At 40.1% G+C, this 56,060-nt stretch carries 60 protein-coding genes and 2 pseudogenes; 51 read left to right on the plus strand and 11 right to left on the minus strand.

The window, feature by feature from the left end:
- The 10 genes and pseudogenes from CVS91_RS10530 to CVS91_RS10235 all read left to right on the plus strand — a co-directional run.
- A pseudogene (locus tag CVS91_RS10530) lies at nucleotides 1-98 on the plus strand (single-stranded DNA-binding protein); the annotation flags it as partial.
- A gap of 83 nt (nucleotides 99-181) precedes the next feature.
- Entirely contained in the window at nucleotides 182-1,180 is a 999-nt protein-coding gene (locus CVS91_RS09350) for an adenine-specific methyltransferase EcoRI family protein (RefSeq protein WP_107831746.1), read from the plus strand.
- Nucleotides 1,181-1,201: 21 nt separating this feature from the next.
- Entirely contained in the window at nucleotides 1,202-1,456 is a 255-nt protein-coding gene (locus tag CVS91_RS09355) for a hypothetical protein (RefSeq protein WP_234409690.1), read from the plus strand.
- 161 nt (nucleotides 1,457-1,617) lie between these two features.
- Nucleotides 1,618-2,262 carry an AAA family ATPase gene (locus tag CVS91_RS09360; protein ID WP_021092016.1) on the plus strand — a complete coding sequence of 215 codons (645 nt, stop codon included), beginning with the start codon at nucleotides 1,618-1,620 and terminating at the stop codon, nucleotides 2,260-2,262.
- A 232-nt stretch (nucleotides 2,263-2,494) separates the two neighbouring features.
- Nucleotides 2,495-2,716 (plus strand): hypothetical protein, encoded by a 222-nt coding sequence (locus tag CVS91_RS09365; protein WP_107831748.1) that lies wholly within the window; start codon nucleotides 2,495-2,497, stop codon nucleotides 2,714-2,716.
- A gap of 40 nt (nucleotides 2,717-2,756) precedes the next feature.
- Entirely contained in the window at nucleotides 2,757-3,086 is a 330-nt protein-coding gene (locus CVS91_RS09370; protein ID WP_107831750.1) for a hypothetical protein, read from the plus strand.
- A 20-nt stretch (nucleotides 3,087-3,106) separates the two neighbouring features.
- Nucleotides 3,107-3,343: a hypothetical protein gene (locus tag CVS91_RS09375; protein ID WP_107831752.1), complete on the plus strand. Its 237-nt coding sequence runs from the start codon at nucleotides 3,107-3,109 to the stop codon at nucleotides 3,341-3,343.
- The gene (locus CVS91_RS09380) at nucleotides 3,306-3,509 is read left to right on the plus strand and encodes a hypothetical protein (RefSeq protein ID WP_103594667.1); all 204 of its coding nucleotides are present in this window, start codon (nucleotides 3,306-3,308) and stop codon (nucleotides 3,507-3,509) included. The genes CVS91_RS09375 and CVS91_RS09380 overlap by 38 nt, the downstream gene beginning before the upstream one ends.
- Before the next feature lie 87 nt (nucleotides 3,510-3,596).
- Nucleotides 3,597-4,163 (plus strand): hypothetical protein, encoded by a 567-nt coding sequence (locus CVS91_RS09385; protein WP_107831754.1) that lies wholly within the window; start codon nucleotides 3,597-3,599, stop codon nucleotides 4,161-4,163.
- Between the two features lie 17 nt (nucleotides 4,164-4,180).
- Entirely contained in the window at nucleotides 4,181-4,342 is a 162-nt protein-coding gene (locus tag CVS91_RS10235; protein WP_159071415.1) for a hypothetical protein, read from the plus strand.
- 13 nt (nucleotides 4,343-4,355) lie between these two features.
- On the opposite strand, the gene CVS91_RS09390 is transcribed toward CVS91_RS10235, so the two are convergent.
- Nucleotides 4,356-5,120, minus strand: a complete 765-nt coding sequence (locus tag CVS91_RS09390; protein ID WP_234402919.1) for a replication initiation protein — start codon at nucleotides 5,118-5,120, stop codon at nucleotides 4,356-4,358.
- A gap of 123 nt (nucleotides 5,121-5,243) precedes the next feature.
- Between CVS91_RS09390 and CVS91_RS09395 the strand changes: the two genes are divergently transcribed.
- The 18 genes from CVS91_RS09395 (at nucleotide 5,244) to CVS91_RS09480 (ending at nucleotide 24,940) form a co-directional block, all read left to right on the plus strand.
- Nucleotides 5,244-6,236 (plus strand): transaldolase, encoded by a 993-nt coding sequence (locus CVS91_RS09395; RefSeq protein WP_107831756.1) that lies wholly within the window; start codon nucleotides 5,244-5,246, stop codon nucleotides 6,234-6,236.
- Nucleotides 6,236-7,396 carry a type IV pilus twitching motility protein PilT gene (locus CVS91_RS09400; RefSeq protein WP_107831758.1) on the plus strand — a complete coding sequence of 387 codons (1,161 nt, stop codon included), beginning with the start codon at nucleotides 6,236-6,238 and terminating at the stop codon, nucleotides 7,394-7,396. The genes CVS91_RS09395 and CVS91_RS09400 overlap by 1 nt, the downstream gene beginning before the upstream one ends.
- Nucleotides 7,397-7,463: 67 nt before the next feature.
- Nucleotides 7,464-8,000 (plus strand): 50S ribosomal protein L25/general stress protein Ctc, encoded by a 537-nt coding sequence (locus CVS91_RS09405; protein WP_002939542.1) that lies wholly within the window; start codon nucleotides 7,464-7,466, stop codon nucleotides 7,998-8,000.
- An 11-nt stretch (nucleotides 8,001-8,011) separates the two neighbouring features.
- Nucleotides 8,012-8,560 carry an aminoacyl-tRNA hydrolase gene (gene pth, locus CVS91_RS09410; protein ID WP_107831760.1) on the plus strand — a complete coding sequence of 183 codons (549 nt, stop codon included), beginning with the start codon at nucleotides 8,012-8,014 and terminating at the stop codon, nucleotides 8,558-8,560.
- Entirely contained in the window at nucleotides 8,557-9,621 is a 1,065-nt protein-coding gene (locus CVS91_RS09415; protein ID WP_107831762.1) for an LptF/LptG family permease, read from the plus strand. Before pth ends, CVS91_RS09415 begins: the two co-directional genes overlap by 4 nt.
- 55 nt (nucleotides 9,622-9,676) lie before the next feature.
- Entirely contained in the window at nucleotides 9,677-10,900 is a 1,224-nt protein-coding gene (lysA, locus tag CVS91_RS09420) for a diaminopimelate decarboxylase (RefSeq protein WP_107831764.1), read from the plus strand.
- A complete protein-coding gene (gene pheA / locus CVS91_RS09425) occupies nucleotides 10,884-11,963 on the plus strand; it encodes a prephenate dehydratase (protein WP_009294657.1) in 1,080 nt (359 codons plus the stop codon). Before lysA ends, pheA begins: the two co-directional genes overlap by 17 nt.
- Complete coding sequence (gene hisC / locus CVS91_RS09430) at nucleotides 11,963-13,060, plus strand: histidinol-phosphate transaminase (RefSeq protein WP_107831766.1); 1,098 nt, start codon at nucleotides 11,963-11,965, stop codon at nucleotides 13,058-13,060. Before pheA ends, hisC begins: the two co-directional genes overlap by 1 nt.
- Nucleotides 13,061-13,064: 4 nt before the next feature.
- The gene (gene fliF / locus CVS91_RS09435) at nucleotides 13,065-14,762 is read left to right on the plus strand and encodes a flagellar basal-body MS-ring/collar protein FliF (RefSeq protein ID WP_107831768.1); all 1,698 of its coding nucleotides are present in this window, start codon (nucleotides 13,065-13,067) and stop codon (nucleotides 14,760-14,762) included.
- A complete protein-coding gene (gene fliG, locus CVS91_RS09440) occupies nucleotides 14,762-15,793 on the plus strand; it encodes a flagellar motor switch protein FliG (RefSeq protein WP_021087878.1) in 1,032 nt (343 codons plus the stop codon). Before fliF ends, fliG begins: the two co-directional genes overlap by 1 nt.
- Nucleotides 15,790-16,656: a flagellar assembly protein FliH gene (gene fliH / locus CVS91_RS09445; RefSeq protein ID WP_103558755.1), complete on the plus strand. Its 867-nt coding sequence runs from the start codon at nucleotides 15,790-15,792 to the stop codon at nucleotides 16,654-16,656. The genes fliG and fliH overlap by 4 nt, the downstream gene beginning before the upstream one ends.
- On the plus strand, nucleotides 16,649-18,475 hold the full coding sequence (gene dxs / locus CVS91_RS09450; protein WP_107831770.1) for a 1-deoxy-D-xylulose-5-phosphate synthase: 1,827 nt from the start codon (nucleotides 16,649-16,651) through the stop codon (nucleotides 18,473-18,475). Before fliH ends, dxs begins: the two co-directional genes overlap by 8 nt.
- A gap of 71 nt (nucleotides 18,476-18,546) precedes the next feature.
- Nucleotides 18,547-18,957, plus strand: a complete 411-nt coding sequence (locus CVS91_RS09455; protein ID WP_009294652.1) for a Fur family transcriptional regulator — start codon at nucleotides 18,547-18,549, stop codon at nucleotides 18,955-18,957.
- Between the two features lie 139 nt (nucleotides 18,958-19,096).
- Nucleotides 19,097-20,503 (plus strand): CHAD domain-containing protein, encoded by a 1,407-nt coding sequence (locus tag CVS91_RS09460; protein WP_234409691.1) that lies wholly within the window; start codon nucleotides 19,097-19,099, stop codon nucleotides 20,501-20,503.
- A gap of 13 nt (nucleotides 20,504-20,516) precedes the next feature.
- Complete coding sequence (gene ubiE, locus CVS91_RS09465; protein WP_107831772.1) at nucleotides 20,517-21,239, plus strand: bifunctional demethylmenaquinone methyltransferase/2-methoxy-6-polyprenyl-1,4-benzoquinol methylase UbiE; 723 nt, start codon at nucleotides 20,517-20,519, stop codon at nucleotides 21,237-21,239.
- The gene (gene xseA, locus CVS91_RS09470) at nucleotides 21,232-22,398 is read left to right on the plus strand and encodes an exodeoxyribonuclease VII large subunit (RefSeq protein ID WP_107831774.1); all 1,167 of its coding nucleotides are present in this window, start codon (nucleotides 21,232-21,234) and stop codon (nucleotides 22,396-22,398) included. Before ubiE ends, xseA begins: the two co-directional genes overlap by 8 nt.
- Before the next feature lie 2 nt (nucleotides 22,399-22,400).
- Entirely contained in the window at nucleotides 22,401-23,480 is a 1,080-nt protein-coding gene (serC, locus tag CVS91_RS09475) for a phosphoserine transaminase (RefSeq protein WP_107831775.1), read from the plus strand.
- Nucleotides 23,480-24,940: a class I SAM-dependent methyltransferase gene (locus CVS91_RS09480; protein ID WP_107831778.1), complete on the plus strand. Its 1,461-nt coding sequence runs from the start codon at nucleotides 23,480-23,482 to the stop codon at nucleotides 24,938-24,940. The genes serC and CVS91_RS09480 overlap by 1 nt, the downstream gene beginning before the upstream one ends.
- A gap of 30 nt (nucleotides 24,941-24,970) precedes the next feature.
- On the opposite strand, the gene CVS91_RS09485 is transcribed toward CVS91_RS09480, so the two are convergent.
- Nucleotides 24,971-25,711, minus strand: coding sequence for a sulfite exporter TauE/SafE family protein (locus CVS91_RS09485; RefSeq protein WP_107831779.1), 741 nt, complete (start codon nucleotides 25,709-25,711; stop codon nucleotides 24,971-24,973).
- Nucleotides 25,712-25,855: 144 nt separating this feature from the next.
- Between CVS91_RS09485 and CVS91_RS09490 the strand changes: the two genes are divergently transcribed.
- Both CVS91_RS09490 and CVS91_RS09495 read left to right on the plus strand, forming a co-directional pair.
- Entirely contained in the window at nucleotides 25,856-27,127 is a 1,272-nt protein-coding gene (locus tag CVS91_RS09490) for an anthranilate synthase component I family protein (protein WP_107831782.1), read from the plus strand.
- 254 nt (nucleotides 27,128-27,381) lie between these two features.
- Entirely contained in the window at nucleotides 27,382-27,585 is a 204-nt protein-coding gene (locus CVS91_RS09495) for a hypothetical protein (protein WP_413784159.1), read from the plus strand.
- A 337-nt stretch (nucleotides 27,586-27,922) separates the two neighbouring features.
- Here CVS91_RS09495 and ychF read toward each other — a convergent pair whose 3' ends face one another.
- The 6 genes from ychF to rpiB are packed head-to-tail and all read right to left on the minus strand — an operon-like array spanning nucleotide 27,923 to nucleotide 32,406.
- On the minus strand, nucleotides 27,923-29,026 hold the full coding sequence (gene ychF, locus CVS91_RS09500; protein WP_012001444.1) for a redox-regulated ATPase YchF: 1,104 nt from the start codon (nucleotides 29,024-29,026) through the stop codon (nucleotides 27,923-27,925).
- Nucleotides 29,026-30,477, minus strand: coding sequence for a leucyl aminopeptidase (locus CVS91_RS09505; protein ID WP_107831784.1), 1,452 nt, complete (start codon nucleotides 30,475-30,477; stop codon nucleotides 29,026-29,028). Before CVS91_RS09505 ends, ychF begins: the two co-directional genes overlap by 1 nt.
- Entirely contained in the window at nucleotides 30,458-31,063 is a 606-nt protein-coding gene (locus CVS91_RS09510; protein ID WP_021083652.1) for a DedA family protein, read from the minus strand. The genes CVS91_RS09505 and CVS91_RS09510 overlap by 20 nt, the downstream gene beginning before the upstream one ends.
- Before the next feature lies 1 nt (nucleotide 31,064).
- On the minus strand, nucleotides 31,065-31,613 hold the full coding sequence (gene apt / locus CVS91_RS09515; protein ID WP_107831786.1) for an adenine phosphoribosyltransferase: 549 nt from the start codon (nucleotides 31,611-31,613) through the stop codon (nucleotides 31,065-31,067).
- A 20-nt stretch (nucleotides 31,614-31,633) separates the two neighbouring features.
- Nucleotides 31,634-31,966, minus strand: a complete 333-nt coding sequence (locus tag CVS91_RS09520) for a hypothetical protein (RefSeq protein ID WP_002939538.1) — start codon at nucleotides 31,964-31,966, stop codon at nucleotides 31,634-31,636.
- Nucleotides 31,963-32,406, minus strand: a complete 444-nt coding sequence (gene rpiB, locus CVS91_RS09525; protein ID WP_021086444.1) for a ribose 5-phosphate isomerase B — start codon at nucleotides 32,404-32,406, stop codon at nucleotides 31,963-31,965. The genes CVS91_RS09520 and rpiB overlap by 4 nt, the downstream gene beginning before the upstream one ends.
- A gap of 109 nt (nucleotides 32,407-32,515) precedes the next feature.
- Between rpiB and CVS91_RS09530 the strand changes: the two genes are divergently transcribed.
- Nucleotides 32,516-33,901, plus strand: coding sequence for a DUF4139 domain-containing protein (locus CVS91_RS09530; RefSeq protein ID WP_107831788.1), 1,386 nt, complete (start codon nucleotides 32,516-32,518; stop codon nucleotides 33,899-33,901).
- A gap of 18 nt (nucleotides 33,902-33,919) precedes the next feature.
- On the opposite strand, the gene CVS91_RS09535 is transcribed toward CVS91_RS09530, so the two are convergent.
- From CVS91_RS09535 to folD, 3 genes are read right to left on the minus strand one after another with little or no spacing between them, the layout of a single operon-like run.
- On the minus strand, nucleotides 33,920-34,576 hold the full coding sequence (locus CVS91_RS09535) for a site-2 protease family protein (RefSeq protein ID WP_107831790.1): 657 nt from the start codon (nucleotides 34,574-34,576) through the stop codon (nucleotides 33,920-33,922).
- Nucleotides 34,563-35,468 (minus strand): signal peptidase I, encoded by a 906-nt coding sequence (gene lepB, locus CVS91_RS09540; RefSeq protein ID WP_002939748.1) that lies wholly within the window; start codon nucleotides 35,466-35,468, stop codon nucleotides 34,563-34,565. Before lepB ends, CVS91_RS09535 begins: the two co-directional genes overlap by 14 nt.
- A gap of 11 nt (nucleotides 35,469-35,479) precedes the next feature.
- Complete coding sequence (gene folD / locus CVS91_RS09545; protein ID WP_107831792.1) at nucleotides 35,480-36,331, minus strand: bifunctional methylenetetrahydrofolate dehydrogenase/methenyltetrahydrofolate cyclohydrolase FolD; 852 nt, start codon at nucleotides 36,329-36,331, stop codon at nucleotides 35,480-35,482.
- 83 nt (nucleotides 36,332-36,414) lie between these two features.
- Between folD and CVS91_RS10355 the strand changes: the two are divergent.
- From CVS91_RS10355 to CVS91_RS09645, 20 genes and pseudogenes are all read left to right on the plus strand, one after another.
- Nucleotides 36,415-36,750, plus strand: a pseudogene (locus CVS91_RS10355) (c-type cytochrome); the annotation flags it as partial.
- Between the two features lie 263 nt (nucleotides 36,751-37,013).
- Nucleotides 37,014-38,297, plus strand: coding sequence for a glutamate-1-semialdehyde 2,1-aminomutase (gene hemL / locus CVS91_RS09555; protein ID WP_107831794.1), 1,284 nt, complete (start codon nucleotides 37,014-37,016; stop codon nucleotides 38,295-38,297).
- Nucleotides 38,297-38,578, plus strand: coding sequence for an AtpZ/AtpI family protein (locus CVS91_RS09560; protein WP_012001455.1), 282 nt, complete (start codon nucleotides 38,297-38,299; stop codon nucleotides 38,576-38,578). Before hemL ends, CVS91_RS09560 begins: the two co-directional genes overlap by 1 nt.
- Complete coding sequence (locus CVS91_RS09565) at nucleotides 38,562-39,080, plus strand: hypothetical protein (protein ID WP_234409692.1); 519 nt, start codon at nucleotides 38,562-38,564, stop codon at nucleotides 39,078-39,080. Before CVS91_RS09560 ends, CVS91_RS09565 begins: the two co-directional genes overlap by 17 nt.
- Nucleotides 39,070-40,314 (plus strand): MFS transporter, encoded by a 1,245-nt coding sequence (locus tag CVS91_RS09570; protein ID WP_107831796.1) that lies wholly within the window; start codon nucleotides 39,070-39,072, stop codon nucleotides 40,312-40,314. Before CVS91_RS09565 ends, CVS91_RS09570 begins: the two co-directional genes overlap by 11 nt.
- Before the next feature lie 3 nt (nucleotides 40,315-40,317).
- Complete coding sequence (locus tag CVS91_RS09575; protein ID WP_107831797.1) at nucleotides 40,318-41,964, plus strand: flagellar hook-length control protein FliK; 1,647 nt, start codon at nucleotides 40,318-40,320, stop codon at nucleotides 41,962-41,964.
- Nucleotides 41,961-42,227, plus strand: coding sequence for a FlhB-like flagellar biosynthesis protein (locus CVS91_RS09580; RefSeq protein WP_223227339.1), 267 nt, complete (start codon nucleotides 41,961-41,963; stop codon nucleotides 42,225-42,227). The genes CVS91_RS09575 and CVS91_RS09580 overlap by 4 nt, the downstream gene beginning before the upstream one ends.
- A gap of 66 nt (nucleotides 42,228-42,293) precedes the next feature.
- The gene (locus CVS91_RS09585; RefSeq protein WP_107831798.1) at nucleotides 42,294-43,994 is read left to right on the plus strand and encodes a methyl-accepting chemotaxis protein; all 1,701 of its coding nucleotides are present in this window, start codon (nucleotides 42,294-42,296) and stop codon (nucleotides 43,992-43,994) included.
- 34 nt (nucleotides 43,995-44,028) lie between these two features.
- Nucleotides 44,029-44,595, plus strand: a complete 567-nt coding sequence (locus tag CVS91_RS09590; protein ID WP_021087663.1) for a CheB methylesterase domain-containing protein — start codon at nucleotides 44,029-44,031, stop codon at nucleotides 44,593-44,595.
- Complete coding sequence (locus tag CVS91_RS09595) at nucleotides 44,585-45,409, plus strand: CheR family methyltransferase (RefSeq protein ID WP_107831799.1); 825 nt, start codon at nucleotides 44,585-44,587, stop codon at nucleotides 45,407-45,409. The genes CVS91_RS09590 and CVS91_RS09595 overlap by 11 nt, the downstream gene beginning before the upstream one ends.
- A gap of 88 nt (nucleotides 45,410-45,497) precedes the next feature.
- Nucleotides 45,498-48,119: a DNA gyrase subunit A gene (gene gyrA, locus CVS91_RS09600; RefSeq protein WP_107831800.1), complete on the plus strand. Its 2,622-nt coding sequence runs from the start codon at nucleotides 45,498-45,500 to the stop codon at nucleotides 48,117-48,119.
- Between the two features lie 44 nt (nucleotides 48,120-48,163).
- A complete protein-coding gene (locus CVS91_RS09605) occupies nucleotides 48,164-48,664 on the plus strand; it encodes an LPP20 family lipoprotein (RefSeq protein ID WP_021087651.1) in 501 nt (166 codons plus the stop codon).
- Nucleotides 48,640-49,032 carry a hypothetical protein gene (locus CVS91_RS09610; RefSeq protein WP_107831801.1) on the plus strand — a complete coding sequence of 131 codons (393 nt, stop codon included), beginning with the start codon at nucleotides 48,640-48,642 and terminating at the stop codon, nucleotides 49,030-49,032. The genes CVS91_RS09605 and CVS91_RS09610 overlap by 25 nt, the downstream gene beginning before the upstream one ends.
- 12 nt (nucleotides 49,033-49,044) lie before the next feature.
- A complete protein-coding gene (locus CVS91_RS09615) occupies nucleotides 49,045-50,199 on the plus strand; it encodes a sigma-54-dependent transcriptional regulator (RefSeq protein ID WP_107831802.1) in 1,155 nt (384 codons plus the stop codon).
- A 70-nt stretch (nucleotides 50,200-50,269) separates the two neighbouring features.
- Entirely contained in the window at nucleotides 50,270-51,295 is a 1,026-nt protein-coding gene (locus CVS91_RS09620) for an aspartate-semialdehyde dehydrogenase (protein WP_107831803.1), read from the plus strand.
- Nucleotides 51,296-51,387: 92 nt separating this feature from the next.
- Nucleotides 51,388-51,894 (plus strand): YqhA family protein, encoded by a 507-nt coding sequence (locus tag CVS91_RS09625; RefSeq protein WP_103596252.1) that lies wholly within the window; start codon nucleotides 51,388-51,390, stop codon nucleotides 51,892-51,894.
- A 92-nt stretch (nucleotides 51,895-51,986) separates the two neighbouring features.
- On the plus strand, nucleotides 51,987-53,009 hold the full coding sequence (gene hemE / locus CVS91_RS09630) for a uroporphyrinogen decarboxylase (RefSeq protein ID WP_107831804.1): 1,023 nt from the start codon (nucleotides 51,987-51,989) through the stop codon (nucleotides 53,007-53,009).
- Entirely contained in the window at nucleotides 52,999-53,913 is a 915-nt protein-coding gene (locus CVS91_RS09635) for a radical SAM protein (RefSeq protein WP_107831805.1), read from the plus strand. The genes hemE and CVS91_RS09635 overlap by 11 nt, the downstream gene beginning before the upstream one ends.
- Nucleotides 53,914-53,916: 3 nt before the next feature.
- Nucleotides 53,917-54,735, plus strand: coding sequence for a pyridoxamine kinase (locus CVS91_RS09640; protein ID WP_107831806.1), 819 nt, complete (start codon nucleotides 53,917-53,919; stop codon nucleotides 54,733-54,735).
- Nucleotides 54,736-54,883: 148 nt separating this feature from the next.
- Nucleotides 54,884-56,060: cache domain-containing protein (locus CVS91_RS09645; RefSeq protein WP_159071416.1), on the plus strand; the 1,177-nt coding region annotated here is incomplete at its 3' end.

A 56,060-nucleotide genomic window follows, 5' to 3' on the forward strand; every position in this document is an offset into this window, starting at 1 on the left:
GATTGAAATTCGACCAATGGACAGACAATAATGGACAAAATAGGAGCAAACATAGCATTGTCGTTGATAAAATGGTAATGCTTGATGGCAAAAAGCAGGAAATTAACGAAAAGGAAACGCCAAACGAACGAGAAGAACAAACTGAAAAAACCGAGTATGTGCAAGGGGAATAAGCAGTAAAATGCAAAATTTAACCCAAAGCGAAAGAGCTCAAAGCTGGTTATCGGACAAAGATAAAAGAGCCAATATCTACTTCATGAGTGCAAAATATGACGTAGATGATGAGTTTTATACGAGTTTCGATGAGATAAGAGCCGAAATACAAGATTATAGAACACATTTTAAAGGCAAAGTAGTAGTATGCCCTTGCAACGACGGCAAGAAAAGCAACTTTTATAGATACTTTGCCTTAAATTTTAAATCCCTAGAGCTAAAAAAGCTAATTACAACGACGTACAATATTAAAGAGCCAAAATCAAAGGGGATGAAAATAGAGATCAGCGAGAGCGGAATAAATGAGACGATGTTGCAAGGGAACGGTGATTTTAGAAGCAAAGAAGTAAGACATATTATAGCAAGTGGCGATATAATAGTCACAAATCCACCTTTCTCCCTTTTTCGCGACTTAATAGAAATTGTAGAAAAACAAAACAAGAAATTTTTAATAGTTGGCGGAACCTACTCAATTACGTATAAAAAAATATTTGAGCTATACAAAAATGGTAAAATTTGGCTAGGCAATCATCAAGTAAATATTTTCACACGACCAGACGGCAGTAAGAAGCGTTTTAGCAACATATCATGGTTCACAAATTTAAAAAGCATAAAACACCAAAATGGTATAAGATTAACCCAAAAGTATAAGGGCAATGAAAATAAATACCCAGAGTACGATAATTACAAGATCATAGAAGTCAAAAATTGCAAGGACATACCAATTGACTATGACGGAGTAATTGGTATACCGCTAACATTTTTTTTAAGGCACAACCCAGCACAATTTAAAATTTTAGGCTGTGACTTTGAAATTAAAGACAAATACCCTGAGCTAGTTAAGCATACCTACAAAGAAAACAACACAAAATCAGCGGTTCTAAAAGGGCAAGAGCTTTTTACAAGGATCATTATACAAAGAAAAGGCGGATTAAAGCCTAGAGCAAGAATATTAAATCAATTTTAGGTAGCAAAAGGACAAAAGTGCATGAAGAAGAAAAACAAGCTAGAGCTTTTCAATACCCCAGCAAAGCGGTTTATGTGGGTTTTTGCATTTATAAATTTATTTGGGATCGGCATAAATACTATTTTATATCTTTTAAAAAAACCAAATAAAATAGAGACCCTACTCAATGCAGATGCCTTTTTTATAGCTCTCGCTATTATGTGCTATATAATTTTTAACGTAATGCTATATTTTATTATCAAGATAAATTTTATTATTTCAGAAAGAAAAGAATAATTTTTATAAAATACTATTGTTTTATTTATAAAAAAATATTCAATATATAATTTTTATTCTTTAGATATTTATTTAAAATACTATTTAATAATTTAATATTTTATTATTTATTAAGTTTAAAAGTATATAATCATTTAAAAATCTAAGACAAAGGAATAAAAATGATTGTTTCTATATGTAATGAAAAAGGCGGAAGCGGTAAAAGCACCCTAGCTACTAATATAGCGATAAACCAAGGTATTGTAAAAGGCGAACCACTATTATTGGTCGATACAGACCCACAGAAGTCAATAGCCACATTTTTAAATATACGAAACGAAGAAAACCACCCAAAAGCATTTGACTTTGCTTATAAATATGGCGAAGAACTAAAAGTATTCCTGCAGGACAACAAAACAAAAAGGGATATAGTGATCGATACAGGTGGGCGAGATAGTCGAGAAATGAGAATAGCAATAGCACTAAGCGATATTGTTATAATTCCGACAATTCCAAGCCAGTTTGACGTAAGCGTCCTTGATAAAATGGTAAACATAATCAAGATGGCAAAGGAGCAAAACACTAATCTGCAAACATATATTGTGATCAATAGAGCGTCCACAAATCCATTTTTAGCCAAAAAAGTAGAAAGTCTCAAGAATTTTATAAAAGAAATTCAAGAAGACTATATAAAACTAGCAGAAACAATTATATTTGAAAGAGAGCGATATAAAATTGCGACCCAACTGGGACTAAGTGTAGTTGAAATGAACGACGGCAACAAAACTGAGCAAGAAATCAAAAATTTATGCAGTGAGATATTTTAAAAAATGAAGATAATAGTAGCATCGACAAAAGCGATGTGTAAATTTAAAAAGGGGAAAGAAGAAAAGCATTTTTTTATATTTTACTTATAATTTTCACTGAAAAAAATATTTTTTATATTATTTAAATTTTATATATTTTTTAATCATTTATTAGTTTATTTTTGCTTATTTTATTATTTTTTAAGCAAATTTTCACTATAATAAACTAAATTCAATAAGGAAAGGATACAAAATGGAAAAAACAAGAGATGAGCTAATCAAGGTTGGAGCTTACATAGAATCTAAAAATGGTATAGAGTTCTATGTTAAAATCACTAAGATAGAAGGCTCAAATGTAACCGTTAGTTGGAGAAATGATTACGACGAAGAAAACTCTCAGGTAATTCCTAAGTCTATCATTAAAGTAGATGGCGATGGCGAATTAAGTGTTCCAAATTGGACAATAAGAAGGTAGTCAGCGGATTGTTAAAATATAGTAAGAAGCAGATATAAAAATGAGACCAACTAATTTCAAACAAGAGACAATGGAACTCATAGGAGATCACAAAGTAGATGAGTATATGCTTAAATTCTCAAGAGATTGGTGTTGCTCTACTATTACCAGCTACAAGGGTAAAGGAGAAATCCCTTGGAATGAGATACAAGCAAGTATGCTTAACTATGACAAAGGATATGGCTCACAATACTGGAAGGGTTGGATAACCTTTAAGGACATCCCTGATTGGCTAGAACGTGAAGAATATGATGGTGCTGAGTGGTGGGCTTGGAGAAGTAAGCCTAGTTTAGAAAAAGAGGAGAGAAAGACTAATGAGCGGGATATATAATTGATTTTAAAGGACACAAAGTGAGTATTATATATGTCTGTGATAGCTGTGGCGCACAAAGCGATGATGACGTTAAGGTGTATGAATTTAGCGAAGAAGCTAAAAATTACACTGGAATTAACGAATACGAGCATTTATGCGCGGAGTGCCTAAAAGATATAAACGAAGATAAAAATTTGTGCGTAGTAAAGGGCATTATAAAAGTCAAGGATAAGAAATATGATAAAAGAACAAAAGCTACAAAACCTAGTGAATAATGCTAAATATATATTTTCGTTAATTGCGCAAAGAGATAGGCTAAATTCTAATATAGCCAACTTAAAAGCGGATGTTGAAAAGGCTGGATATGAGATAGGTGAAGATGAAAACGGCAAATTTTTAGCACGTAAGCTAAAAAGAAAAGTTGATAAAATTTATCTGTAAAAAGGAGCAAAAGATGAGTAGAGAAGCTATAGGGTAGTAATAAATTTTATAAAATGTTACAATCAAATTAAAAAAAGGGAAAAAGAGATGGATTTTAAAAGAATAAGCAATTCTACTGACAAATTAGATGAATTTATAGCTGGAGCAGATAGTCAAAAGGAGCAATCTACAAAAAAAGGCAAGGTATCGGTTGGAACTAAATTTTCTAAAGAACTAGGCATAAAAATACGCAAGAAATATCCAACATATACGCTAGCAAAATTTATAGAATTAGCATTAACAACGCCTATACCATATATAAAAGATGAAGTGCTTGTAACGATCTATGACCAAGCAAAATGGCATAATACGAGCATGAGCGAATTTGTAAGATTTAAAATGGGATTGATAGAAGCCCCACAGCCAAATGACGCAAAAGAGAAAGAGCATCAACAAAACTATATAGTATTTGTAAGTGAAGCAAAGAAAGAAAAGATAAGACAAATCGCAGAAAGCCTAGAAATAAGTATTTTAACCTATTCAGACATTAAAATTCTAGCAACATACGAGCTAAAAGATATTTTCACATTTGATGAACTAATGCAATTTAAGGCGGAAGCGAACAACTTTGACCTAGATCTGGAAGAATATATAGCCATGAGAATAAAAGGTTGATAAGCCAAGAAGCAAAAATGACGAAAAAAATTAAAAATAATCTTATAAAAATCCATAAAATTTTAGTAAGAATGTTTAAAAATAAAAATAACGATGAGCATAGTAAAAGGCAAAATTTACCTACCCCAAAAGCTGAGCAAATAAATTTTGATGTTCAAAAGCTAGAGCTAGATTATTAGGATAAAAGCAAAATCAAGCATCCTCATTTAACATAAACCTAAAAGAGTAACCGATAATATTTTTCTTAGAGCCATCGGCTAATTTTTTTTCAAAAGTAAGCTTTTTAAAGTAATTTTTATCAAGCTCTTTGATTGATGGCTTAATTACGAAGCGATCTAAATCTGACGCATTATAAGTTGCAGGAGTGCTCATAAAATTTTCAAAATCAGTCCTGTTTAAATTAACACACTTACAACCATCTTTATCGGATCTTATGTTTTCATATTGAAGCAGGAGTCGGTAAAGGGTCTTGGCAAATTTACTTCGGATTGAAATAAAATCGTGTAAATTTATCCTCATAAATTTTAAAGTACCAAATAGAATATCAAGAGCTCTACTATTTAATCTAAACCTTAGCATTTGCTTATTTCTGTATGTATCAATATCAATAAAAAAAACCCCAACAGACGTGATCTCGTCGTCCCCAGTAGTCTCGACACTCCTATATATCGCCGCACCATTTTGCCCTAAAACTTTTAGTCTAAAATTTTGCATTTCTTCATTAAATCTAGTTTTATTTAAACCACTTGGGAAGAAATCGTAAAAGGCAGAATAGGGCATTTCTATAAAACCCTTATTCTCAGAATAGCCCAATTGCTTTGCATACCAGCAAATAGTAAAAAAGATATCATAATCCCTAGATGTAAAATTTACTGGAAATAATATCGAATTCATTTTGTTGCGAAAAACGAGCGTTCCATTGCTTTCTATACGAGCTACTCTAGTAGTTTTTAGCACGAAATTACCTTTCTCAAAATAGAAAGACATTTCACACATTTTTTTACCTCAAAGTTCAATTTTAGAATTTCGATAGTAAAATACGTTCAATTTATTACAGCTTAAATTTTATAAGGTGAAAAAATGTATGACAATGAAGCTAAATTTTCTCTTTGGTGTGACTTTATAGAGAGAGACTTTTTACAAAACGAATTCAACTCTTTGCTAGAAAAAGGCGTTATAAACGGAGCTACAAGCAACCCAGCTATCTTTAAAACAGCTTTTGCATCACCTGCTTACAAACAGATCATACAAAACAGCAACAAGCGTCATCCAAAAGACCTCTATGAAATTTTAGCGACCCAAGATATCAAGATCGCCGCATGTAAAATGCTAAAAAACTACGCAAATGGCGACGATGGCTTTGTTAGCATCGAGGTTGATCCAAATTTAAGTGGCGAAACAGCTGCGACGATAGAAGAGGGCATCAGGCTTCACAACCTTATCTCAATGCCAAATGTCATGATAAAAATTCCAGCTACAAAAGAGGGTTATGAAGCGATGAGCGCACTCATGGCAAGAGGCATCAGCGTAAATGCGACGCTCATTTTCTCGCCAGATCAGGCCAAAAACTGCCTAGAGGCCTTTAAAGAGGGTAGCAAAGCTTATGCAAGCCGCTTTGTGGATACGACGATGCCAAAGGGTGTGATCAGCGTTTTTGTTAGTAGATTTGACAGAAAGCTTGATGAGACAATGGCCGCAAAGAGCCTACCAACAGGGCAGATCGGTATAATGAACGCTGCAAATATCTATCATATCATTGAGGATTTTGGTTTAGAAAACGTAAGGACACTTTTTGCAAGCACTGGCGTAAAAGGTGGTGGCTTAAGAGAGGATTATTACGTTAGGGAGCTAATGTATAAAAACTCTATAAACACAGCTCCGATAGATACGATAAAAGAATTTATAAAGGAAAAAGCTGAGGCAAAAAATGCCCCTAGCAAAGAGAATATCGCAAGCTTTTTTCACATCATAAAAAATAATGAGATCGATATAAATGCTACTTATAAAGAGCTTTTAAATGATGGCTTAAAGCAGTTTGTTGCAGCATTTGACGACATTATGAAATCACTTTAATGACCAAACAAGACCTAGACTCATATCTGTGTTCTTTAGTAGATAAAGGCGGCAGCGACCTTCATCTAAAGTCTGCAAGCCTTGTTTATGGTAGATTTAATGGTGAGATCATGCCACTTAGCGAAGAAAATTTGGGCCCTAGTGACGCAGTGGCTATCGCAAAAGAGCTTTTGGGGGCTAAATTTGATGAGTTTATGGAGAAAAAAGACATAGATTTTTCTTATAAACTAAATGATGAGTACTGCTTTCGTGTAAATATGTTTTTGCAGATAAATGGAATTTCTGCTGTCTTTCGTGTCACTCCAACAAAAATCCCAACCATAAAAGATCTAAATTTACCAAGCGTGATAGAAAAAATTTGCACAGAGACCACTCGTGGCATCATCCTAGTGACTGGCCCAACTGGAAGCGGCAAGACGACAACGCTTGCAAGCATGATAAATTTCATAAACCAAACAAAAAGATCGCACATCGTGACTATCGAAGATCCGATTGAGTATGTATTTAACGACGATAAAAGTATAATCAATCAGCGCTCTATCGGGGCAGATGCGCTAAATTTCTCAGATGCACTAAGGGCTTCACTTAGAGAAGATCCTGACATCATCTTGGTGGGTGAGATGAGAGATCTTGAGACGATTGAGACTGCCATTAGAGCTGCTGAGACTGGCCACTTGGTGCTTTCGACACTCCACACGCTTGATGCAAAAGAGAGCGTAAATAGAATAGTAAATAGCTTCCCGCAAGGCGAGCGAGATAAGGTCAGCCTTATGTTTTCTTCGGTGCTTGCTTGCGTCATCTCACAAAGGCTAGTTAAGACGCTTTTTGGCACAAGACGCCCAGCAGTCGAGATCATGAGAAAAAATACCCGCATAAAAGAGCTCATATCTGAAGAGAAATTTGACGAGATCGATCTTGCCATAGCTGAGTCAAAAAATACTTATGGCATGCAAACTTTTGATCAGCACCTGCTTGAGCTTTATGAAAATAAGATAATTAGTGCCGAAGTAGCACTTGATAATGCTAGCAATAGGGGCGACTTGCAGCTTAAGATAAAAAGCTCAAATGTAGCAGGTTTTAGCTTTGAAAATGGTGTAAATTTTGGCAAACCTCAAAGCAAACAAGATCAACCTGAAGTGATCGCACTTAAAGAAATTTAGTAAGCTTTATGTGAAATTTATAAAGCATTAGATAAAATCAGCACCTATTTTTTATGAAAGGAAAACGATGTTAGAAGGTATCGTTAGAGAGAGTATCGGTAAGAAGTCTGCGAAGGCTTTGAGAAGAGATGGTTATCTAATCGCCAACATTTATGGCAAGGGATTAGAGAATGTTGCAGCTGCTTTTAAAGTAAATGACTTTATCAAAGAAGCACGCAAAAAAGAGAGCCTTGCTTTTGATGTAAAAGTAGGCGGAAAAGTTTATAATGTCGTTATTGTTGATTACCAAAGAGATGTTGTTACAAGCGATCTTAAACACGTAGATCTAAAAGTAGCGCTCCCTGGCGTTTTATCAAAATATATGATCCCAGTTAAGCCAGTTGGAACACCTATTGGTCTTAAAAATAAGGGCGTTTTGATACAGTCAAAAAGACGTCTTTGCGTAAAATGCACGGCTGAAAATTTACCAAATTCATTTGACGTTGATGTAAGCAAACTTGACATTGATGATACGATTTTGGTTCGTGATATCACAGCTCCTAAAGGCGTTACTATCATTGACGCTGACCGTGTTGCGGTACTTGGAGTTATTAAAGCTAAATAAAAAGGGCTTTTGTGACACTAATAGCGGGGCTGGGAAATCCTGGTCCCAAATACGAAAACACTAGACACAACATGGGCTTTATGCTTATAGACCTCCTAAAAGACTCAAATTTCAAAGATGTTAGCTCAGCTAAATTTCAAGGCGAAGTTTTTAAATTTAACGACATTATCTTGCTAAAACCAACGACCTTTATGAACCTTTCAGGTCAAAGCGTAAAGGCAGTAAAAGACTTTTATAAGCCAGATAGGATCATCGTCATCCACGACGATCTTGACCTTAGTTTTGGCGCGGTTAAATTTAAAAAAGGCGGCAGTAGCGGCGGACACAACGGCATAAAATCAATCGACGGACTAATAGGCAACGACTACGAAAGAGTGCGCGTAGGTATCGGACATGAGGGCGATGCTAAAAATTTTGTCCTTGGCGAGTTTAGTGGCGAGGAGAAAAAGGCTTTAGATGAAATTTTAGCCTATACAAAAAATGCAGTTTGCGAGCTACTAAAGAGCGATATCAATGAAATTTCACAAAAATTTACGGTAAAAAAAGGTCTTATCAAATGAAACTATACGCCAGATACGTTGGCTGGGTCTATATAAAATCTTTTCTTATCGTATTTTTAGCGCTTGAGCTATTTTATGTTGGCATTGACCTGCTTACAAATTTAAAAGATCTGCCGCCATCTGCGAACCTTCAGCTACTCTACGTTGGCCTTACTGCACTAAGTGCCATTAGCTACGTTTTGCCACTTTCACTCATTTTTGCGCTAATAATTTTACATGTAAATATGGTCAGATCAAACGAGCTAATCAGCTTTTATGCCCTTGGCATCAGCAAAAACAAGCTCATTTTACCGCCATTTCTTATCGCATTTTTTGTGACGATTTTTTATGTTGGGCTAAATTTTACGCCATTTGCTTATGCACATGACTATCAAAAAAGTATCGCTAAAAACACCGCTTTTTCAAAAAGTACAAACGACTCATTTTTGAAATTTGAAGGCAAATTTATCTATATAAAAGAGCTAAACTCAGCCAAGCAAAGAGCAAATGATGTGAGAATTTTTGACATTAATGGCACCGACTTGCTCTCAACAACTTTTGCCGACCACGCTAAATTTAAAGACAATGAGTGGGTTTTAGAAGATGTAAATCAGACCTTTTTGCCTCAAAATTTAGAGCTTGGCGAAAATGGCTTTAGCAAGGTAAAAAGTGAAAATTTAGATGCGCTAAGAGGCTTTAAGCCAAAGAGCATTGAAAGTGCTGCAAGCGTTGAAAACTCGAAATTTAACATACCTGACGCGATAAATTTTATAAAGACATTTAAAAACGAAGGCATAGGGCTTGATAGCGCGAGGACTGCATTTTATAACCTTGCTATCACGCCATTTTTTGCGCCATTTTTATTGCTTATTTTCTACTATCATTTGCCAGTAACTGGCAGGTTTTTTAACCTCGCACTCTCAACATTTATCTTTGTCGTCATAACACTCGTAGTTTGGGGACTTCTCTTTATCTTAACCAAATTTGCTCAAACCTCTGTCATCTTGCCAGAGATCGGCATGGTTTTCCCTGTTATTTTGCTTTTTGCATACGCCATTTATCTCATAAAATCGCATCGTTAAGCCAAATTTTGGCAACTTTTTTGTAAAATCAAGCCATTTTAAAAAAGGCTATTTTATGGATTTTAAAGAGCTTGCAAGCAAATACAAAACCCCACTTTACGTTTATGATTTTAACTACATTAAAGAGCGCTACGAGGCGCTAAAAAACGCATTTTACGCTAGAAAATCTCTAGTTTGCTACGCTGTAAAAGCAAACTCAAATTTAAGTGTTTTAAAATTTCTGGCTGATCTTGGAGCTGGATTTGACTGCGTGAGCATCGGCGAGGTCAAAAGAGCGCTTTTGGCAGGAGCCAAGAGATATCAGATCATCTTTAGCGGCGTTGGCAAGAGCGATGAAGAGCTAAAAGAGGCTTTAGAAAATGAAATTTTGCTGATAAATGTTGAGAGTTTTGCCGAACTTTTAAGGCTTGAAGAGATAGCAAAAGGGCTAAATTTAAAGGCAAGGATCAGCATCAGGGTAAATCCTAGTGTTGATGCTAAAACGCACCCATATATCTCGACAGGGCTAAATGAAAACAAATTTGGCGTCGATGCGCAGACAGCTAAAAAGATGTATATCCACGCTAAAGCTTCAGAGTTTCTTGAGCCAACTGGCATACACTTCCACATCGGCTCGCAGCTAACTTCACTAAGCCCGATAATAGACGCCGCAAAGATCGTTAGCGAGCTTTTAAGAGAGCTAAGAGCGCTTGAGATCGATATCAAATTCTTTGACGTTGGCGGCGGACTTGGCATCATCTATAACGACGAAAAAGAGATAAATTTATACGACTACGCACAAGGAATTTTAGGCGCACTAAAAGGTCAAGATGTAACCATCGTTTGCGAGCCAGGACGCTTTATCGTGGGCAATGCTGGCTACTTTGTGGCAAGCGTTTTATATGAGAAATTTAATGGCAAAAAGAGATTTGTCATCACTGATGGCGCGATGAATGATCTCATAAGACCAAGCCTTTATGGCGCGCATCATAAAATTTTTGTTGATGGCAAGGATGAAAATTTAGGCACTTGCGACGTTGTCGGTCCAGTTTGCGAAAGCGGCGACTTTTTAGCAAAAGATATCAATCTGCCAGAGTGTGAAAGTGGCGACATCATCGTGGTTAAAGGGGCTGGAGCTTATGGATTTAGCATGAGCTCAAACTACAACACAAGAAACAGAGCCGCTGAAGTTTGCGTGCTTGATGGCAAAGATAGGCTGATAAGAAGACGTGAGTGCTTTGAGGATGTCGTGGCACCTGAGATAGAATTTTTGGAGAGCGCTGATGCAAGAGCTAAATGAGCTTAGAAAAGAGATCGATAGTATCGATGATCTCATCTTAAATAAACTAAATGAGAGGATGAAGCTTGTTGAGCAGATCGGCAAGCTAAAGCAAACGACTGGGACGCCTATATATCGCCCTGAACGCGAGCGAGCCATCATAAATCGCTTAACTAGCCTTAGCAAAGATAAAGCTTTAAATAAGGCTGCGATCGAGGCTATTTATCTTGAAATTTTTGCTGTTAGTAGAAATTTAGAGATGCCTCAAAAGATCGTCTATCTAGGGCCTGAGGGCACTTATACACATCAAGCGGCGCAAAGTAGATTTGGTGCGATGAGTGCATATCTGCCACTTGCTACGATCGAGGCAGTTTTTACGAAGCTAGCTCAAAAAGAGGCAAAATACGGTGTCGTGCCTATCGAAAACAACACTGAAGGCGCTGTTGGAGCTACGCTTGATTGTTTGAGTAAATTTGATGATATAAAGATAGTGGCAGAGCTCTACGTAGATATCCACCACAGCTTTGTTAGCATAAATGAAAATTTAAAAGAGATAAAGCGAATTTATTCGCATCCGCAAGGCTACAACCAGTGCCGTAAATTTTTAGAAGATCACTTGCTAAATGAGGTCGAATTTGTTCCAGCCAAATCAACCGCAGCAGCTGCTTATATGGCATCTATGGATAGAGAATCAGCCGCCATTTGCTCAAAAATCGCAGCTAAAATTTATAACGTGCCAATCGTCTATGAAACGATCGAAGATAATATGGCAAACAGAACGAGATTTTTGATCCTAAGTGATTTTAAAAATGCCAAGGTTGAAAACTCGAAAACTTCGATCCTAGCAAAGACTGATCACAGCCCAGGACGCCTTGCTGATCTGCTTTCTATCTTTAAAAATGAGAATATCAATATCACGAAACTTGAGTCACGCCCTATCAAACAGCGCGAATTTAAGTCAATTTTTTACCTTGACTTTGAAGGGCATATCGACGATGAGAAGGTGCAAAACGCCTTTGAACTCGCAAAAGAGAGCGGCGCTGAGATAACGTGGCTTGGAAGCTATTTAAACGGAGATGAGTAATGAAATTTAATGACTTTTTAGATGATCTAGTAAATTACGAGGCTGGAAAGCCAATCGAGCTTGTAGTTAGAGAGTTTGGCATCGATGCAAAAGATGTGATAAAGCTAGCGAGCAATGAAAATCCATTTGGCACGAGCAAACGCGTAGAAGAGGCGCTAAAAGAGGTCGCTAAAAACGCACATCTCTATCCAGATGATAGCTACTTTGAGCTAAAAGAGGGGCTTGCTAAGAAATTTGGCGTAACTAGCAAAAATTTAATCATCGGCTCTGGAAGCGACCAGATCATAGAGTTTGCACTGCACGCAAAGGCGAACAAGCAAAGTGGTGTTTTGATGGCTGGCGTGACATTTGCGATGTATGAAATTTATGCAAAACAAACTGGGGCTAAAATTTACCGCACAAAGAGCGTGGAGCATAATTTGAGTGAGTTTTTAGAAATTTATAATGCGCACAAAGATGAAATTTCTGTCATCTTTCTTTGCCTACCAAACAACCCTTTGGGTGAGTGTATCGATGCCGATGAAGTCTATAAATTTATAAAAAACATTGATGAAAATACGCTTGTGGTGCTTGATTGTGCTTACAACGAATTTGCTAAATTTAAAGATAGCAAAAAAGAGATAAAGCCAAGCGAGGTGGTGAATTTTAAAAACGTAATTTATCTTGGCACTTTCTCAAAGGCATACGCACTTGGCGGCATGCGCGTTGGATACGGCGTGGCAAATGAAGAGATCATAGGCGCTCTTTCAAAGCTAAGAGCTCCTTTTAATATCACAACACCGAGCTTAAGAGCGGCGATCGTAGCACTTGGTGATGATGAATTTGTGCAAAAAACTATGCAAAACAACTTCGAGCAGATGAAGAGGTATGAGGAATTTGCAAGGCAAAATGGCATTGAGTTTATCCCAAGCTATACAAATTTCATCACATTTAAATTTAACGAGCCAAAATCGAGCCAGATATGCGAAAAGATGCTAAAAAAAGGTATAATTTTACGAGATTTAAAAAGCTATGCCTTAAATGCGGTGAGAATCACCATCGGTCAGGCATGGCAAAACGATAGAGTTTTTGAAGAGTTAGAGCAAATTTTAAAGTAGGGATATGGATTTTAAGGCATTACTTCATCAAATAAGTCAAATTTATCAAAAGCTTTCACTAAAACAAAAGATCGTCGCAGGCAGCTCGATCGTCTTAGTTGTGGCTTTTTTGGTATTTTTAACGCTTTACAAAAGTAAAAGTGATAGCTTTGCAGGATATAGCGTCCTTTTTGAAAACATCAGCCCAAGCGACTCAGCCTTAATAGTCGATCAGCTAAATAAAGATGGTATAAAGTATAAACTAGCAAATGAAGGCACTATCCTTGTGCCAACAAGCGATGTCTATAAAGAGCGTATCGCGGTTGCAACGCTTGGCATACCAAAAGAGAGTAAGATCGGCTTTGAAATTTTCGACAAGCAAGAATTTGGAGCTACTGATGCTGAGCAGAGAGTTAAATTTCAAAGAGCACTTGAGGGTGAGCTAGCTAGAACGATCGAGAGCCTCTCATCTATCCAAAAAGCAACCGTAAGAATAGCCATACCAAAAGAGAGCGTCTTTACTGAAAGACAAGCACTTCCGACCGCTTCTATCGTCGTTGAGCTAAAGCCAGGCGTTAGTCTAAACGCGAAGCAAATTTTTGGCATTAAAAACCTTGTGGCGGCCTCTGTTACAAATTTAAGCACCGAAAATGTAAAGATAGTAAATCAAGATGGCGTTGCACTTGGCGATGAAGATGGTGAATTTGATAGTGATGCCATAGCTCAGCAGATCCGCTATAAGCGCGAGTTTGAAAATAATTACGAGCAAAAGATCGTAAATGTCCTAGCTCCTATCGTAGGCGGGGCAGATAAGGTCGTAGCAAAGGTAAATATCGACTTTGACTTTGACAAAAAAGATACAAAAAGCGAGGTTTATGACCCAAATAACGTCGTAAGAAGCGAGAGCAACATCGAAGAAAAGCGTCAAGGCTCAGCTCCAAATGAAGTGGGTGGCGTCCCAGGTGCGGTTAGTAACATAGGTCCTGTTCAAGGACTAGATGATAGCACTTTAAAAGAGCAGTATAACAAGAGCTCACAGCAGACAAACTACGAAATTTCAAAGAAAGTGACAAATGTCAAAGGGCAGTTTGCGAGCATAAATAGAGTAAGCGCAGCTGTCGTTATAGACGGACTTTATCAGAACAAAAAGGACAAAGATGGCAAGCCAACTGGCGAGCTTGAATTTGCCCCGCTTACCAAAGAGCAAAGAGAATCAATCACAAATTTAATCAAGCAATCAATCGGCTACAATCAAAATAGAGGCGATGAGGTGAGCTTGGATAACTTCGAGTTTAAAACTGGCAAAGATGTCAGCACTGGCGAGAAGATGGATGGCTTTATGAATAACTACGTGATGCCTTTCTTGCCGCTACTAAAATACATCTTTGCAGCACTTCTACTCTACATCTTCTACAAAAAAGTCATAGTGCCATTTATGCAAAAGATGCTTGAAGAGACGAAAGAAGAAGAGGAGCAAGCCCAGGACGATCTTGAAGATATCGAGATGGATGCTGAAGATACGCTTGAGAAATTTAAAGCCGCTCGCAAGAAGGTCGAGGAGCAGCTTGGTCTTAGCGGTGAATTTAACGAAGACGAGCTAAAATACGACGTCCTTCTTGAAAAGATGAAGACGATAGTCACTGAACGAAGCGAGGAAATTTCAAATTTACTCCAAGATATGATTAAAAACGATAGTGACTTTAACATGCGTAAGGAAATTTGATGTCTATAAAACTAACCGATAAGCAAAAGATAATATATGACGATCTTTCGATGCCAGAAAAGATCGCTATTTTACTAATCCAGCTTGGCGAAGAGGCGACAGCTCTTATGTTTTCTCATATGGATGTTGATATCATCACTGAAATTTCGGGCTACATAGCGACTTCAAAAAATATAGACAAGCAAGTAGCAGGCGCTATCTTGGAAGAATTTTACGCTCTCATGCAGTCAAATCAATATATGAGAAGCGGTGGCTTAGAGTATGCAAAAGAAATTTTATACCGCACATTTGGTCCAGAAGCTGCTCAGAAAATTTTAGACAAGCTTGCAAAAAGCATGGAGAACTCAAAGAGCTTTGGCTATCTTGATAAGATAAAGCCACAACAACTCGCAGACTTCATCGTAAAAGAGCACCCTCAAACTATCGCGCTAATCCTAGCCCACATGGACTCAACAAGTGCTGCCGAGACGCTAAGCTTTTTTTCAGATGAGCTAAGAAGCGAGGTGGTGATTAGGATGGCAAACCTTGGCGAGATCAGCCCATCAGTCATCAAGCGTGTCTCAACAGTGCTTGAGGGCAAACTTGAGAGCCTCACATCTTACAAGGTTGAGGTTGGTGGCCCAAGAGCTGTGGCAGAAGTGCTTAACAGACTTGGTCAAAAAGCCAGCAAAAGCACGATTGAGCGCATCGAACAAAGTGATGATAAGCTTGCTACAACGATCAAAGAGCTTATGTTTACCTTTGAAGATATTATCAACCTTAACGCAACTGCGATCAGAGAAATTCTCAAAAATGTGGATAAAAAAGATCTTATGATTGCATTTAAAGGAGCTAGTGATGGCATTAAGGATAAATTTTTATCAAATATGTCTCAGCGTGCAGCCGAAGCCTTCAAAGAGGAGATGCAATATCTTGGCGCTGTGCGTGTAAAAGACGTTGAAGAGGCGCAAAGACGCATCGTTGAGGTCGTTCAAGGTCTAGCTGATCAAGGTGTCTTCCAAGTTGGCGAAGCAGATGAGATGATAGAATGAAAAGTAGCGTAATAACAAGTGAGACCTCACCGGCTCACTTTATAGAAAATTATAGATTTAAGGTGCTTGGAAGTAACGAAAGAGCCCAAGATAGCACACCTGTTTTGATAGAAGAGAACAATCTTAGTGAAGAGCTAAATGAACAAAGCTTAGAGCAAGGTGGTGAAAATTTCGCACCTCAGATGCCGCACCCAGTGCAACCAAACATGCAAAATCACTTTGCACCTCAGTCTCAAAATAGCCAAGCTCACCAGCCTGGATTTGACTCTAGCTTTGTCGAGGAGCTGCTTAAAAAGACAGATGAGCTAAGCAGCAACATCATCAAGCTTCAAATGCAAATAGAAAATCAAGAGAGCGAATTTGCAAAGCGTCTTGAGGCTGAGATCGCCCGTGCAAAAGAGGATGGTAAAAACGAAGGCATCGCTCAAACAAACGCTGCAAATGAGGCAAAGATAAAAGAGCTTGAGGCTAAATTTAGTGCTTCAGCTGCAAAGTTAGATGAGCAGTACGCTAAATTTGATGAGTTTTTGAAAAAGAGCGAAGACGAGCTTGGCCAAACTGCGATAAAGATCGCAAAAGAGGTGATAGAAAAAGAGGTGTCAAGCGCTTCTAGCCAGATCGCTCATCACCTAGCAAATTCGCTTATAAAAGAGCTAAGCGACGTAAAAAATATAGAAATTCGCGTTAATCCTGAAGATAGCGAGTATCTAAAAGAGCAGTTTAGTAAAAACGAACGCGTAAAAGTAAGCGCTGATGATGCCATAAGCAAAGGTGGTGTGGTGATAATAAGCGAGGGCGGAAATATCGATGCGACGATGCAAACAAGGCTTGAAAAGCTAAAAATGCTGGTAAATAATGAATAAAGACGTTAAAAGCCTAAATGTCGATGAGCTAAACGCGCTCTGCCACGACATCAGAGATAAAATTTTAGCTACCGTTAGCAAAAATGGCGGCCATCTTAGCTCAAACATCGGTGCAGTCGAGATCATCGTTGTGATGCATAAAATTTTTGACGTTACAAAAGATCCATTTATCTTTGATGTGAGCCACCAAAGCTACGCGCATAAGCTGCTAACTGGGCGCTGGGAGAGCTTTGATACGCTTAGGAAATTTAACGGTATCAGCGGCTACACAAAGCCAAGCGAGAGTAAATTTGACTACTTTGTGGCAGGCCATAGCTCAACGTCCATTTCACTAGCAGTTGGCGCTGCAAAGGCGATCAAACTAAAAAATGAAGAGCGCTTGCCAGTAGCTGTCATAGGCGACGGCTCGCTAAGTGGCGGCATGGCGTACGAGGCACTAAATGAGCTGGGGGACAGAAAATATCCTTGCGTCATCATCCTAAATGACAACGAAATGAGCATAAGCAAGCCAATAGGCGCGCTTAGCAAGTATCTAAGCCAGATGATGGCAGGGCAGTTTTATCAAAAATTTAAAGGCAGGGTTGAGCGCTTTTTAAGCTATATGCCAGACTCTGCAGCCTACATGGCTAGACGCATGGAGGAGGGCATCAGGCTTATCACTCCTGGCATGTTTTTTGAAGAGCTTGGACTTGAGTACATAGGCCCAGTCGATGGACACGACCTTTCAGCGCTTCTTAGCACATTTGAAACAGCTAAAAATATGAAAAAACCAGTCATTGTGCACGTGCAGACGCTAAAGGGCAAAGGGTATGAATTTGCCGAGGGTTACTATGAAAATTGGCACGGAGTTGGGCCGTTTGATCTAAAAAGTGGCGAATTTATAAAAAGACAGTCAAACAAGTCAGCCACGGCGATCTTTAGCGAGCAGCTTTTAAAGATGGCAAGAGAGCATAGCGACATCGTTGGCGTAACGGCTGCGATGCCAACAGGCACTGGTATGGACGCGCTCATACATGAGTTTCCAGACCGCTTTTGGGATGTGGCGATAGCTGAGCAGCACGCAGTTACATCGATGTCAGCCATGGCAAAAGAGGGCTTTAAGCCATTTGTCGCGATATACTCGACCTTTATGCAAAGAGCCTACGATCAGGTCATTCACGACGCTTCTATATTAAATTTAAACATCACATTTGCGATGGATAGGGCAGGCATCGTGGGTGAGGACGGCGAAACGCATCAGGGTGCTTTTGATATCAGCTTTTTAAACGCTGTGCCAAACATGGTTCTTTTTGCCCCAAGGTGCGAAGAGAGCATGAAAAATGTTATGGAATTTGCCTACTCTTACAAGGGTGTTAGCGCGTTTAGATATCCGCGTGGGGCATTTATCTTAAGAGATGAGTTTAAAGCTAAACCGCTTGAATTTGGCAAGGGTGAAATTTTGGCTGACGCAAAGAGTGAGACCGCATTTTTAGGCTATGGCAATGGCGTTGGCAAGGCAAATTTGGTTAGAAATTTACTAGCTGGCAAGCTTGAGGTGATCTTAGTTGATCTAGTCTTTGTAAAGCCGCTTGATGGCGAGCTTTTATGTGAGCTAGCAAAACGCACTAAAAAGTGGTATATCTTTAGTGATAGCGCTAAAAAAGGCGGTGTTGGCGAGATCGTAAGTGCGTTTTTACAAGAAAATGGCATATCAAATGTAAGCGTTGTTAGCTTTGAATATGATGATAAATTTATCCAGCATGGCTCGACAGCTGAGGTCGAAAAGAGCCTTGGCATAAGCGCTGAGCAAATTACCCAAAAATTACTAGAGAATAATTAATATCATTTAATAAAGAAACGTTTAATATTACTTTTGCTAGCATAAAGCAAAAATTTGTATAGGGGAAAATTATGCAATATGTATCGTTGCTAAAACAGTCTGGGCTTAAAGTAACGCCGCAGCGTCTTAGCGTTTTGAGAATTCTTGATCGTCACACACATCCAACGATCGATGAGCTTTATGATGAAATTTTGAAAGAAAATCCATCAGTTTCGCTCGCAACTGTCTATAAAAACCTAAACACTCTAAAAGACGAGGGGTTAGTGGTTGAAGTAAATATCGTCAATCAAAAGGCGAGATACGACATTTATGAGCATCCGCACATCCACGTGGTTTGCGAAAACTGCGGTAGCGTCGAGGATATGAGCTATGATGACTCAGAGCTTGGCAAATACCAAGAAGCGCTTGAAAAAAAGATCGGTAACATCATCGAGCGCCTAAATATCGTTGCTAGCGTTAAAAGCTGTAAACACTGCCGATAAGGCAAAATTTATGTTGCATTACGCAACATAAATTTTTATTTTTCTTCATAAAACACTTCAAACAAGCCTGAAATTAGCTTTTTTCTCATTATTTTAAGCACTAACTCGCTAAAATAAGCAAAAAATTTCGGAGAAAAATGTGGGTTTGGAGATAGAGCGTAAATTTTTACTCAAAAATTCTCAAATTCTAGATTTTCTAAAAGAGGCTGGGGTAGTTTTTAAGCACCTTGAAATTTCTCAGTTTTACACCAAGATCACGCAAAATGAAGAGATCCGCTTCAGAAGCGAAGAGGGTAAATTTATAAAAACGATCAAGGTCGGCAAAGATCTTATAAGAGAAGAAAACGAGGAATTTTGCGAAAAGGCGGAGTTTAAAAAGGCTCTAAAAAACCGCATCGGGCGCGTAATCACAAAAGATAGATACATTTTTCGGCTAAATAATAACCCCTGCAACATCGATGTTTTTAAAGATAGCTTAAATGGACTTTGTACATTTGAGATCGAATTTTCTGATGAAAATGAGGCTATATATTTTAAACTGCCACCATTTTTGGAGCAGTTTTGTAAGGCCGATGTCACCTGCGATAAAAGATATAAAAACAAATTTCTAGCCATCCACGCAAACGAAAATGAACAAATCGACTACAAAAGAGCCTACAATGTCTTTAAAAACAAAGAAATTTCGCCAAATTTCGCTGCAAATTTAAAAAGCGGCGAGGCTTTAAGGGCTTTGTTTTTAAGCATCTCTAAAGAGATAAAGAGACTAAAGAGCGACTATCTGCAAGATCATGACGAAGAAATTTTGCACAATCTGCGTGTAAATTTAAGAAAAGTTAGGTCGCTACTTAAAATTTTTAACGGCGTTTTTGATGAGAAAGTGACGCTCTTTTTTGGAGAGAATTTTAAAATTTTGGCAAACTCAACCAACAAAAAGCGAGACCTAGACATATTTCTTGGCTTTTTAAGCGAGCAAAAGCATGCAAATGAGCTAATTTACTTTGTGCAAAAGGCTCTAAATTTAGAGTATGAAAACGTTAAAAGCTACCTTAGCGACGAGGAAAACTACGCATTTTTAAAAGAGTGGGAGATATTTTTAAACGAGGGCGAGTTTTATAGATCAAAGCTCTTTGACGTGAGCCTTTCGCGCCTTGGCTCGTTTAAGCTAAGAACGCTTCTAGTTCTAGCACAAAAAAGGCTAAAAGGCCTCAATCAAGACTGCCCAAATGAGAGCTTTCACAAGATCAGGATCGAGCTTAAAAAGGTGAGATATACTTACGAGTTTTTGAGTGAGATTTTTTATTTTGACGGGCTTAAAAAGTATGAAGAGCGGCTAAAAGATATGCAAGAGATCTTTGGTGCGCTTCAAGACTATGATGTCTGGCTGGGCATCTTAGAGCGCTTGCCAGTGGCTGCTGGTAAAGAAAAGCTAGAGAGTAAAATCTACAAACAAATTTACAAAACCAGAGAAGAGATACTAAAAAAACGGCTTAAATTTATAAAAGCAACTCGCAAGATCTCGCGAAATTTAAAAATTTACTACATATAAAGGTCTAAAATTTATGCAAAAACAAGAAAAAATAGTTGATATGTTTAACCAGATCGCTCCGACTTACGACGTCGCAAACAGGGTGCTAAGCCTTGGCGTGGATGTGAGCTGGAGGAAATTTGCCTGCAGATATATGCTAGAAATTTTTAAAAATAAAAGTATAAATATCGTGGATGTGGCATGCGGCACTGGCGATATGATGGGGCTTTGGAGTGAAATTTCAAAAGAATTTGGCGTAGAGGTGAAAAGCCTAACTGGCATCGACCCATCAAGCGGCATGCTAAAAGAGGCGAGAGCGAAATTTCCAAATTTTAAATTTATAGAGGCCTACGCTGATAATACGACGCTTGCAAGCGGTGAGGCTCAAATTTTAAGCATAAGCTACGGCATAAGAAACGTGGTCGAGCGAAAGGCTGCGCTTAGGGAATTTAATAGAGTGCTTGCTCAAGATGGCTACGTCGTCGTGCTCGAATTTACAAAGCGCCAGAAAAAGGGCTTTATAACTGCGCTAAGAGATTTTTACCTAAGTAAAATTTTGCCAAGTATCGGGGGTTTTATCTCAAAAAATAAAGAGGCGTATGAGTATCTGCCAAGCTCGATCGAAAATTTCTTGGACGCAAAGAGCTTTTGCGACGAGCTCATAGAGGCTGGCTTTGAGATAGAGCTTTGCAAGGGTTTTAGCATGGACATTTCAACGTTATTTATCGCTAAAAAGGTAAGAGAGATCAATGCTTAGCGTATCTGAGCTAAACGAAAAAGCAAAGGCACTGCTTGAAGCAACCCTTGACTACGTCGAGGTAAGTGGCGAAATTTCGCGCCTTACTAAGCACGCTTCTGGGCACTGGTACTTCACGCTAAAGGACGAAAAATCAAGCATCTCAGCCGTGATGTACCGCATGAATAACCAAAAGGTGAAATTTCTGCCAAAAGAGGGACTAAAGGTCAAAATTTATGGCAAAGTGACCATCTACTCGCCAAGTGGCTCGTATCAGCTGGTGGCTAGCGCGATGCTACCTGATGGCGAGGGCGAGCTTGAGCTTGCGTTTAGGCAGCTTAAAGAAAAGCTCGAAAACGATGGGCTTTTTGACATCAGCGCAAAAAAAGAGATACCAAATTTACCTAAAAAAATAGCCCTTGTCACAAGCGCCACTTCAGCTGCACTTCAGGATATGCTAAAGGTGGTAAGAAGCCGCTGGAGACTAAGTGAAATTTATATATTTGACGCGCTAACTCAGGGCGAAAGTGCTCCAAGCTCGCTTATAAAAGCCTTGCGCAGGGCTGATAAATACGGCGTCGATGTGATCGTTTTGGCTCGCGGAGGTGGTAGCAAAGAGGATCTTTGGTGCTTTAACGATGAGGGCTTAGCACGTGAAATTTACGCTACAAAAACGCCAGTCATAAGCGCTATCGGACACGAGATCGACTATGTTATAAGTGACTTTGTGGCAGACCGCAGATCGCTTACGCCAAGTGCAGCCATGCTTGATCTTTTGCCTGATGAAGAGGCGTTTTTTCAGTATCTTGACAGGCTCAGCGATGATCTTGATAGCGCATTAAATTTAAAGATCACAAAGAAGCAAAATTTATTAAATTTACTACTTTCTAAATTTTCATCAAACGCCCTAAAAGCTAGGATCGAGCTAAAATTTAGCGAGGTGGCAAACAAGCAAAACGCCCTAACAAACGCCGTGCAAAGAAAGCTCTTGCTTCTTAGCTCAGCTCTTGGCTCGCTAGAGAAGGCTTATGAGATGAGGGAGCTCTTTTTTGAGAGCACAAAGGGGCTTATCGAGGTTAGAAAAGATGGCAAGAGGGCTGATCTTAGGGATTTAAATTTGAATGATGAGATCGAGCTTATCTCGCAAAATACACATAAAAAAGCAATTATCAAGGAGTAAAAATGAGTAGAAAAATCAACTTTAGCGCAGGTCCAAGCGCGATACCGCTAGACGTTTTAGAGCACGCAAAGGCCGAATTTACCGACTACAGAGGCGAGGGCTACTCGATCATGGAGATCAGCCACAGAAGCAAGACCTTTGAGGAGATCCACTTTGGCGCGATGGAGAAGATAAGAAAGCTTTATGGCATCGGTGATGAGTATGAAATTTTATTTTTGCAAGGCGGCGCACACTTGCAATTTAGCATGATACCGATGAATTTATATCAAGGTGGCAGGGCTGAATATGCAAACACCGGCGTTTGGACAAACAAAGCGATCAAAGAGGCAAAAGTGCTTGGCGTAAATGTAGATGTCGTAGCAAGCAGCGAGGATGAAAATTTCTCTTACATCCCTGAGTTTAAATTTAGCGATGACGCCGACTACGCCTACATCTGCTCAAACAACACAATTTACGGCACGCAGTATAAGGCTATGCCAAAGACCAAATCGCCCCTTGTTGTCGATGCTTCGAGTGATTTTTTCGCTAGACCGCTTGATTTTAGCAGTATCGGCTTGCTTTACGGCGGCGCTCAGAAAAATGCAGGCCCAAGCGGCGTGACTATCGTCATTTTAAGAAAAGACCTAGTTGATCGCGTGAGCAGCCAAAATGTGCCTATGTTTTTGCGCTATAAAACGCACGTAGAGGCAAGCTCACTTTACAACACACCGCCAACTTTTGGAATTTATCTTTTAAATTTAACCATGCAGCACCTGCTAGATCTTGGCGGACTTGCTGAGGTTGAGAAGATAAATGCCAAAAAAGCAAGCACGCTTTATAGCATCATAGATAGCTCAAATGGCTTTTACGTGGGTCACGCTAAAAAATCAAGCAGATCAGACATGAACGTGAGCTTTACGATACCAAAAGATCATGCGCTTGAGCCAGTTTTCGTCGAAGAAGCGCTAAAAGAGGGCATGCTAGGGCTAAAGGGCCACAGACATCTTGGCGGCATAAGAGCCTCTATCTACAACGCCGTTAGCCAAAGCGACGTTGATAAACTTGGCGAGTTCATGAGAGAATTTGCCAGAAAGCACGGCTGATGAACAAGGCAAAAAAAGCTTACGACGAAATTCCTTATTTCTCAGCTGCATTTAGCGACTGCTCGCCCGTTAGGATAGAGGCGGTGGCTAAATTTCTGGGCTTAAAGGCGGCAAATTTAAAAGATGCCAGAGTGCTGGAGCTTGGCTCGTCATACGGCGGCAATATCTTGCCATTTGCAGCTTCTCACAAAGAGGCAAAGGTCGTTGGCATCGACATCTCAAGCCACCAAGTAGAAGAGGGCAACAAGATAGCAAAGAAGATGGGTTTAAAAAATTTCACCCTTCTCGAGCGTGACTTTTTGCACATGAATGAGCACGATATCAAGGAGCTTGGCGAGTTTGACTACATCATCGCTCACGGCGTTTATAGCTGGGTGAGCCCAAATGTAAGAGACGCGCTACTTGCAACGATAAAGGCGCTACTTAGCAAAGATGGCATCGCCTACGTCTCTTATAACACCTACCCAGGCTGGAAGAGCCTTGATATCTTAAGGGACTTCATGCTCTTTGCAAGCGCAAACAGGGGCGATAAAGAGTCGCTACCTCACGTCAAAGAGGAGTTAAATTTCTTGCAGGATTATTTGAAATTTAGCCTGCAAAACCAAAGCGATGTCGTCTATAAAGACAGCATGAAGCTACTTTTAACGCAGTTAAATTTCTTGCAGGGCATCATCGCAAAGGGGAGTGATTATTACATTTTGCACGACTTCTTGGAGGCTAGTAACGAGCCAACTTACTTTCATAAATTTGCTAAACACATCGATAAACACGGGCTTTGCTACGTCATAGACGCCTCACTAAATGATATCTTTGCAAGTTCAACTGGGATCTACCGCTTTGACGCGCACATCGAGCAAAGCTACAACACCCGCATCAAGAAAGAGCAGCTAAATGACTTTTTGTTTAATAGATCCTTTAGAAAGAGCCTCATCGCGCACAAAGAAAGGCTTGGTGGCGCTGAGGACTTTGATGCGGTGCTTGGAGAGAGCGAGCTTGATAGGGTTTATTTTGCATATTTTAGTGAGCAGCCAAGGACAAAAGCGCAAGAAATTTTAAGCAAAGCCTATCCGCAAAGTCTAAATTTAAGCGAAGTAAAGGCTGCACTTGGTGAGAGCGAGAGCGAAGCATTTATGGGGCTACTTGAAATTTTAAATGATCAAAACACCAAAATTTCATCATCAAAACTTGCAGCACTTGCTTATGAGCCTAAAAAAACTAGGCTAAAGCCTAGAGCTGCGGCATATCTGGGGTATTTTATGGAGGCTAGCTCGCCAGTCATATCTTTAGCAAATGAGCTAAATGGTAAGCTTAGTTTAAGCGTTGAAGAGATCAAAGCTGCCTTGAAATTTGACGGCAAAGCCAGCCTTAAAGAGATCGCAAAGGGCGTAAATTTAAGCGAAGATGAGCTAAAAGAGCTTGCTTTTAAACTAAGTGAAGCTTACTTTTTTGAAGAAATTTAAAAAAAGAGCGTGGCAAATTTAGCCATGCTCTTACTCAAAAAACATATCTTTTAATATCAAACATATCATCGCTATATAAAAGACCAAAAACCATTTTTTAAGTGTTTTTTTGTCGGTATTTTGCGTCTTTTTGGTGCCAAAGTATGCGCCTATTAGCGAGCCAAGACCCAAAAATGTGCCCTCAGCGTATGAGATGTGACCATTTAGTGAGAGTGAGATGAAGCCGGCAATGGCTGCAAACATAACGAAAAACACGCCCATAGAAACGGCTTTTTTCAGCTCATAACGTAAAAAGCCAACCAAGATAGGAGCGATAAATACGCCTCCACCGATGCCGATGCTAATGGCAAAAACGCCAACAAAAACGCCAACTAAAAATAGCAAAAAGAGCGAATTATTCGCATTTGAGCCATCGCTGTTTGGCGAAAAGTATAGTTTTATAAGTGAAAAGACAAATGTCGCAAGTAGCATAGACTCAAGTAAGAGTGCAGGTGCGTGCGATACGATGATGCCGCTAAAGCTAGCTCCGACCAAGCCTCCAAGCCCCAAAACCACACCACGATTTAGCTTTAAAAGCCCAGCTTTGTAGTTTAGATACGAGCCAAACGTCGCACTAAAGATCATCTGCATGACACTTATGCCAATGGCAGTTTTGACGTCGTATCCAAAGGCGACCATGATAGGAACGACGACCGTGCCGCCACCGATGCCAAAAAACCCGGCGATGTAACCAACGCCGATACCGATTATAAATAGTTCTACAAAAAGCATTTTTTCTCCCTCGACTGGTGCAAATTTTAGCCAAGGGGCTCTTAAAAAAATAGTAAAAAAGGCGTAAATTTAAAAATTTAGCCAAAATTCTAAAAAGTAAAAGCGAAAATTTTTTATAATCAATAAAAATTTAAAAGGAAAAATATGCTCTTAGAACAACCACTCTTTTATTATGAAGCGATCAGAGAGAAATTTAAAAATAGCTACCTTGCTGAAGACAAGACGCAAACGATAATCGGCATCGACTGCGAATATATCGACGAAAAGGATATGGACTTTTACGGACTTAGAAGCTACTTTGATACTAATCGTAACAAATCGCTTGCTCCTTTTGCCGGACTTTTTGGCGTCTTTGCTTATGACGGCGTGAGATACTTTGAGTATATCGGCGAGAAGAAGGCTAAAAAGTATGAATTTCCAAAATTTATCTACGCTGATGCTAAAGCATATCTGCACTTTGATAAGATGAGTAAAATTTACACTTTTTATGGAGATAAAGAGAGATATTATGACTTTTTGCTAAATTTAAAGGCAGAGTATAAGGGTGAAAAAGATTGTGAGTTTAGCATAAAAACTGATCTTAGTAGCGAAAAGAAACACTTTGAGGATATGGTTGAGGTGGCAAAAGAGTACATAAGAAGTGGCGACGTCTTTCAGGTGGTGCTTGGAGAGCTACTTGAAATTTCAACAAATATGAGCAGTTTGGACTTTTACAAAAAGCTAGCTAACGCAAATCCTAGCCCATATATGTTTCATTTTCCTACGCCTTATGGTGATGTGGTCGGCTCGTCGCCTGAGCTTGTTTTTGAGATGAAAAGCGAGCAAATTTTTGTAGCACCGATCGCAGGCACAAGACCAAGAGGCGGCGATGCAAACGCTGATGTGGCGCTTGAAAATGAGCTACTAAGCGACGAAAAGGAGCTAGCTGAACATAAGATGCTAATCGATCTTGCTAGAAATGATATCGGCAGGGTCTCAGAGTCAAAGAGCGTGTCGGTAAAAAATGCGATGCATATCCAGAAATTTGAAAAAGTGATGCACATCGTGAGCGACGTCTATGGCAAGTGCGCTAGGGAGCTTAATCTTTTTGACGTGCTTGCTAGCATCTTTCCAGCTGGCACGCTAAGCGGTGCGCCAAAGATCAGAGCGATGCAGATAATTAATGAGCTTGAAATTTTTGAGCGAAATATATATGGTGGGGGCATTGGATTTTTGCATTTTAATGGCGACGCTCAGGTGGCGATCCTTATCCGCTCAGCTATCTTTGTGCCAGCTAAAAACGGCTTTAGCAACGTCTTTGTCGGAGCTGGAGCTGGCATAGTCTATGACTCAAAAAGCGAGAAAGAGTATGCTGAAATTTGCCACAAACGAGCCAGCGTGGTAAATGTCTTTAAAAACAGCGCAAAAGAGGTTTAGATTTACAAATCAGGAGCTTTTATGTTAGGGCAAAATTTGATCCTAGCCATAACTATCGTCGTTTTTATATTTGCATGCTTTGTGGCATATAAAGATCATAAAAAGAATTTGCAAAATAAAGCGAGATAAAATTTATTAAATTTGCAAGGTGGCAAATCAACCTGCAATGGTAAATTTGCGTTGTTTGGTTTTAAAAAGAATAACTAATGTCAAGATAAGATCCTATTTTTGTAGGCGCACCAAACGCTAGCAAGATGAAATTTAGCTTTGATGAGCGCATCCAGACAAATGTGGTGGCAAATTTCACGCAAATTTATGAGTATGAAAATTTACACATCAAAAAGGGTGAGCGTCTGGGAATTTCGAGCTTGGCTCAACCATCGTCATACTTAGCGAAAAAGATGCGACCAAATTTAAGCTCTTTGAAAACAAAGAACTTAAATTTGCTGAAGCGATAGGACTTATAAAATAAATACGTTAAGCATATGAGTAAATTTTTATACCTTATCTAATCTAATGATCAATTTTTTGTATCCATTATAATATGAATTATAGTCTTCAAAATATTATAGGTATGAAGGCATGTAAAAGATGATGAACGTATTATTTTATCTACTAAAATTTCTTTAGGCTTAGTATTTTTCTTAAGACTTAATTTGCTCATAGGATTATGACTTGATATTTTTTAAAAGAATTTTATTAACTTGCAACAAAGAAGTTTAAATTTGCCTTGCAACTCAAGGCTTAAATATTTTTATAAAAAATTTTAGATATTTAGCCCAAAAAGGGCTAAATTTAGACATTAAACCTAAAGTGCATCACATCGCCATCTTGCACGATGTAGTCTTTGCCCTCAAGCCTCATCTTGCCAGCCTCTTTGGCTCCGTTTTCGCCGCCATGTGCGATGTAGTCATCATAACTTATCACTTCAGCTCTGATAAAGCCCCTCTCAAAGTCGTTGTGGATGACGCTTGCTGCTTTTGGCGCTTTCCAGCCATTTGTGATCGTCCAAGCCCTTACCTCTACGACGCCAGCGGTGAAATAGCTTATTAAATTTAGCTTAGCAAAAGACGTTTTGATGATCTTTTCAAGGCCGCTCTCACTCGTGCCAAGAGACGCCAAAAACTCGTGAGCTTCTTCATCGCTTAGGCCTATTAGCTCCTCTTCGACCTTGGCGCAAAGCTTGATCACCTCGTGGTCTGAGGCTTTAGCGTATTCTTTTAGTGCTTTTACAAATTTATTATCTTCGCTAAGTCCCTCTTCATCGACGTTTGCGCCATAAACTACCTCTTTTGCGCTTAGAAGTCTTAGCTCTTTGTTTAGCGCCAAAAATGCCTCGCTATCTCTTTGCTCAAAGCTGCTTGCACTTTTGCCATCATTTAGGTGAGCAAGAAGCAAATTTGCTATCTCAAGTGCCTCTTTAGCGCCTTTTGCATTTGCTTTTGCCTCTCTTGTGAGCTTTTCTATCTTTTTGTTTAATTGTTCAATGTCAGCTAGTATCAGCTCGGTTTGGATGATCTCGATGTCTCTTACTGGATCAACACTTCCCTCGACGTGGGTGATGTTTTCGTCTTCAAAGCAGCGAACGATGTGCAAAATAAGCTCGGTCTCTCTGATGTTTGATAAAAATTTATTGCCAAGTCCTTCTCCTGAGCTTGCACCCTTCACAAGACCTGCGATATCTACGAATTCGATGGTTGAATATTGAATTTTATTAGGACTTACTATCTTTGCAAGCTCATTTAGGCGCTTATCAGGCACTGGCACGATGGCTTTGTTTGGCTCGATAGTGCAAAACGGATAGTTCGCACTCTCGGCATTTTGCGCCTTTGTAAGTGCGTTAAATGTCGTTGATTTGCCCACATTTGGCAGGCCTACTATTCCAACTGAAAGTCCCATCAATTCTCCTTGCTAAGTGCTTGTAAAAAGTATAAATTCATCCTCACGCCAGCCCCGCTCGCACCTGCTTGGTTGTATCCCCAAGCCTTTTCGCGGTATGCTGGACCTGCGATATCAAGGTGTAGCCACTTATCTTTGTACTCATCTTTGATAAATTTAGCTAAAAACATGCCAGCTGTGATCGCGCCGCCATATCTGCTTGAGGCGCAGTTGCTAACGTCTGCGATCTGGCTTTTTATGAGCTCGCTAAGATAAGGGTTAAAATCAAGCGTAGTCGCTAGCTCGCCGCTATCTTTTATCTTGTTTTTAAACTCGCTTTTTAGGCTCTCGCTGTTGCCCATGATGCCTGTTGTGTATTCACCAAGCCCCACGACGCAAGCGCCAGTTAGGGTTGCCATATCGATTAAGATGTCTGGCTTAAAGTCTTGCGCGTAGCTTAGGCAGTCAGCCAAGACCAAACGTCCCTCTGCGTCGGTGTTTCTTACCTCTATGCTAACGCCGCTTCTTGAGATAAGCACGTCATCAGGCTTATAGGCGTTGCCGCCGATCATATTTTCAGTAGCACCCAAAATGGCGTGAATTTCAAATGGTAAATTTAGCTCCGCAGCACCTTTTATGATGCCAAGAGCTGCTGCTGCACCGCTTTTGTCTGATTTCATAGTAAGCATATAATCAGCCGGTTTTAAGCTAAGGCCGCCGCTATCGTATGTTAGCCCTTTGCCAACAAAGATGATGCGTTTTTTAGACTTTTTAGGCTTATAGGTTAGGTGGATGAGCCTTGGTTTATGCACGCTTGCGCGATTTACCGCCAAAAATGCGTTCATATTCTCTTTTGCTAGAAATTTCTCGTCATAGACCTCGCACTTTATACTTGCATGACTTTTGGCTAAATTTTGCGCATCCTCGGCCATCTTTTGCGGTGTGTAAATTTCTGGGATTTCATTTACGATATCTTTTGCAAAATTTGTAGCCTCAGCGATGATCGCTGCTTCTTTAAATCCCTCATTTGCCGCCTTTAGATCGACCTTTTTGCCAGCAAATTCTTCAGTAGAAAAGATGACCTCTTTTAGGGTGTATTTCTCTTTTTTCTCTTTATATTTGTTAAATTCGTAGCTTCCAAGCAAAAAGCCCTCAGCAAGTGCTTCAAAGCTTAGTTTTTGGCACTGCGCTACGTAAGAAGCTAGCTTTATGCTCTTAATATTTAGTGACTTTAGTGCATTATAAGCTTTAGCGGCTGCAACTCTAAGCTCGTCAAGATCAAGCTTAGAAAGTGGCACGTAAGCCCTCTTTGCCTCACTTAGGATGAGGACGCTATCGCCCTTGTAATTGTTAAATTTAATAGCCTCTTTATCGCCTATAAATTTATGTTTTAACTCCTTATCTACTACAAAAATTAGTTCAATATCAGCTTTTATATCTTTTAATTTTTTATCAACTATTTGAAACTGCATGTCTTCTGTCTCTCCTTTCGTTTAAAATTTTATTTTCGATGCGCTTAAATGTATATATCAAAAGCCCCATAAATATGGCAACCACTGGGATAGCGACATACCAGTGCTCTTTTGCTTTTTGAAGCAGCACTAATATATGCTCGCCAAGTATCCAAGCAGGTATGGTGGTGATCGCCGCCCAGCACCAAGCGCTGATCAAATTTATAAAGGCGTATTTTTTGGCATCATAGCCGGTAAGTCCTATGCAAAGCGGTATGATGACACGAAAACCATACATATAGCGTTGCAAAAAGATGATCGGCCAGCCGTATTTTTTCAGCATTATGTGCGCCACTGCAAATTTTCTCCGCTGCGTGTGAAGCCTTTTTGCGATGTATTTTTTATTGTAACGTCCAAGGTAGAAGTAAATTTGATCTCCCACAAAGCCTCCAAGTCCAGCCACAAAGATAGCAAGTGCGATATGCATGTGCGTGGTGTGCGCGAGAATTCCAGCCATTATTAAGGCCATCTCGCCCTCCATGATACACCAGACAAAAAGTATGATGTAGCCGTACTCTTTAAGCAGTTCTATAAAAAATTCTTCCATTCTAAACCTCTAAAACGCTGTAAATTTTAGTAAGCGACTTTAGCTTTTCGCTACCTTTTAGATCGACTAGATCTATGAGAAAGCACGCTTCTACGCAGGTTGCGTTAGTTTGATTGATAAGCTCAACTGAAGCCTTTGCGGTGCCTCCAGTGGCTATGAGATCGTCCATCAAAAGCACTCTAGCACCTGCTTTTTCTCCAAAAGCATCGATGTGAATTTGCACTTCATCGACGCCGTACTCTAGGCTATATTTTTGAGAAAGCGTGATAAAAGGTAGTTTTTTTGGCTTGCGAATAGGCACAAAAGGCAGCCTTAGTCTTGCCGCAAGCGCCGCGCCAAAGATAAAGCCTCGTGACTCAATACCAGCTATGTAGTCGATATTTGTGTCCTCATATCTAGCCACCAAATGATCTATCAAAAAGTTAAATGCCTCTTTGTTGTTTAGCAGCGTCGTGATGTCACGAAAGACTATGCCAGGCTTTGGAAAGTCGTTTATGCAACGAATAGAGTTTAGTAAAAATTCTTTGCCTTTTTGATCTAAAATTTTCATAAATTTCCTTAAATTTGAGGTTATAGTAGCGCTTCGATCTTGCCTTCAAGCTCACGAATGCGTTGTCTTAGCTTGTCGTTTTCTAAGCGGTACTGGGAATTTCTTGTGCGAAGTGAGGTTACGTCGTTTTTAGTTTTGTTTAGCTCGTCTGTCAAGATGTCGATGTTGCCTAGACTTCGTTGGAGTTGGATCTGAAATTTTCTTATGACGACTTCGGTGTCTTGGAGGTTATTTTTCATAAAATCTTTTGTCGCACGCTCTTTTTTGAGAAGCGTTTTGAAGTAAAAAACCATGACGGTTAGGTAGATCGCAGCACAAACAAGAGCGGTAAAAACGATCCACTCGCCTATCATTTGCCTGCCTCAAGCTCTATTTTTTTGACTCTTCTTTCGTGTCTGCCGCCTGCAAACTCAGTCTTTAAAAAGGCTTCAACTGCCGAGATAGCCACGCCTGCGCCAATAACCCTTGCGCCAAAAGCGATCACGTTTGCGTCGTTGTGCTCTCTGGCAAGCCTTGCGGTAAATTCATCGTGGCAAAGGGCGCACCTTACGTTTTCGTGCCTGTTTGCGGCTATTGATATGCCTATGCCAGTGCCACAAACTAGCACGCCGTAGCAGTTAGGCTCAAGCTTGCTTGCTAGCAAATGTGCATAATCAGGGTAATCAACGCTATTTTTATCGTTTGTGCCAAGATCAACTACTTCGTATCCAAGCCCTTTAATGGCCTCTTTAAGCTCGTTTTTTAGCTCAAAACCAGCGTGATCGCTAGCTAAGAAAACTTTGTCTATCTTCATGAAAAGTCCGTTAAATTTTTTGTTGATTATAGTCAAAGTTGCATTAAAATAAAATTTTACTCTCAGCCAAAATGAAGCTATAATTTACCAAAAATTTAAAGGAGAAAATGTGAAAAAAGTGCTCTTTTTAGTGGCTTTGACGCTAGCCTTTGCAAATGAAAATTTGATAGAGATCTACACAGATCAAATGATCATCACTCAAAAATTTAGCGACGCAAATAGCTCTTTTAGCGCCTTTGTGTCAGAGGGTGTGGATAGTGAGAGCATCACGATAAATGGAGATTGTGACGCGAATGCTAATCTAAAAAAGATCAGCGAAGAAAATAGCCAAAGTTACATAAAATGGAAGCAAGAAGTTGCAAATTTAAACAACAAACTTGAGGCGCTAAATGCAAGAGGCAGGTTTATAGAGCAAGCTTTGATAGGAGAAAATAAAAGTAACGATGTGACAAAAAGAGCTGAGGAGTTTTATAAATTTAGCCTAGAAAATATCGAGAAAATTTCAGCTGCTAAAAGTGAGCTTGAAGCGCTTAAAGAAAATGAGCCAAAGAGCGAGATGGCTGGGTTTTTGCAGCTTGATATGAAATTTGCTTGCAGCCCAAAAGAGGCGACGCTTTCATACATGGATGATGAGGCCCCAAAGACGCTAAATGAAATTTATGCAGACACAAAAAATAAAAATATCTTGATAAAACAAGAAATTTTACTCACCAACCCATTTGCAAGTGAAGTTAAAAATTTAAAGCTCGCTATCTATCCGACCAGATATCAAAAGGCGCTTGCTCCAAGCAAGTTTTACCCTTGGTACGAGGAGAGCGAGGCTGAAGCTGATGGTTACGGCGCTTCAAAAAATATGCTAAGAGCCGCAAAAGTCGCTGCTGAGGTCGCTGATATGCGTGTGCAAAGAGATGAGAACGAATTTGCTAAAATTTGGAAGATAGATGGGATAAATTTAGCAAAAGGCGAGAGCAAATATATAACTTACGACACACAAAAAATGGATGCAAATTTTAGCGTTTTTGCTGATTTTTACGGCTCACTAAAGGCATATAACGTAGCTAGCTTTAAGCTAAATGACGATCTAACGCCAGCCAAAACGCAGTTTTACGTTAATGGCGTGAGTGTTGGCAGTCCAAGCGAATTTGAGATGAAAGCTAAAGATGAGCCAGTGCAGTTATTTTTAGGACAAAACGAGCTAATCGAGCTTAAAAAAGAGCGTTTAAATAAATTTAAAAAGAGCTCGCTTCTTGGCAAAGACCGCATAAGCGAAGAGGGCTATGAGATAAGTGTCAAAAATAACTCAAGTAAAAGTGTCGATGTAACTTTGGTGGAGCGTGTGCCAGTCTCTGCTGACGAGGCGGTAAAGGTCGAGATAAAGGGCTTTGATAAAAAAGATATCAGCAAGGATGGCAAGGTGGAGCTTAAATTTAGCCTTGCGCCAAAAGAGGAATTTAAAAAAGAGTACTCTTATAAGATCACAAAGCCAAAAATTTAGAGCAAATTTGCTCTAAATTTAGCCATTTATAAAGGCACTTGCTATATCTAAAACGTATCTTGTCGGATAAAAGATAGTATCTTTTAAAGGCGAAATGAGGATGATGATAAGAATGACAAAGCCATATCTTGAGATGCCCTCAAGCTTCTCTGCCAGTGCGTGAAAGCCAAAATTTCTAAGCGCATACTCGAGCGCGTGAAAGCCATCAAGTGGCGGGATCGGATAGAGGTTAAAGATGGCTAACATCAAATTTAAAAGCGCAAGCGTAAATAAAAACTGAAGTAAAATTTCAAAGGTTTCTATATTTAATAAAGCCTTTAACACAAAAAGCGACAAAATGCCTAGGATGATGTTGTAGCAAATGCCAGCTAAACTTACGTAGATAGCTGCCTTGTAGCCACCATTTCGCACGACTGTGTAGGTATTTACAGGCACTGGTTTTGCCCAGCCAAACATCATGCCAGTGCTTAGATAAAGCACCAGTGGCACGATGATAGTGCCAACAAGATCGATGTGTTTTATAGGATTTATGCTAAGTCTGCCAAGATTTTTTGCGGTGTTGTCGCCAAATTTATAAGCGACATATCCGTGAGCGATCTCGTGGCCGACGATGGCGATTATTAAAGAGATGACGATAGTGGCGACTTTTATAGGGTCAAAATTAGTGAAGTCCATCAACTTCTCCTTCTTTTAGAGCTTGTTTTGTGAAAAACTCATCGTTTTCTATCGTATCTACAAAGCGTCCGATACGCTCCCAGCGCACATTATAGTTATTGTCCCAGCTAAAATATATAAACCAAGGCTGACCGACTATGTCCTTGTAAGCCACGCTTCCCCAAAAACGGCTATCGTTTGAGTGATCGCGGTTGTCACCTATCATGAAGTACTCATCTTTTGGCACTTTGACGTAAAAAGCGTTAAAGTTAAAATTTGGATTTTGCGGTAGTGAGCTAATGAGCGCTGGCTTCATAAAAACGTTTGATTTGTTTGTATTTAGCATGAAAACCATCTGCTCAAATAAATTTACATTTTCATCGTAGTGGATGCCGCTAAATCTATATGGCTCTTTTATGAAAAGCTTGCCATCAAGCTCGGCTATATCGCTGCATGAGTAGCCAAATTTACTCTCTTTGCCATTTAAATTTTCACGGCAGTTTGCCTTTATAAAGCTATCTCCCTCTTTTGGGCGTAGATAGAGGGCTTTTTCAGTAAAGACGATCTCGTCCTCGCTGGTTGCAAAGCAGCGCTTTACAAAGTGAGTTTTCTCATCGTTTGGATAGCGAAATACGACTATATCGCCCCTTGCAGGACCATCGCCTGTGATGAGATGCCCATTGTCATTTAGCTCAGGTAAAATTTTCACCTCAAGCCAAGGGATTCTTGGTGTTGGTATGCCATAAACATACTTTTTAGCAAATAAAAAATCCCCAACCAAAAGCGTGTTTTTCATCGAACCAGACGGGATCACAAAGGCTTGAGCTACAAAGAAAATGACAAGCAAAACGATGATAACCGTGCCTGTCCAGCTCGAGCAAAAGTCATAAAATTTAGTAAAAGCTCTCTTCATTATCTCACTCTTTAATTTTTAGCTATCTTTGCTTGTGCAGCAAGGATTGTGTTGTTTAAAAGCATGGCTATGGTCATCGGGCCAACGCCGCCAGGAACAGGCGTGATGTATGAGCATTTTGGTGCGACCTCGTCAAAATCCACATCACCCACAAGCCTGCCATCATCAAGTCTGTTTATGCCCACATCAACGACTACTGCGCCATCTTTTACCATGTCAGCCTTTAAGAAAAATGGCCTACCGATGGCTGCAACTATGAGGTCAGCATTTTTGCAAATTTCTTTTAAATTTTTAGTCTTACTGTGTGTCACTGTAACCGTTGCAGAGGCGTTTAGGAGTAAATTTGCCATAGGTTTGCCAACGATGTTGCTTCTGCCGATCACCACTGCATTTAGCCCAGCCACTTCTATGCCATACTCTTTTAAAATCTCCATCACGCCAAGCGGTGTGCAAGGCACGAAGCCATCAAGGCCGCTAACAAGTTTGCCAACATTTACAGCGTGAAAGCCATCTACGTCTTTTCGTGGATCGATCGCTGCGAGCACGACGTTTGTGTCGATGTGCTTTGGTAGTGGCAGCTGAACCAAGATACCATGGATGCTATCGTCTAAATTTAGCACGTTTATAAGTGCAAGAAGCTCGTTTTGGGTTGTATTTTTGCTTAGACGGTGAGCCACGCTTTTTATGCCGTACTCGTTGCAGGCTTTCTCTTTAGCTCTAACGTATGTTTGAGATGCCTTATCTTCGCCGACCAAGACGACGGCTAAGGTTGGCTCGACACCAAATTTCTTTAGCTCATCAGCTCTTACTTTTACGCTTTCTTTGACCTTTAAAGATACGGCTTTTCCGTCTAAAATTTTCATATTCGATCCTTACTTAAAAGCTTTTTTAATCACAAGGGTGGTATCATACCTAAAAATAAATTAAATTTTTAAAAGAGAGGTTTATGAGGTCTGTTTTTTTGATTTTGCTTTTTTGCGTGGCGATTTTTGGTGCTGATTTTATCACAAAGACCGAGTACGCCAAGATGCTCTACCTAAATCCACGTGGCATAGGCTGTGATAAATGTCACGGCGCAAAGGGCGAGGGCAGTCTAATCTCTAAATACAAGCACTTTGACAAAAAAGCAAACAAAACGGTCGATGATGAGCTTAGAGCACCAAAGATAAATGATATAGATTTTGAAAGCTTTAAAGCAGCTCTTACAAAGCCAAAGGGCGTCATGCCAAGCTACTTTTTGACAGATGAGGAGACTACCATCCTTTATGAATACATCACAAATCAGATGAAACCTCCTGCAAAATCGGCAAAATCGCAAAATCTAGCTAAGCCAGCCGCTCCTGCTGCTACGCAAAAACAGCCTGAATCTGCTAAAGCCGCCCCAAGCGCAAAAGTAGTAGAGCCAGATAAGAGCGCTCCTGCAAAACCAGCTGAGCCTGCAAAACCAGCTAGCACGCAGGCACCAAAGTCACCAGCAAAGCCAGTAACAAATCAAAAAGATAATCAAAAGACAAATTTAAAAACACAAAATCAAAAGGATAAAAAATGACAAATAAAGAGGCATTTAGTGAAGCTAAAAAATATATCCCAGGCGGCGTAAACTCACCAGTTCGTGCATTTGGAAGTGTTGGTGGCGAGCCTGTGATGATAGATCATGCAAAGGGCGCTTATCTATACGACGTCGAGGGCAAAAAATACCTTGACTTTATCCAAAGCTGGGGACCGCTCATCTTTGGTCACTGCGACAAAGATATAGAAGATGCGATCATCTCTGCTGTAAAACAAGGCGTATCTTACGGCGCTCCCTCACCAAAAGAGACCGCTCTAGCAAAGCTAATATGTGATGAGTTTAAACAAATAGATAAAATTCGCTTCGTTAGCTCTGGCACTGAGGCTACCATGAGCGCTATCAGAGTGGCTAGAGGCTATGCTAAAAAAGATGGACTTATCAAATTTGAAGGCTGCTACCACGGACACAGCGACGCACTTCTTATCAAAGCAGGAAGTGGCGCTACGACATACGGCAACGCTTCAAGCGGCGGCGTGCCACAAGATGTTGTGAAAAATACATTTTTAGCTATCTACAACGATATAGAGAGCGTAAAGGCCATTTTTGAGAACAATAAAGACAAAATAGGCGTCGTCATAATCGAGCCAATAGCTGGAAATATGGGGCTTGTTCCAGCTGATAAGAAATTTTTACGAGAGCTTAGAGAGCTTTGCGATAAATTTGGCGCTGTGCTCATCCTTGATGAGGTTATGAGCGGCTTTAGGGCTTCTCGCCTTGGCTCATATCCATTTCACGAAGTGGATGCTGACCTTGTCACATTTGGCAAGGTTATAGGCGGAGGCATGAATGTCGCTGCATTTGGTGGCAAGGCTGAAATTATGGACTGCTTAAGCCCAGAAGGCGCTGTCTATCAAGCAGGCACGCTAAGTGGCAACCCAGTGGCGATGAGCGCTGGTATAGCGGCAATTTCAAAGATAAATAGCGACGTAAATTTATACGCTAGACTTGAAAAACTAGCGAAAAGACTAATGGATGGCTTCAAAGAGGCAGCAAAAAGCGCTGGTATCACCATTCAAACTGAGGTTCGTGGCTCTATGTTTGGCTATTTTTTTACAGAGCATGCCGTAAAAAACTACGACGATGCGCTAAAGAGCGACACAAAACTCTTTGCTAAATTTCACCAAGCGATGCTTAGACGCGGAATTTATCTTGCACCTAGCCAGTTTGAGACTGGATTTATCTGCGATGCGATGAGTGAAGCGGATATCGATCTAGCGGTAAATGCAGCTAAAGAGGCATTTTTGGAGATAAAGGCTTAATGGCAAAATTTAAGATAAAAGATATCGTAGCAGGGGCTGAACAGCTAAGCCTTGGTGTTTCAATCGTAGTTGCGATCTTGCTTGGCACTGGGCTAGGATATCTTGTAAAAAAGGCTACAAATTTCACGCCAGCGCTTTGGATAGGCTTTGCTATTGGCATCGCAGCTGCTATTTTAAACGTCTATAAAGCCTACAAAGCGCAGGTTAAAAGCCTAGATGAGCTAAAGGATGAGACTAGATATAAGGGCTACACAAAAGACGATGATGACGAGGACGATTAGCAGGCTTTTTATTTGCTACTTTGCGCTTTGGTTAGCCCTTAGCGTGGTTGGCAAATTTATATCAAATCAATTTTTTATAAGCTCGCAAATTTCATTTTTTGCCTCGCTTATCATCCTAACGGCTAGCTTTTTTGCCTATAAAAACCGCATAAACTCGAGGCTAGAAAATGCAAGAGATGAAATTTTAGCCAAGATAGAAGAAGAGGATGAAGAGGATGAAGAAATTTTGCCCCAAAATGAGACAAAAGAGTTTAGCCTAAAAGATGAAAAAGCAAGGCTAAAAAAGCAGAAATTTTCATTTAAAGATAGAAGTTTTGCAGCGGCCTTTATGCCTTATCGCTTGGTTGCGTATGCGATACTTTTTTTTGGATTTATATTTTTAAAAAATGAAAATTTACTAAACGTGCCTGGCTTTTTAGTGGGGCTTGCTCCGATGCCCATTGGAGCTTTTATCTTTGGGATAATGCAAAATAATTTGAGAAAGGACGCAGATGGCAAGTAGCTTTAGGATCATTCGCTCGATGGGGCCGCTATTTTTAGGTATGAGCCTGCTTTTTATAGGCAATGGCCTAGTCATCGCATCTTGTAGCGCACTTCTTAAGCAAAATGGCGTAGGCGAGCTTGCGATTGGACTAATTAACACTGGATTTTTCATAGGAGCGTTAATTAGCACGATCACAGCGCACAGGGTCATCTCAACCACCGGCCACATCAGAGCTTTTGCTATCTTTTCAGCTATCTTTGCAGTCTCAGCCATGCTTCACGCCATAAGTGAAAATTTGATATTTTGGGCGATTTTGCGAGCCTTTTTGGGATATTGCTACTACGCACTCTTGATGGTTATAGAAAGCTGGTTAAACGCTAAGATCCCAAACAAGATAAGATCGCGCGTCATCGCCTTTTACGAGTGCGTTTTCTACACGAGTTTTGGACTTGGAATTTTGATCTTAGCGCTTGATCTTAGCGCATTTGAAATTTTCATCATCAGTGCAGCCTTTATCATGCTCTCAAGCATACCTTTAAATTTAATCCGCATAAACCAGCCTCAAATCCCGCAGCGCCAACCCATAAACATCCCTAAAATTTTTGGCATCGTCCCGCTAGCCCTTGTGGGAGCGCTAGTTGCTGGCTTAGCGATAAATGGCTTTTTTTCTATGGCAAGTCTCTTTATCTTGCTTCAAGGATATAGCGCAAAAGAGGCGTCATTTTTTATGACCATAGCGATGGCTGGGGGCTTTTTAGCTCAAACATTTATCGGAGGCTTTTCAGATAAATACGGCAGACGCCCAGCGCTCTTGCTTTGTAGCGCCGTGGCATTAGTAAGTGCAGCACTCTTTTTGCTAAATGGCTCAAATTTGATCGTTCAATACATACTTTCATTTTTCTTTGGCGGCGGAATTTTCTGCACATACGGACTTTCGCTTGCTAGGGCAAATGACGAGATCACAGACAAGACAAAGAGCGTCCAAGTGGCACGTGCGCTGCTTTTTAGCTACTCTTTTGCCTCGCTTTTCTCGCCGCTTCTTATGAGCTATGCGATGAAAATTTTTGGCGCATTTGGCTTTATCTATGTCTATTTGGTGCTTTATGTTGGACTCATCTTGTTTGCGCTAACGCAAAAGACCATACCACAGCACATGAGAAAAGAGTATAACGACAGGCTCGTTGCAAGGACGGCTGGCATCGCGACTATTCAGCAAAATGGCAATTTTGCCGATAGAGAAAATAAAAAGTAGAAAATGGACGTAGCAAATTCTCTAAACATATCAAACACCTCGGTTCAAACTGGGCAAAATGCCACCCAAAACGCGCCTGTCCGTAAAAACGAGGGTTCACTTTTTAAAAATCAGCCAGCTGGGACGCCAAGCGAACAGACCGTCTCAAACGCTCTTGATAACGTTGGCAAGCTAGTTGCAAGGGTGCTTGATGATCTAAAAAGCGCTTCAAGCCTTAGTAAGGCTGAGCAAATTTTATCTCAGGCAAAAGATACAAAGATCGCTCCAAATTTAGCTAGCGAGCTCTCAGACCTTGCAAAAAGCTTAGAGAGCGAGGCTATGCAAAGCGAAAGCCCTGAGATAAAGAGCCTTGCACTAAAACTAAAAGAATTTCTAAAACCAATAGCCGATCTTAAAGCTGGTTCGCTAAATGATCAGATCAAAAACTCTGGCGTCATGCTTGAAGCAAATTTAAAAGATGCGCTCACTCCAGAGAAGCTGCCAAGCTCGATACAAAAGCTACTAAGCGATATAAAAAATCTCTCAAATCAAAATTTACTTAGTCAAATTTTAACTCTAAATGATGAGAGCTTGGATAATCAAAACTCATTTATGAAGCTCACCTCCATGCTTGAAAAAGCGAGTAGTGACGCTAAAAATCTCCTTGATAACTCAAGCATGAAAACGCTTTTAAAAGATGTGGATAAGCTTGATAATGTGGCTAAATTTCTTGATAAGAACTTCTCAAAAGATCAAAGCGCAGACGCGGTTAAAAGCCAGATCGGCAAGATGGAGAATTTCATCTCAAATTTAAGCGAAAAGGTAGCAAATTTAGCGAGTGAAAAGCTAAATCAAAGTGCGGCTTTTAGCTCAAATCACAAAGAGTTAAAAGCTATCCTTGAAAACCTAAAAAACGATCTAAAAATGCTAAATAACATAGGCGATGAGACGGGGCTTGTAAAGGCATTTAACGAGGTTAGCGACGTCTCAAAAGAGGGCAGCTTGCAAGATAAGCTCCAAAGTGCGGCCAGACGCCTCGCGCACAGCCTTAGCCTAGCAGACCCAGAAGCTAGCACAGCAAAAAGCGAGCTATCTGAGAGCAAGGCGCTTTTAAAGCAGCTAAAGCTCGCTACAAACGACATAAACAACATCACGACAAAGAGCCAGAGTGAAATTTCAAAGGTGCTAAATCAAGATGTAAAAAGCACGCTTTTAAACATAAGCGAAAAGAGCCAAAACGCCCAGAGCGTAAATGCTGCAAACAAGATGATCTCTCAAATAGAAATGCATCAGATGGTCTCAAGCTTGCAAGGAGGCATACAAACTTATATGCCTTATATCTGGGACGGCGTGGAGGGCGGAAATGTCGCGTTTAAACAGGGTAAAAAGGATAAATTTTATGCCCAGATCGATCTAAATTTTAAGAAATTTGGCCAGATAAATGTGATGGTGGGGCTTGTGGATAAACGCTATATCGATCTATCGGTGGCAACGCAGACAAATGAGTTTAAAGAGCTTATTTTGTCTAGCTCAAGCGAGCTAAAGCAAGCGATCTCAAAGCTTGGACTAATCGTTTCAAATTTTAACATTAAGACTTTGCCAAAGGTGAAGCTAAACGATAGATTTAAAAATTTTGGCGGCCTTGATGTGGGCTTTGATAAGAAAATTTGATGCAAGTAAATAAGAAAAAAGCCGTCGCTCTTGGCTACAACAGATCGCAAGATAACGCTCCAAAGGTGCTTGCAAGCGGTGCTGGCGAGATAGCAAACAAGATAATAAGCCTTGCAAAAGAGCATGACATACCGATCAAAGAGGATCCTGATCTCATTGAAATTTTAAGCAAGGTAGAGGTCGATCAAGAGATACCGCCAAATTTATATAAAGCGGTGGCCGAGATTTTTAGCTTTTTATATAAGATCACAAATAAAAAGTAAATATTTCACTTTAATAGTGCTATAATCTCAAAATTAAGGAAATTTAAACATTAAAAAGGAGTTATTATGAAAATTTCATCAAAAGTAACGATGATGATCGTCTCGTCCCTACTGGTGCTTGGAGCCATCTTAGTCTTTCTAAACATTTACGAGCAAAACAAAGCGATAGAATTTTCTACTAAAGAGCTGACTGAAACGATCTTAGCCGATAAAAGAGCAGCTTTAAGTGAAGAGATGGATATCGTTTCAAACATTTTGCTAAAAATTCAAGAGGTCTATGACGACGCAAACGAGACCATAGAAGATCAAAAAGAAGATATTATCGACTATCTCTCAAGGGCTAGATTTGGTGATGGTAAGCTTGGTTACTTTAGTCTCTCAACAATAGATGGTGTGGTTATTGCAAACCCTGGTATACCTGAATTTAATGGACAAAATAGGCTTGATGCAACTGACGCAAATGGCTATAAATATGTAAAAGAGCTTATCGAAAAGGCTAAGCAAAATAGTAATGGAGACTTTGTAAATTTTGTTGCGAAGTCAAAGGATGGCAATACTATAAGAAAGATAGCACGTGGACAAAAGCTAAATTTATTTCATGAGGATGTGCTTTTGATGTCTGTTGTTGATCTTGAGGGTATGTATAAAGAGATAGATAAAATTTCAGCTACCATGCAAAATGATGCCAATGCAAACACTACAAATTTCATCGTCATAGCCGTCGTAGTTTTAATCATCTCACTAATAGTTGCCATGCTTTATTCTAAAATTTCTATCACAAAACCGCTAAATGAGTTAATCTTGCGAGCTACAAACCTCTCAAGTGGTGATGGCGATCTAACAAGAAAACTAGAAGTCGTTGGCAAAGATGAGATAGCAAAAGCCAGCGAGGCTATAAATAAATTTATAGAAAAAGTAAGGGTTTTAATCTCGGAGGCAAAAGATATCTCAAATGAAAATAGCTCCATCGCAAACGAGCTTAGCTCAACCTCAGTCCAAACTGGTCGCGGGGTAGAAAACTCAAGCAAGATAGTTGAGGACGCTGGGAAGGATTGCACTGAGATACAATCATATATGAAAGAGTCAATCGAAGTTGCAAAAGGCGGCAAAGATGATCTTCAAAAGGCGCTAAGCTACGTTGATGAGACGCTAAATACCATCTCAAATTTATCTTCAGAGATCGCTCAGACATCAGATATAGAAAATCAAATGGCTGGCAAGATCGAGCAGCTTAGCCGTGATGCCGAGCAGGTAAAATCAGTCCTTGTTGTTATCAACGACATCGCTGATCAGACAAATTTACTAGCCCTTAATGCAGCCATTGAGGCAGCACGTGCAGGCGAGCATGGACGTGGTTTTGCAGTCGTTGCAGATGAGGTTAGAAAGCTAGCTGAGCGCACTCAAAAGAGCCTCACCGAGATAAATGCAACTATCAATGTCATCGTTCAAGCGATAAATGAAAGTAGCGAGCAAATGAGTATAAATTCTAAGCAAATAAGCGAGCTAACAGGCGTGGCAAACAACGCGCAAAACACCATAAGAGATATGAGTGGTATCATGAGATCAGCCATAGGACTATCTGATAAAACTATCGAGGACTATATAAAGACTGGCAAGGATATTGACGATATAGTAAAAAACATGGAGGGCATAAGTCAAATTTCATCTCAAAGTGCAAGAAGCGTAGAAGAGATAGCTTCAGCTGCTGAGCATCTAAATAAGATGACAGATACGCTAAATGCAAAACTTGGCGAATTTAGAACTTGATTTGTGTGGTAAATTTTAAATTTAAAGGCAATTAGTGGCTCAAAAACTGGTCTTAATAGGGGCTTCTACAGGAGGCCCAGGTCATATAAAAAAACTATTAAAAGATATAAATTTAAATGGTGCGATGGTCGTCATAGCTCAGCATATGAACAAGATGTTTATAAACTCATTTGTCACGCAAATGGGCAGGGAGTGCAATATAAATGTTGAAATTCTAAGCGAAAAGACAAATTTAAGAGAAAATATCGTCTATATCTGTGATCAAAATTTTGAAATTTCAGCGACTTTGCCAGTTAGTGCAAAGCCACAACCTGAGATAAAAACGATATATACGCCAAATGTTGATGTACTTTTTAACTCAGGCACGCAGATCTCCAAAAATGTAAATTTACTTGCGATCTTGCTAACTGGCATCGGCGATGATGGCGCAGCTGGGCTTGATAAGCTCTATAAAGCAGGTGCAAAATGCATAGCTGAAAATGAAGAGAGCGCGATAGTTTATGGCATGCCAAAGCGTGCTAAAGAGCTAAATCAAAATTTAAAATCGTTAAATTTAATGATGATAAGAAAAGAGCTTGAGGAGTTTTTAAATGCTTTTTAACAAAGTGGATAAACAAAGCGAAGTTTTAGAGGCAAAAGCACCAAGCGATATGGATGGATTTAACGAATTTATGAGCACTATAAAGACGCTTTGCGGGGTTGATCTGGAGCCAAAGAGAGACATCACTCTGCAAAGAGTTAGTATATTTGCCAAAAATCGCCAGATAAAAAGCTTTAAAGATCTAGTTTCGATGATAAGATTTGACACGCTGCTTAGGCAAGATCTTTTAAATTTAGTCACCGTAAATGAGACATATTTTTATAGAGAGTTAGCCCAGCTAAAAGACGTGATCTACTACGCAAAAGAGCTTGGGGAGGCTAGAATTTTATGCGCGCCTTGCTCAACTGGCGATGAGGTCTATTCGCTTGCTATGCTTGCTTATGAATTTGGTCTTAAACAAAGTGATATCCAGCTAACTGGCATCGACATAAACTCAGAAGCCATACAAGCTTGTAGCGTAGGAAGCTATGGCGAGAGGAGCTTACATAGGCTAAGCGAGTTTCAAAAGGAGAGATTTTTTACAAAAGTTGATGATAAATTTCAGATAAAAAAAGAAATTTTACCAAGGTGTGAGTTTAAAATTTTAAATGTTTTTGATGATGCGATGTTTAATCTTGGTAAATTTGACATCGTCCTTTCAAGAAATATGATGATATATTTTGACGACGAATTTAGGCTAAAATGCGTCGAAAGGCTTCATAAGCTACTTAAGCCAGAGGGCAGGCTCTACGCAGGACACGCTGATCTTGTGCCATACACCCCACTTTACACAAAGCGTTTTTCAAACGGAGCTACATATTACGAGCGCGCTTAAGGGTTAAATTTAACCCAGGCCGCTTTGCCCTTAGCAAGTTTTTATCAATTTTTGGCTAAAATCCCACAAGCTAAATTTAAGGATAAAAATGAAAGACAATCTACTTGAATTAACTCAAGATATCGCTTCAGTTGATATCGAAGATTCTATAAAAAATAGCTATCTTGACTACTCTATGAGCGTCATCGTCGGACGTGCTTTGCCTGACGCTAGAGACGGACTAAAGCCAGTTCATAGAAGAATTTTATACGCTATGGATAACCTCGGCGTTGGCAGCAGAAGTGCTTATATGAAGTCAGCTCGTATCGTCGGTGAAGTCATCGGTAAGTACCACCCACACGGCGACACAGCGGTTTATGACGCACTTGTTCGTATGGCTCAGAAATTTTCTATGCGTTATCCAGTCGTTGATGGACAAGGAAACTTTGGCTCGATTGATGGCGACAGCGCAGCTGCGATGCGTTATACCGAAGCTAGAATGACCATGCTTACTGAAGAGCTTTTAAAAGATATCGACAAAGACACGGTTGATTTTGTGCCAAACTACGATGATAGAGAGGTCGAGCCAGATGTTTTGCCTAGCCGTGTGCCAAATTTATTATTAAATGGCTCAAGCGGTATCGCTGTTGGTATGGCGACAAATATCCCGCCACACAGCCTTGATGAGCTAATAGACGGTCTTTTGCTCCTTCTTGAAAACAAAGAAGCAACACTTGAAGAGGTGATGGAATTTATAAAAGGCCCAGACTTCCCAACTGGCGGTATCATCTTTGGTAAAAAGGGCATCATAGAGGCCTACCGCACAGGTCGTGGCAGGGTCAAACTAAGAGCCAAAACTCACATAGAAAAAAAGCCAAACAAAGATGTCATTGTCATCGACGAGCTACCTTATCAAACAAACAAAGCTAGGCTTATCGAGCAGATCGCTGAGCTTGTAAAAGATAAGCAGATTGATGGAATCAGCGAGGTTAGAGATGAGTCTGACAAGGACGGCATCCGTGTAGTCATCGAGCTAAAACGCGACGCAATGAGCGATATCGTGCTAAACAATCTCTTTAAATCAACCACGATGGAGAGCACTTTTGGCGTTATTATGCTTGCTATTAATAACAAAGAGCCAAAGGTATTTAACCTTATCGAGCTACTTAAGCTATTTTTAAATCACAGAAAAACGGTTATCATTAGAAGAACGATATTTGAGCTTGAAAAAGCGCGCGCAAGAGCTCACATCTTAGAGGGTCTAAAGATCGCACTTGATAACATCGACGAAGTGATCGAGCTTATTAGAAATAGTGCTGATACAGCCGTTGCTAGAGAAGGCTTGATGAGTAAATTTAACCTCTCAGAGCTTCAAGCAAACGCTATCCTTGATATGCGTCTAAGCAAGCTTACAGGCCTAGAGAGAGAAAAACTAGAGGCTGAGTTAGCCGAGCTTATGGCTGAGATCGCAAGACTTGATGAAATTTTAAAGAGCGAGACATTGCTTGAAAATTTGATCAAAGAAGAGCTTTTAGAGATCAAAAATAAATTTAAAGTACCAAGAGTAACTGAGATCGTTGATGACTACGATGATATCGATATCGAAGACCTCATACCAAATGAAAATATGGTCGTAACCATAACTCACCGCGGCTACATCAAGCGTGTGCCAAGCAAGCAGTATGAGAAGCAAAAACGTGGCGGCAAAGGCAAAGTAGCAGTCACAACATATGATGATGACTTTATAGAGAGCTTCTTTACTTCAAATACTCACGATACGCTTATGTTTGTGACAGACCGCGGACAGCTATACTGGCTAAAAGTCTACAAAATCCCAGAGGGAAGCCGCACAGCAAAGGGCAAAGCAGTTGTAAATTTGATCCAGTTGCAGCCTGATGAGAAGATAAAAGCGATCATCCCAACGACTGACTTTGACGAGAGCAAATCTCTAGCATTCTTTACTAAAAACGGCATCGTAAAACGCACAAATTTAAGTGAGTTTAAAAACATCCGCTCAGTTGGCGTAAGAGCTATAAGCCTCGATGAGAATGACGAGCTAGTAACTGCACTCATCGCTCAAACATACGATGATATGCCAGTGACTGACCCTGAAAATGAGTTAAGTGTTGAGACAGAGGTGCTTGAAGTTGAAGAGCTTCAAAACGAGATCGATGAAGATAGTGCAAATGCCGAAGAGGACGCAAACTCAGGCGATGAGACAATGCTATTTGTCGTTACCAAAAAGGGCATGTGTCTTAAATTTAAGATCAGCAAGGTTCGCCAAATGGGAAGAACAGCACGCGGCGTAACTGGTATCAAATTTAAAGAGCCAGGCGATGAGGTCGTAGGCGCTGCAGTCATCGAAAGCAATGACCAAGAAATTTTAAGCATATCTCAAAAAGGTATCGGCAAGCGCACAACCGCTGATGAGTACCGCTTGACAAATCGCGGTGGCAAAGGCGTCATCTGCATGAAGCTAACAAGCAGAACAGGCGATCTTGTTGGCGTTGTGATGGTTGATGAAGAGCAAGACCTTATGGCTCTAACATCAAGCGGCAAGATGATCAGAGTCGATATGCAAAGTATCCGCAAAGCAGGACGTAACACAAGCGGCGTGATCGTCGTAAATGTCGATGGCGACGATGTTGTAAGTATCGCAAGATGCCCTAAGGCTGAAGACGGCGAGGACGAGGATGAAGCACCAAGCGAAGATATGGGGCTTTTGGAATAGATTTTGCTGTTAAATTTTAAATAAAAGCATAAAAAAGGTTGTTTATGAAGGTTAAAATTTTATCTTTTGCTTTGATGGTTGCTATTTTTGGCGGTTGCTCATTTAACGGCTTTATGGGCGAGCCAACTAGCACATCAAACCGCAACGTAGTCATCCAAAAGGTCGATAAAGACGATCTTAGAGAGGTGATGAAAAAAGAGAAGATGATATATGATAGCGCTCCAAGAGAGACTACATTTAGAGCCACAGGCGAGGGGATAGCTCCGCTAAATTCGCTCTCGTACGCTCAGTCGGTTACTCTTGCAAAAAGAGCGGCGATGGCTGATGCTTATTCGCAGCTTGCTGGCAAGCTTTATGGCGTAAAGATCAACGCTGAAGACACCGTAAGAGACGCGATGCTAAACGACTCATCTATCACTTCAAAGGTTCAAGGCCTTGTCAAAAACGCAAGGATCGTAAGTGAAAATTTCAAAGACGGGCTTTATAAGGTAAATATGGAGCTTAAGATAGACGAAGATAAGTGGCGAGAAGTCTTTTCTTACTAACGATACTTTTAAATTTCGCCTTTTGCCTGGAGGAGTTTATCTTCTGGGCAAAGGTCGATACGACAAATCATATTATCGCTCATGAGGAAATTTCATTTTCAAAGGCGATGACCCTTTCGCCAAATCCAAAACCAAAATTTCTTTGCCAGATAGACGCTTTTAAAGACGAAAACACCACAACACTTGGCTTTTTATATTTACATAAAGATGAGATATTTGACTGCTTTGCCTTAAAAAAAGTGATGATAAAAAATGAGCTAAAAGTCAAAAATACACAGATCTCAAACGCTTCAAATTTGAAAATTTTGCCAGTTAGATTTATGGTGGAATTTAAGCCAAAATCCGCTATCATCGGCACACTTCAATAAAAAAGAGATCAAATGAATATCGTCATAGTAGAAGATGACATCAATATGCGAAAGTCGCTTGAGATCGCGCTTGGTGAGTATGATGAGCTAAACATCAAAAGCTATAAGAGCGCAGTTGAGGCTCTAAAAAAGCTAAGCGACGACACTGATCTAATAATCACCGACATAAACATGCCAAAAATGGACGGACTTGAGTTCATTAAAGAGCTAAACGGCAAATTTGACGTCATCATAATGACTGGAAACGCGACACTTAATAAGGCGATCGAGAGCGTTAGGCTTGGCGTGAAGGACTTTTTAACCAAGCCATTTGACGTCTCAACGCTTTATGAGGCGATAAAAAGGGTAGAGGCGCTAAAGCAAAAGACTCCAAAAATTTCAAAAAAAGCTGAAGAAAAAAGCGAAAATAACGGCTTTTTAGCTACTTCAAAGGCGCTAGAAGCCACGCTAAATATCGCGCTAAAAGCTGCAAGAACGGACGCTTCTGTTATGCTTAGTGGCGAAAGCGGCGTTGGCAAGGAGGTCTTTGCTAAATTTATCCACGCAAACTCACCTAGAAAAGATGCGGCATTTATTGCTTTAAATATGGCAGCGATACCTGAAAATTTGATAGAAAGTGAGCTTTTTGGCTTTGAAAAGGGCGCATTTACCGACGCAGCTACTACCAAAAAAGGGCAGTTTGAGCTGGCAAATGGCGGAACGCTATTTTTAGATGAGATCGGCGAGATGCCTATAAATTTACAGCCAAAGCTGCTTCGTGCGCTTCAAGAGCGCGAGATAACAAGGCTTGGCGCCACAAAGAGCGAAAAGATAGACGTTCGCATCATCTGCGCTACAAATGCAAATTTAGAGCTTGCGATGAAAGAGGGCAGGTTTAGAGAGGATCTTTTCTACCGCCTAAACACGATCCCGCTTTTCATCCCGCCACTTCGCGAGCGAAAGGATGAAATTTTGCCTATCGCACAAGATGCTTTAGAAAAATGCTGCAAAGAGTATGGCTTTGAGGCTAAAAATTTCTCAAAAGCAGCCAAAGAGGAGCTTTTGGGCTATGATTATCCAGGCAACATAAGAGAGCTCATCTCAGTTGTGCAGCGTGCAGCTATACTAAGCGAGGGCGATGAAATTTTACCAAAAGATCTATTTTTGCAGGCGAGAAGTAAAAAATAGGTAAAAATTTAAGTTTTTGGCTAGTAAAATTATGCAAATTAAGAAAATTAAAAGAAACCAAGGAGAGCAGATGAGAAAATTTAACGTAGCAGTCGTTGGTGCTACTGGAGCGGTCGGCGAAGAGCTTTTTAGAGTTATGGAAGAGGTTGATTTCCCAGTTGGTGAGCTTTTGCCGCTTGCAAGTGCCAAAAGTGCTGGCAGCGAGATAGAATTTAAAGGCAAAAACTACAAAGTAAAAGAGCTAACAGAGAAAGTTTTTAGCGAGCACGAGGTCGATATCGCATTTTTTAGCGCAGGTGGCTCAGTTTCAGAGAAATTTGCCAAATTTGCAGCTGATAGCGGCGCAGTAGTCATCGATAATACCAGCCATTTTAGGATGGATAAAGATATCCCACTAGTCGTACCTGAGTGTAACCCAAGCGACATTGCCATGTGGAAAAACCGCGGCATCATCGCAAATCCAAACTGCTCAACCATCCAAATGGTGCAAATTTTAAAGCCACTAAACGACGCTTTTGGTATCAACAGGGTCGATGTTTCTACCTACCAAGCAGCAAGCGGCGCTGGCAAAGAGGGCATGGAAGAGCTTGTCGTGCAGATGCAAAAGTTTTTTGAATTTAAGCTTGATGAGTGCGAGCCAAAGGTCTTTGCGCACCGCCTAGCGTTAAATGTGATCCCTCACATCGATGTATTTTTGGACAATGACTATACAAAAGAAGAGATGAAAATGGTCAATGAAACGCAAAAGATCCTTCACAAAGATATCGAAGTGAGCGCTACTTGCGTGCGTGTGCCGGTGCTTAGAAGCCACTCTGAGGCGATCACTATCCATTTTGACAAAGATGTGAGCGCAGATGCGGCAAGAGAGATATTAAGCAAGGCGCCAAGCGTCGTCGTAGTCGATAATCCAGCCCAAAAAGAGTATCCGATGCCTATCATCTCAAGCGATACAAACGAGACTTATGTTGGTAGGATCAGGGTTGATAACTTTAGATCAAATGTGCTTCACCTTTGGTGCAGTGCCGATCAGATCCGCGTGGGAGCTGCGACAAATGCCGTCAGGATCGCACAAAAATGGACCATGATGCAGGAGTAGTCTGCACTAAAATTAATTGTGATTTTGCGCCTAAAATTTAAGGAAAAAACTATAAAATACCCCCTTTTTAAATTTCATAAAAAGGGTTTTTATTGCGTAAAATATTTGAGAGAATTTTGCTTGCAAGCAACAGTTTCACGCTTTTTCCAGTAGTCTTTGGACTTTTAGGTGCGATTGTGCTTTTCATCATCGCAAGTTATGATGTCGGCAAGGTGCTTTTAGAGGTTTATAAATATTTCTTTGCTGCAGATTTTCACGTTGAAAATTTCCACTCAGAGGTCGTTGGTGAGATAGTTGGAGCGATCGATCTATACTTGATGGCGCTTGTTCTTTATATATTTAGCTTCGGAATTTACGAGCTTTTCATCTCAGAGATCACACAGCTAAAGCAGTCAAAGCAAAGCAAAGTGCTTGAAGTGCATTCGCTTGATGAGCTAAAAGACAAGCTTGGCAAAGTGATCGTCATGGTTTTAATAGTAAATTTCTTCCAAAGAGTGCTTCACGCAAACTTCACAACTCCACTTGAGATGGCTTATCTTGCGGCTTCTATCCTAGCGCTTTGCCTTGGACTTTACTTCCTTCACAAGGGCGAACACTAAAATTTTAAGCGTTTTTACGCTTAAAATTTCTTCTACATCTTTTCTTTAGCTATTTTTGGATAATATCCCTTTAAAAATTTAAAGGAAATTTTATGATTTTCATAGACGCTTGCCTTAAAAAACCGACCCCATATACGCCTGTTTGGATGATGCGCCAAGCTGGCAGATATCTGCCAGAATATATGGCTGTAAGAGCTAAAGCAGGGGACTTTTTGTCACTTTGTAAAGACTATAAAAAGGCTAGCGAGGTCACGCTTCAGCCAGTTGAAATCCTAGGCGTTGATGCGGCGATTTTGTTTAGTGATATCTTGGTCGTGCCTCTTGAAATGGGCATGGACTTGCGCTTTGAAAAGGGCGAGGGACCAGTTTTTACAAAGCCTTTGCGTGATGAGGCCGCACTTGATGCGCTTAGCATCGAAAGATCGGTTAAAAGCTTAGCATACGTTTATGATACGATCAAGCTTACAAGAGAAAATTTAGCTAAAGATAAGGCGCTCATTGGCTTTTGTGGCGCACCTTGGACGATAGCTACATATATGATAGAGGGTGGCGGTAGCAAAAACTATGCAATCTGCAAAAAGATGCTCTATCAAAATCCAGAATTTTTACATCAAATCTTAGAAAAAGTGACGCAAGCACTCATCCTTTACGTCAAAGAGCAGATAAAAGCTGGCGTAAATGCGGTGCAAATTTTTGACAGCTGGGCGGCTGTGCTTGAAGAGCAGGCTTATTTTGAGTTTGGATTTAACTATATAAACAAAATAGTTGATAGCGTCAAGGCTGAGTTTCCAGATATCCCAGTCATCGTTTTCCCAAAAGGCATAAGCGGCTATTTAGATAAAATTTCAGGTAAATTTGATGTTTTTGGCGTCGACTGGAGCACGCCGATCGAGCTAGCAAAAGAAAAACTTAGCCCAAGATACGTCCTTCAGGGCAATATGGAGCCAACAAGGCTATATAGCAAAAAGGCGATCGATGAGGGTGTGGATAAAATTTTAAGCACAATGAAAGGCGCACCGCATATCTTCAACCTTGGTCATGGGATCTTGCCAGACGTGCCAGTTGAAAACGCAAAATATTTCATAAAAGAGGTTCAAAGAAAAAGTGCAAGATAGCACTGTTGTCTTTGGGCCGATAAATTCGCGCCGTTTTGGCATGAGCCTTGGTATCGATCTAAGCCCAAAGCAAAAATCATGTAATTTTGACTGCGTTTATTGCGAGCTAAAGGGCGCAAAGCCAGTTGAAGAGATAGAAAATCCACCAAGCGTTAATGAAATCATAAGCGCTTTAAAAGAAGCTTTAAAAGTTCATCAAAATATCGATGTCATCACGCTTACAGCAAATGGCGAGCCAACTCTTTATCCGCACTTAAAAGAGCTGGTGGCAAAAGTAAATGAGATAAAAGACAAGGCAAAAACTCTCATCCTAAGCAATGGCTCAGGCGCGAGAGATCAAAAAATTTGTGAAGCGCTAAAAGGGCTTGATATAGTGAAATTTAGCCTTGATAGCGCCGTGCAAAGCACATTTAAAAAGATAGACCGCAACAAAAGTGGCATAGAAGTTAGCGAGCTTGTAAAAGCAATGGCTAAATTTCGCAAGGAATTTAAGGGCGAGCTTGTGCTTGAAATTTTGGTCGTGGCTGGATTTAACGACAAAGAAGAGGAATTTATGGCGCTTAATGAGGCCATAAATGAGATAGTCCCGCACCGAGTGGATGTGGGCACGATAGATCGCCCGCCAGCTTACAATGTAAAAGGTGTTGATGCTAGTAGGCTTGAAGAGCTTGCAAGCAAGATAAAAGGCGTGCCAGTCACCATAGCTAGGGCTCACAAGGTAGAGCAAAAGTATGAATTTAGCAAGAGCGAAATTTTAGCCATGCTAGAGCGCCGTCCGCAAACTACGGCAAATGTCGAAGAAAATTTCTCAGAGCACTCAAAGCAAATTTTAAATAAGCTCTTGCAAGACGGCGTGGTTTATCAAACTGACGTTGCCGGCGTTAAATTTTATAAATTGAGATGATAGATGAAGCGAATTTTAACTATACAAGACATCTCGTGCGTGGGCAAATGCTCGCTCACCGTCGCACTTCCCATAATCAGCGCCCAAGGCATCGAGGCGTGCATCTTACCAACGGCACTGCTCTCAACTCACACTGGCTTTAAAAATTTCACTTTTCGTGATTTGACTGATGAATTTGACGCTATAACGCAGGTTTGGCACAAAGAGGGCATCAGCTTTGATGGAATTTACACTGGATTTTTAGGTAGTTTTAGGCAGCTTGAGCTTATAGAAAAGGTCTTTGCTGAGTTTGATAGCGGCTCTTTGCTAAGGCTTGTGGATCCTTGTATGGGCGATAATGGCAAGCTCTATCACGGCTTTGATGAGAAATTTGTGGCAAAGATGAGAGAGCTTTGCACAAAGGCACACGTCATCACGCCAAACATAACTGAGGCAAGTTTTATGTGTAAAAAGTCATTTTTAAGCGAGGGATACGGCGAGGATTACATTTTAGAGCTGCTTAATGGCTTGGCTAGTTTTGGCGCGCAAAAGATCGTTTTAAAGGGCATTAGGTATAGGCAAAATGAGTGTGGTATCATAGCTTACGATGCAAAGACGAAAGAAAAAGTGGAGTATTTTCACGAGTATTTGCCCTTTCACGCAAGTGGCACCGGAGATATATTCGCTTCAGTGCTTTTTGGCTCACTCATAAATGGCGAAAGCATGCAAAATGCTATCAAAAAGGCAGCAAATTTTGTGCTTGAGAGCATCAAGATCACACTAAAAGATAATAACCGCACAAGCTATGGTGTGCAGTTTGAAAAATTGCTTAGAAATTTTTAGCACTTTAGGGCAGGGAGTGATTTAAATTTGTGTCATTATGACCTCGTAAAGTGACATAGTTAAAACAAAATTTCGGATTTGTTTAAATTAATTTTACTTTTATATAAAAAGTTGAATAATTATGCAAATATTGATCAAGGAGTGATTTATGAAGTCTTTAAGGATTAAAATTTCTGTTATTTTGACAGCTGTGATCGTGCTGCTACTAATCGGCGTTAGCCTCATTAGTTACAACATAGCTCGCAACCTATATACAGAAAAAGTTGTGAAAGATGAGCTGCCACTAGCTGTCTCTAACGTTGCAGGTGAGATCGGCTATGCCATAGATAAGATCATCAACACCTCTTATCAGATGACTAAAAACGACTATCTTCTCAAGTGGATCGACGAGGGTGAGCCAAAGGACGGGTTAGCGACGCTTTTTAACTACAACACCGACCTTATGAAGGCGTTTAACCTCTCAACGGCGATGTTTGTCTCTGATAAAACTCTAAACTACTACACAAACGACAAAATTTTAAAACAGCTTAGCAAGGATAATCCACGCGATAGCTGGTACTTTGACGTTAAAAATGGCAAAGAGGTAAATTCTCTAAACATCCAAGTCTCAGAAGCTACTGGCTCGCTAACGCTTTATGTAAATAGTAAGGTTGAAAAAGACGGCAAATTTTATGGCGTCAGCGCGATAGGCATGAACCTTGATGACATTGTAAATTTAGTCACTTCAAAAACCATGGGCGAGGGAAGTAAATTCTTAATGGTTGATTCAAGTGGCATCGTAAAGATAGAAAAGAGCGACCGGGTCGGCAAAGTAAATGTAAAAGATGTCCTTGGCAAAGAGAAATTTGATGTCTTGATGAATAAAAATGGCAGCGTCATCCGTCACTTTGATGGCACGAGAAATTTGATAATTGGCTCAAAATATATCCCAAGCCTTGATTGGTACCTATTTGGAGAGATGGACGAAGATGTGCTTTTAAAAGATTTGCATACACTATTTTACTCAGCTATCGGCGTTATCTTAGCAGCGATCATCATCTCTGTGATAGTTTCACTTCTAATGTCGTCTTACCTCCTAAAAATCATCCTCAAACTAAAAACAGGCCTACTATCTTTCTTTGATCTACTTAACTATAAGACAAATAAAGCAGACCCTATATATATAAATTCTAAAGATGAATTCGGTGTTATGGCACAGCTCATCAACGAAAACATCAAAAAGATACAAGACACTGCTAATCAAGATGCTACTGCTGTTAATCAATCAGTATCAACAGCTAAAGAGATAGAAAAAGGAAATTTAAAAGCTAGGATCACAGAAAACC

Origin of the sequence: Campylobacter concisus (assembly GCF_003048985.1) — a bacterium.
GTDB lineage: Bacteria > Campylobacterota > Campylobacteria > Campylobacterales > Campylobacteraceae > Campylobacter_A > Campylobacter_A concisus_AY.

What these genes read in the sequence shown, in the direction of transcription:
- CVS91_RS09505 (WP_107831784.1), bottom strand. Translation starts at nt 30,477, where the DNA reads ATGCAGTTTCAAATAGTTGATAAAAAATTAAAAGATATAAAAGCTGAT.
- pheA (WP_009294657.1), top strand. Translation starts at nt 10,884, where the DNA reads ATGCAAGAGCTAAATGAGCTTAGAAAAGAGATCGATAGTATCGATGAT.
- CVS91_RS09370 (WP_107831750.1), top strand. Translation starts at nt 2,757, where the DNA reads ATGAGACCAACTAATTTCAAACAAGAGACAATGGAACTCATAGGAGAT.
- CVS91_RS09405 (WP_002939542.1), top strand. Translation starts at nt 7,464, where the DNA reads ATGTTAGAAGGTATCGTTAGAGAGAGTATCGGTAAGAAGTCTGCGAAG.
- CVS91_RS09575 (WP_107831797.1), top strand. Translation starts at nt 40,318, where the DNA reads ATGGACGTAGCAAATTCTCTAAACATATCAAACACCTCGGTTCAAACT.
- apt (WP_107831786.1), bottom strand. Translation starts at nt 31,613, where the DNA reads ATGAAAATTTTAGATCAAAAAGGCAAAGAATTTTTACTAAACTCTATT.
- CVS91_RS09350 (WP_107831746.1), top strand. Translation starts at nt 182, where the DNA reads ATGCAAAATTTAACCCAAAGCGAAAGAGCTCAAAGCTGGTTATCGGAC.
- fliH (WP_103558755.1), top strand. Translation starts at nt 15,790, where the DNA reads ATGAAAAGTAGCGTAATAACAAGTGAGACCTCACCGGCTCACTTTATA.
- CVS91_RS09360 (WP_021092016.1), top strand. Translation starts at nt 1,618, where the DNA reads ATGATTGTTTCTATATGTAATGAAAAAGGCGGAAGCGGTAAAAGCACC.
- CVS91_RS09415 (WP_107831762.1), top strand. Translation starts at nt 8,557, where the DNA reads ATGAAACTATACGCCAGATACGTTGGCTGGGTCTATATAAAATCTTTT.
- hemL (WP_107831794.1), top strand. Translation starts at nt 37,014, where the DNA reads ATGACAAATAAAGAGGCATTTAGTGAAGCTAAAAAATATATCCCAGGC.
- hisC (WP_107831766.1), top strand. Translation starts at nt 11,963, where the DNA reads ATGAAATTTAATGACTTTTTAGATGATCTAGTAAATTACGAGGCTGGA.
- CVS91_RS09355 (WP_234409690.1), top strand. Translation starts at nt 1,202, where the DNA reads ATGAAGAAGAAAAACAAGCTAGAGCTTTTCAATACCCCAGCAAAGCGG.
- ychF (WP_012001444.1), bottom strand. Translation starts at nt 29,026, where the DNA reads ATGGGACTTTCAGTTGGAATAGTAGGCCTGCCAAATGTGGGCAAATCA.
- CVS91_RS09605 (WP_021087651.1), top strand. Translation starts at nt 48,164, where the DNA reads ATGAAGGTTAAAATTTTATCTTTTGCTTTGATGGTTGCTATTTTTGGC.
- CVS91_RS09510 (WP_021083652.1), bottom strand. Translation starts at nt 31,063, where the DNA reads ATGGAAGAATTTTTTATAGAACTGCTTAAAGAGTACGGCTACATCATA.
- CVS91_RS09620 (WP_107831803.1), top strand. Translation starts at nt 50,270, where the DNA reads ATGAGAAAATTTAACGTAGCAGTCGTTGGTGCTACTGGAGCGGTCGGC.
- CVS91_RS09615 (WP_107831802.1), top strand. Translation starts at nt 49,045, where the DNA reads ATGAATATCGTCATAGTAGAAGATGACATCAATATGCGAAAGTCGCTT.
- CVS91_RS09595 (WP_107831799.1), top strand. Translation starts at nt 44,585, where the DNA reads ATGCTTTTTAACAAAGTGGATAAACAAAGCGAAGTTTTAGAGGCAAAA.
- serC (WP_107831775.1), top strand. Translation starts at nt 22,401, where the DNA reads ATGAGTAGAAAAATCAACTTTAGCGCAGGTCCAAGCGCGATACCGCTA.
- lepB (WP_002939748.1), bottom strand. Translation starts at nt 35,468, where the DNA reads ATGAAGAGAGCTTTTACTAAATTTTATGACTTTTGCTCGAGCTGGACA.
- CVS91_RS09570 (WP_107831796.1), top strand. Translation starts at nt 39,070, where the DNA reads ATGGCAAGTAGCTTTAGGATCATTCGCTCGATGGGGCCGCTATTTTTA.
- CVS91_RS09585 (WP_107831798.1), top strand. Translation starts at nt 42,294, where the DNA reads ATGAAAATTTCATCAAAAGTAACGATGATGATCGTCTCGTCCCTACTG.
- CVS91_RS09490 (WP_107831782.1), top strand. Translation starts at nt 25,856, where the DNA reads ATGCTCTTAGAACAACCACTCTTTTATTATGAAGCGATCAGAGAGAAA.
- CVS91_RS09495 (WP_413784159.1), top strand. Translation starts at nt 27,382, where the DNA reads ATGAAATTTAGCTTTGATGAGCGCATCCAGACAAATGTGGTGGCAAAT.
- CVS91_RS09535 (WP_107831790.1), bottom strand. Translation starts at nt 34,576, where the DNA reads ATGGACTTCACTAATTTTGACCCTATAAAAGTCGCCACTATCGTCATC.
- gyrA (WP_107831800.1), top strand. Translation starts at nt 45,498, where the DNA reads ATGAAAGACAATCTACTTGAATTAACTCAAGATATCGCTTCAGTTGAT.
- CVS91_RS09485 (WP_107831779.1), bottom strand. Translation starts at nt 25,711, where the DNA reads ATGCTTTTTGTAGAACTATTTATAATCGGTATCGGCGTTGGTTACATC.
- ubiE (WP_107831772.1), top strand. Translation starts at nt 20,517, where the DNA reads ATGCAAAAACAAGAAAAAATAGTTGATATGTTTAACCAGATCGCTCCG.
- CVS91_RS09455 (WP_009294652.1), top strand. Translation starts at nt 18,547, where the DNA reads ATGCAATATGTATCGTTGCTAAAACAGTCTGGGCTTAAAGTAACGCCG.
- CVS91_RS09640 (WP_107831806.1), top strand. Translation starts at nt 53,917, where the DNA reads ATGAAGCGAATTTTAACTATACAAGACATCTCGTGCGTGGGCAAATGC.
- CVS91_RS09560 (WP_012001455.1), top strand. Translation starts at nt 38,297, where the DNA reads ATGGCAAAATTTAAGATAAAAGATATCGTAGCAGGGGCTGAACAGCTA.
- dxs (WP_107831770.1), top strand. Translation starts at nt 16,649, where the DNA reads ATGAATAAAGACGTTAAAAGCCTAAATGTCGATGAGCTAAACGCGCTC.
- CVS91_RS09520 (WP_002939538.1), bottom strand. Translation starts at nt 31,966, where the DNA reads ATGATAGGCGAGTGGATCGTTTTTACCGCTCTTGTTTGTGCTGCGATC.
- CVS91_RS09385 (WP_107831754.1), top strand. Translation starts at nt 3,597, where the DNA reads ATGGATTTTAAAAGAATAAGCAATTCTACTGACAAATTAGATGAATTT.
- hemE (WP_107831804.1), top strand. Translation starts at nt 51,987, where the DNA reads ATGATTTTCATAGACGCTTGCCTTAAAAAACCGACCCCATATACGCCT.
- CVS91_RS10235 (WP_159071415.1), top strand. Translation starts at nt 4,181, where the DNA reads ATGACGAAAAAAATTAAAAATAATCTTATAAAAATCCATAAAATTTTA.
- CVS91_RS09365 (WP_107831748.1), top strand. Translation starts at nt 2,495, where the DNA reads ATGGAAAAAACAAGAGATGAGCTAATCAAGGTTGGAGCTTACATAGAA.
- CVS91_RS09400 (WP_107831758.1), top strand. Translation starts at nt 6,236, where the DNA reads ATGACCAAACAAGACCTAGACTCATATCTGTGTTCTTTAGTAGATAAA.
- CVS91_RS09565 (WP_234409692.1), top strand. Translation starts at nt 38,562, where the DNA reads ATGACGAGGACGATTAGCAGGCTTTTTATTTGCTACTTTGCGCTTTGG.
- CVS91_RS09480 (WP_107831778.1), top strand. Translation starts at nt 23,480, where the DNA reads ATGAACAAGGCAAAAAAAGCTTACGACGAAATTCCTTATTTCTCAGCT.
- CVS91_RS09395 (WP_107831756.1), top strand. Translation starts at nt 5,244, where the DNA reads ATGTATGACAATGAAGCTAAATTTTCTCTTTGGTGTGACTTTATAGAG.
- lysA (WP_107831764.1), top strand. Translation starts at nt 9,677, where the DNA reads ATGGATTTTAAAGAGCTTGCAAGCAAATACAAAACCCCACTTTACGTT.
- folD (WP_107831792.1), bottom strand. Translation starts at nt 36,331, where the DNA reads ATGAAAATTTTAGACGGAAAAGCCGTATCTTTAAAGGTCAAAGAAAGC.
- xseA (WP_107831774.1), top strand. Translation starts at nt 21,232, where the DNA reads ATGCTTAGCGTATCTGAGCTAAACGAAAAAGCAAAGGCACTGCTTGAA.
- fliG (WP_021087878.1), top strand. Translation starts at nt 14,762, where the DNA reads ATGTCTATAAAACTAACCGATAAGCAAAAGATAATATATGACGATCTT.
- fliF (WP_107831768.1), top strand. Translation starts at nt 13,065, where the DNA reads ATGGATTTTAAGGCATTACTTCATCAAATAAGTCAAATTTATCAAAAG.
- rpiB (WP_021086444.1), bottom strand. Translation starts at nt 32,406, where the DNA reads ATGAAGATAGACAAAGTTTTCTTAGCTAGCGATCACGCTGGTTTTGAG.
- CVS91_RS09380 (WP_103594667.1), top strand. Translation starts at nt 3,306, where the DNA reads ATGATAAAAGAACAAAAGCTACAAAACCTAGTGAATAATGCTAAATAT.